This window comes from Chromobacterium fluminis (genome assembly GCF_011602385.1).
In the GTDB taxonomy this organism is placed as follows: Bacteria; Pseudomonadota; Gammaproteobacteria; order Burkholderiales; family Chromobacteriaceae; genus Chromobacterium; species Chromobacterium fluminis.
On record NZ_JAAOMA010000006.1, the window covers coordinates 1 to 56939 of the forward strand.

Consider the following 56939-nt stretch of genomic DNA (forward strand, 5'->3'; position numbering starts at 1 on the left):
TTGCGCAATATTGAGAAAGACTGGAAGATGCCGCCGATCACTTGGAAGCAAGCAGCCAACCAGTTTGCTATTCTGTTCGGCGAGCGCTTCACTGACGCTCTCGGCTGAGATTTGTTTAACCGACCTCGGCACACAGAATTCCTGACACCTCCCGCGCAGTAGATCGTAAACAGGTTCTTAGACTACAGCGTCCGCACATAACGCCTGGCGATGAACAGAGCCGCCAAGCTCAAACCCACGATCACAATCATCGCCAAGGTCGATGCGCCTTCATAGCCCCAATAACCGGACATATATCCCCCTTTAAAGCCTGTTCACAATCTGTCGCGCCGTGGCGGTACGACGTTGAAGCGCCTTCGAAAAATTCATGCTCCATGGCCATTCCGCCTTCTCAGCCATTCATCCCTTGTCTTGCCCTTGCGCGCGATAGCAAACAGGTTCTCAAGCCAAACCAGTCTGGCGCATGCGCTCCAGCCCAAAATCGCTGACGCGATAGTTGAACAGCAGACGCGCTCCTTCGTCTTGCCAGCGCTCGCACAGCGCCACCACCAGGCCGCTGGCGCTCAAATCAGCCAGGCAAGCCCGTACCATGCCCAGCCAATAGGCGTCATTCGGTTTGCGATACTCCCGGCAGATGCGCCGGGCCAGCTCCACATCCCATAAACCCGGTTGCCCGGCCAGGGTCTGCAAAATGAAACCCTTGATATGCACCTTCATGCTCCCCCCTCCACATTACGCACCGAGCCCGGATGGCGCTCGCTGTCCGACACCATGACAAAGCCGCCCAAAATCACCAGGGCCAGGCCAATCAGAAAATGCCACTCGGGAAAGTTCAAGGTAAACGCCGCGGTGAACAACGTCGCAAACAACGCGTAGAAGGCGCCGATAGCCTGGCCGCGCCCAACGCCGATCAAGGGAAAGGATTTGTACCAGGCCACCGCGCAGAAAGCGAAACTGAGCCCGCCCACCGCCAAATAGAGCATAGGCCGCCACGACCATAGCTCGCCGGCCAACGTGTACACCGGCAAAGGGGTCAACCAGGCCAACGCCGGCAAAATCAACAACACCCAATACAGGGCCTCGGCCAGATAACGGATCGCCACCCCGCAATCGGGATCGGTCACGTCCATCGCCCGCCCAACGATGGCGCCCTCCAGCCCCCAGCCCAGCGCAGCCAGCGCGCCGCCCAAATAGCCCAGCCAGCGCGCGGCGCCCTCTCCCGCCAGATCGCCTGACAGGCCCGGCGCGTAAATCGCCGCCCCTCCCAACACGATCACCGCGATGCCCAGCGCCGCGCGACGGCCTATCCGCTCGCGATACCACAGGCGCGCCAGCGCCGCGCCTACCACCGGGTACAACAGGCCAGCCACCGCGGCGAACACCGCGCCCACATAGCCCATCGCCAGGTAGGAGCCGAAGTTGGCCATCAAACCGCCCAATACCGCAGCCAGGAAATACCACTTGGAAATGCCGCCGAAACGCCATAGCGTGCGAAAGAAGTCGGCCAGCTTGCCCAAGGCCGCCAGCCACAACAATTGAAACGCCGCCACCAGGCAGGCGTGAAAAGCCGTCAACACCGCGGCCGCCATCAAAAACTGCTCGGGCCGCCCTTGCGCCAGCCCGGCCAGCGGCGCTTCGTGCCACACCGCGGCGCCCGGCACATACCATGCGCCCCACAACACCGCCGCGCAAAGCGCCCAGCCATAACCCCAGCGGGTCCGGCGGCGGAGATACTGCTGTCTGTGCATGCTGTTCATAGCGCGTCAGCTCCGGTTATCGGACGCCGCTCACACTCTCCGCGGCGCCTACTCTGGGTTCAAACGCAACAAGACTCTATCCATCTGCCTTGCCAGACGAGGCATAAAAATTACCATAAGTTAATTTTTTTACCAATAGTAAATCACAATACCGCCACCAACGCGTGGCCGCAAAGCGGGCGCAAAAAAGCCCGCCGACAAGCGGCAGGCTCCGTGTCCCTCTTGGCAAACCGCCGGAATCAGCGCGGCCCCAAGGCCCCTATCAAGCGATCCACCGCGCCGTCGCTTCCACGCTGCGCCACCAAGGACAACACCAGCGGCAACGTCTTGCCGCCTTCGGCATGCCACTGCACATCCAGCTGCGCGCGGCTGGAAATAGTGAAGATCGCCTCCAGGCTATCCAACCAGCCCTGCCTCGACGCGATGTGCAAGCCCTCCAGAAAGCGCTGTTCAGCGGCGTCCTCCAGGGCCTCGCCGAACAACAGCCGCGCAGCCTGCGGCGACAAGCGCAAGCGCCCGGCGGCGAGGTCCCACTCCCAGCTCGCCATGCCAATGGACTGCAGCGCCAGCTCGCTGCGGCTCCGGGCCTCCTCCAGCGCGCGGCGCGCGGCGCGACGCTCGGCCACCTCCTCCACGACAGCGATCAAATGCCATGGCTCGCCGCTCACGGGATGACGGCTCAGCGAGACGCTGACATTCACCCAGACATGGCCGCCCGACTTGCGCAGCAGACGCTTCTCCAGCGCAAAACTGGCCACATCTCCGCTCAGCAGCCTATCCAGCCTCAACAGATTGTCTTCCAGATCATCGGGATGGGTCAGTTGCTGAAAGCTCATGCCCTCCATCTCCTGCGGCGGATAACCGGCCATCTCAGCCAGGCGACGGTTCACCTTGAGCCAACGTCCGTCCAGGCCCAGATGCGCCAAGCCCAGCGCCGCCTGCTCGAAAATCTCCCGAAACCGCTCCTCGCTCTCGCTATAGGCCAGCGCGGCCTGTCGGGTGTCGGTCACATCTTGGGTAGCGCCTATCATCGCCTCCGCCCGCCCTTCCCCGTACAAGACCTCGCCCTCCTCGTGAATATGGCGGCGGCGGCCGTCAGGCAGCAAGATGCTGTACTCCACGCAATAGGGTTGGCGCTCATCGATCGCCCGCCGGATGGCTCGATCGATGCGATCTCGGTCCTCCGGCGCCATCGCGGCGAAGTAACGCTCCATCGTCACCTTGAAGGCCTGCGGCTGCCAGCCGAAAATCCGGTAAGCCTCATCCGACCAGATGCAGTCGTCCTTGCGCACGTCCCAGAACCAACTGCCCAAATGGGCGATGGACTGCGCCTTGTCCAGGATGGCCTGGTTCTGACGCAAGGCCTGCTCGGCCAGGCAACGCTGGGTGATGTCGAAGCTGACGCCTATCATCTTCACCGGACGGCGGTCGGCGTCCAGCACGCAGGTGGCGCGCGAGGCGATCCATCTCGTGTCGCCCGCCGGCCAGCGCACGCGGAACTCGGCCTCGTAAGCCGCGCCGGAGTTCAGGCACGCCTCCAGTTTGGCGCGCAAGGCCGGCGCGTCGGCCGGATCCAGCGCCAGCCAGAAATCGGACAGCAGGCGCACCGGGCGGCCAAACAATTGCTCGGCGTTGGCGGAGTAAGCCACCGCGTCGCTCAGAATGTTCCACTCCCAGGTGACGATGCCGGACACCTTCTGCGCGAACTTCATCCGCGCTTCGCTTTCCATGATCTCCGCCAGATGCTTGCGGCGGATCTCCGTCAATTGCGCATCCGTCGTCGTCGCCGTCGCCAGATCCAGCACCGCCTGCTCGCCGTAGCGCAGCCAGATCCAGTTCACGCCCAGAAAATCCGCCAACACCCGCAGTTTGCGGTATTCGATTTCCCCGCCGCGCGTCCATTTGTGCACGGCGGCGGACGATACGCCCAGGGCTTCCGCCACCTGTTTAAGCATGACGCGCTTGCGCCCCAGCACGGCCTTCAGGCGGGTGGCGAAGGTTTCATCCCCGGCGGGAACAAGGGTTTGACTGACTTGATTTGACGACACGCAACTGGTCGCGGCGACGGCCGCGCCTCCTGGGTAATTGAATGCGAACACGGCGCGCCGATGCGCGCGCGCCACAGCCTGCGGCTGTCAGCCGGCCATGTTAACCCAGGCTGGAAAAATCCCGAAGCGGACTAAAGAGCCCGACGGCGCCAAACCGCAGCGGGCCTCCAGCCTGGCTGAAACATGAACGATATAGCCAAAGCAAATCAAATCCTCACCACCATAGCTGGCTCCGGATTGCAGTCCATGGCCAATCGCCACTACAATTAAACCAAAGGTAAATTAATTTACCAATAGTTAATTTAACATTTTGTGCGAGGCCGCCATGATCTCTACTCAGCTCTTCATCGATGGCCAATGGCGCGACGCCGCCAACAGGCAAACCCGTCCGATTCTCAACCCCTGCGACGAAAGCGTGATCGCCGCCGCCGCGGACGGCGGCCGCGCCGACGCCCGGATCGCCATCGCCGCCGCGCGCGCGGCTTTCGATCACGGCCCCTGGCGCTCCAGCACTCAGCGCCAGCGCAGCCGTCTGCTGCTGGACATCGCCCAACGGGTGGAACGCGATAGCGAAAGCCTCGCCGCCTTGGAGACGCTGAACACCGGCAAAACCCTAAGCGAGAGTCGGACCGACATGGGCGACATCGCCGCCACCTTCCGTTATTTCGCCGGCCTGGTGGCCACCGAAAGCGGCCAGGTCAATTCAGCCCCCGAGCACGTGATCAGCCGAACCTTGCACGAGCCGGTGGGCGTCTGCGGCCTGATCACGCCCTGGAACTACCCCTTGTTGCAAGCAGCCTGGAAGATTGCGCCGGCCCTGGGCGCCGGCAATTGCGTTGTGCTCAAGCCCAGCAGCCTGACCCCGCTCAGTAGCTGGCGCTTCACTCAGCTGCTGGCCGAGCTGGACTTGCCTCCCGGCGTGTTCAACCTGGTCAGCGGCGGCTCCGAGGTGGGGGCCGAATTGGCGGAGCATGCCGATGTCGATCTACTGTCCTTCACCGGCGGCGCCCAGGCGGGGGCCAGCATCATGCGCGCCGCCAGCGGCAACTTCAAACGCATCGCCTTGGAGCTGGGCGGCAAGAACCCCAACATCGTCTGGGCCGACGCCGATCTGGACGCCGCCGTCGACTACGCGCTGAACGCCGCTTTCTTTCACGCCGGCCAGGTCTGCTCGGCCGGTTCGCGGCTGCTGCTGCAAGACGAGATTCACGACGACTTCGTGAAGCGGCTGGCGGAACGGCTGCCGCGCATCATCGTCGGCCCCGGCCAGCAGCCGGACACCCAAATGGGACCAGTGCAGTCGGCCCAACAGCACGACAAGATCCTGAGCCTGATCGCCGCCGGAGTGGAGGAAGGCGCTCGCCTGGTCCACGGCGGAGGCCGTCCGGACGGCGAGCGCTACCGCAAGGGCTACTGGCTGCAACCCACGCTGCTGGCCGACGTCCACGCGGACATGCGCATCGCCAAGGAAGAGATTTTCGGCCCGGTCATCACCGTGGAGCGCTTCCGCGACGAGGCCGAGGCGCTGCGGCTGGCCAACGACACCCCTTACGGCCTGGCGGCGGCGGTGTGGACCCAAGACCTGGCGCGCGCCAACCGGATGAGCCGCGCGCTGCGCTTCGGCACGGTTTGGGTCAACGACTACCACCCCTATTTCCCGGAAGCGCCGTGGGGCGGCTTCAAATCCAGCGGCATAGGCCGCGAGCTGTCGCGCATCGGCCTGGACGAATACACCGAGCAGAAGCACAGCTACATCAATCTGGCTCCCAAGCCCATGGGGTGGTTCGGCGCTTGAACCTCCCATCGTCCGGCCCCGCCTTCGTTCACGTCCGAGGAGAATCAAGATGAACACCACTCAGGAATACGACTACATCATCGTCGGTGCCGGCTCCGCCGGCGGCGTGCTGGCGGCGCGGCTGAGCGAGGACAGCGACGTCAGCGTGCTGTTGCTGGAGGCCGGCGGCCCGGATTGGCGGCTGGACTGGCGCACCCAAATGCCGGCGGCGCTGGCCTATCCCTTGCAAGGGACCACCTATAACTGGGCCTATCTGACCGAACCGGAGCCGCATATGGGCGGACGCCGCATGGCCCAGGCGCGCGGCAAGGGGTTGGGCGGTTCCTCGCTGATCAACGGCATGGTCTATATCCGCGGCAACGCGCTGGATTACCAGGGCTGGGCCGAGCTGCCCGGCCTGGCCGACTGGAGCTACGCCGACTGCCTGCCTTATTTCCGCAAGGCGGAAACCTACGACAAGGGCGCCGACGACTACCACGGCGGCGACGGGCCGCTGCACGTGACCACGCCCAAGGCCGGCATCAGCCCCCTGTTCGAAGCCTTCATCCAGGCCGGCGAACAAGCCGGCCATGGCCGCACCGACGATCTCAACGGTTATCGCCAGGAAGGCTTCGGCCCGATGGACCGCACCACCACCGCCCAGGGACGGCGCTGCAGCGTATCGCTAGCCTATCTGGACGCCGCCCGCGACCGCGCCAACCTTTCGGTGAAAACCCGCGCGCTGGCGGACCGCGTCCTGTTCGACGGCACGCGCGCCGTCGGCGTGCAATACCTGCAGGGCGGCCGCAGCCATCACGCCCGCGCCTTGCGCGAAGTCATCGTCTGCAACGGCGCGATCGCCTCGCCGCAGCTGCTGCTGCGCTCCGGCGTCGGTGACGCCGCCGAGCTCGGCCGCCACGACATCGCCGTAGTCGCCCACCTGCCCGGCGTCGGCGCCAATTTGCAGGACCATCTGGAAATGTATCTTCAGTACGAATGCCTGCGGCCAGTGTCGCTGTACCCGTCGCTGCGTTGGTGGAACAAAGCCCGCATCGGCGCCCAGTGGTATCTGAACGGCGGCGGCCTGGGCGCCAGCAATCACTTCGAAGCCGGCGGCTTCATCCGCAGCGACGAGCGCTTCGCCTTCCCCAATCTGCAATACCATTTCTTGCCGCTGGCGGTGAATTACGACGGTAGCCACGCCGTCAAGATGCACGGTTTCCAATGCCACGTCGGCTCAATGCGCTCTCCCAGCGTCGGCCACGTCAAGCTGGCCAGCCGCGACCCGCGCGACCCGCCTCAACTTCAATTCAATTACATGGCCCACGACACCGACTGGCGGGAGTTCCGCTCCGCGGTGCGGCTCACGCGCGAGATCATCGGCCAACGCGCGCTTTCCGCCTTTCGAGGCAGGGAAATCCAACCCGGCGCGCGGGTAAGCAGCGACAGCGAAATCGATCACTTCGTCAAAACCCACGCCGAAACCGCGCTGCATCCGTCCGGCACCTGCAAGATGGGCAGCGCCGACGACCCGACGGCGGTGGTGGATCATCAAGGCCGGGTGCACGGCTTGTCCGGCCTGCGGGTGGTGGACGCGTCCATCATGCCCCGCATCGTCACCGGCAATCTGAACGCGCCCACCATCATGATGGCGGAGAAGATCGCCGATCATATCCGCCAACTGCCGCCGTTGCCGCGCTCGAACGCGCCGTTCTACCAGGCCGCCCGCGAGCAAGCCGCCGCGACGGACGACGCGCAAGCGCTTCCCCTATAGCCGTTTTCCCAGGAGCTTCGCCATGTACGACCTCATCGGCCTGATCGGCGTCATCAGCTATCTGGGCGCTTATTTGGGCAGTCAGTTATTCGGCCTGCGCACATCGGACCTTCGCTATTTCGTCCTGAACCTGCTCGGTCCGGTCTGTATTCTGGTATCGCTGTCCAACCACTTCAATCTGGCTTCCTTCGTCAACCAGTGCATGTGGTTCCTGATCACCCTGGGCGGCTGGTGGCGCGCCAGCCGCCGCCGGGCGCTGCCGGCGCCAGAATCCGGCTCCTGAGAACGTGTTGCCGATCTGCGAGCTAGGGCGAGACAAGGCGAAAACGGCTGAAAAAGCGGAGTGTACATACGGTACATAAGCATTTCGAAGACGGTTTCAACGCCCTAGTCTAAACCATCCCGCCGACGCGTAGCAGATCGCTAACCGGTTCTGAGTCATGGCCGGCACTGTCCGCCCATAAGCCACTTATGCGACAATCCGCCGATTGAACCGCAAGACCCGCTCATGAACGACACCCCGCACGCCATCCTGCTGATGGGTCCCACCGCCTCTGGCAAAACCGGCCTGGCGCTGGACTTGGCTCGCCATTTTCCGGTGGAGATCATCAGCGTGGACTCCGCGCTGGTCTATCGCGACATGGACATCGGAACCGCCAAGCCCAGCGCGGCGGAAATGGCGCAATGCCCGCATCACCTGATCAACATCATCAGCCCGCTGCAAAGCTATTCCGCCGCTCAGTTCCACGCCGACGCCAACCGGCTGATCCGCGAGATCAACGGCCGCGGGCGGCTGCCCTTGCTGGTGGGCGGCACCATGCTCTATTACAAGGCCTTGCTGGAGGGCTTGTCCGACCTGCCTCGCGCCGACGCCGCGCTGCGCGCGCAACTGGACGCCGACGCCGCGCAAGCCGGCTGGCCGGCGATGCACGCGCGGCTGGCGCAGCTGGACCCGGATACCGCCGCCCGCCTCAACCCCAATGATTCGCAACGCATCCACCGCGCGCTGGAAGTCTGCCTGCTCAGCGGCGAGCCGATGTCGCGCTTGCTGGCTCGCGGCAAGGAGGCCGCGGCGGACTTCCGCCTGCTGTCTCTGGGTTTGGTGCCGGCGGAGCGCGGCTGGCTGCACCAACGCATCGCACAGCGCTTCGAACTGATGCTGGAGCAGAACTTCCTGGCCGAAGTGCGGCGCCTGCGCGCCGATTATCCGGCGCTGACGCTGGAGCTGCCGTCGATGCGCTGCGTCGGCTATCGCCAGGCCTGGGAATATCTGGACGGCGTCGGCAATGAGCAAACCTTCATCGACAAGGGCGTCGCCGCCACCCGTCAGTTGGCCAAGCGCCAGCTGACCTGGATGCGCAGCCTGGACCTGGTTCCGGTCAACGCCCAGCGGGCCGGCCTGGCCGAAGCGCTGGGCGCCGCCGTCGCCGCCTTCCAGGCCGGCGAGCCGGTGCCCGCCGGTCTGCGTTTCAACGGCGTGTATTAATGGCTCACCAAGGCCGGCTGGCCGACGCGCACAGCGGCACCACCGGTCCGTTGCTGCCGGTGTCGAGGAAGCCGTCGCTGATCCAGTCGCCGCCGCGGGTGCGGTTCCACACATCGGTGCGGCCCCATACGCCCTCCACCGCTTCGGCGCGCACATGGCACTGCAAGGCGACGCTGTCGCCGCGGCTGACCGCGCCGGTGACGCCGGCGCTCAGGCTGGGCGCGCTGCGCAGGTTCACCCTTCCCTCGCCCTTCGCCGGCGTCGCCACGCCGCTGGCGCCGGCCGGCGCGCCTCCGCCGCCGTAATTGTTCAGCAGGCCGCCGACATTGACCCGCGTCCCGTTGCGCAAGGCATAGCCCTGATAGGCGCGGTTGCCGGCGAAGAACTGCCAGCCGCCGAACAGCTTGCCGTTCACCGGCTCGGCTCGGCCCTGATACAAGAGGGAGAAATGCACGTGCGGGCCGGTGGTGCTGCCGCCGCACGGCAGGCCGTTGCCTATGGTGCCGAGATACGCGCCCGGATTGACCCGCGTCCCGTCCGCCAGCGTGTTCAGATTGATCATATGGTAGTAAGTGGACGAGAAGCCGTTGTCGTGCACCAGCTTGACCAAGCCGCTGCCGCCGCGCACGCAGCTCTTGTAGATCACCCCGGCCTGCGGCGCCAACACCCTGCCGTCGCCGCCGGCGAAGTCGATGGAATCGTAAGGCTGGCTTTCCCCGCTATAGCCGTGCGGGCCGCCGGTCATGCGCCAGGCCGCGCCTTGCCGCCACGGCAGGCCCAGACCGGTGGCGTTGGGCGCGAACGTCTGTCCCGGCCGGACCGACTGGCTGCCCCAGGCGCGGCGCTCATCCGCGTTGAGCCAATCGGCCGGCGCCAAGCTCAGCATCGCAGCGAAGCCCGGGCTGCCTTCCAGTTCCAGCGTCCAACCCTGCGCGTCTCGGCGCGCCAGGAACAGCCTGGACACCGGCACATGATCCATCGCCGCGATCGTGGTCATCGTCGGCAGGGGCTGGGTTACCGACCCCAACACCCAGCCCCCGTCCTCGCTGTCGCGGTTGACCTCCACCAGCATGTCCAGCGCCTCCCCCTTGGCCAGCGGCAACATGGGCTGCAAGGCTTTGACCGCCGCCTGTCGCAACAGGGGATCCGGCTGCTTCGACTCCGCCTGCGCGCCGCCGGCCAAGGCCGCCAATACGGCCATCATTAGAGCTGCTTGTTTCATTTCGGGCTCCATTCCTGGTTGGGAAAAACCAAAGCGACGCAATGCCAATGACATTGCGCCGCAAACCATAGGGTTATAGAAAGACCCGCTCTTATTTCCTGCTGGCCTTTGGCCCAGCAGACATTCAGGCAAATTCGATAAAAAAAGCCCACGTCGCATGACGTGGGCGCTTAGCGGAGTGAGGCCTGCTCAGCGTGCCGCCACCAGCTTGATTTCCACTTTCCAGGCCGGATTGGCCAGCTTGGCTTCCACCGTGGCACGCGCAGGCACGTTGCCGGCCGGCACCCAAGCATCCCAGGCGGCGTTCATCGCATCGTAATCGGCCAAGCTGGCCAGGAAGATGGTGACGTCGACGATCTTGCTCTTGTCCGAATCCAGCTCCGCCAACAATGCGTCGATCTGGCCCAGCACGTTTTCAGTTTGCGCCTTGGCGTCGGCCTCGGTGTTTTCCGGCACTTGGCCAGCCAGGAAGATCAGGCCGTTGGTGACCACGGCTTCTGCCAGACGCGCGCCTTGCTTGTGACGATAAATGCTCATGCGGATTCCCCTTGGGTGAGTCGGATCAAGACGAAGATTCTAACCCGGCCGCGCCGGCTATTGCCATGCCTGGCGCAAGTCCTCGATCAGCGCCGCCTCGCCCTCGATGCCCACCGACAAACGAATCAGATTATCGGCGATGCCTAGTTCGCGCCGACGTTCAAGCGGAATCGACGCATGCGTCATCGCCGCCGGCAGGCACACCAGGCTCTCGACTCCGCCCAAGCTTTCCGCCAGCGTGAACAGCTTCAGCCGCGCCAACACCCTCCGCGTTTCTTCGGCGTCGCCTTTCAAATAGAAAGACACCACGCCGCCGAAACCCTGCATCTGCCTGCGCGCCAGCTCATGCTGCGGATGGCTGGCCAGGCCCGGATACAACACCCGCTCCACCTGTGTCTGGGCTTCCAGCCAGCGCGCCACCGCCAGCGCGTTGCTGTTGTGGCGCTCTACCCGCAGGGCCAGCGTGCGCAAGCCACGCAGCACCAGGAAGCTGGCGAACGGGTCCAGCACCGCGCCGACGGCGTTGTGCAGGAAAGCCAGTTGCTCGGCCAGCTCCGGCCGCTGGCGGCTGACCACCGCCGCGCCGGCGATCACGTCGGAATGGCCGTTCAGATATTTAGTGGCGGAATGCACGACGATGTCGAAACCGAAAGCCAGCGGGCGCTGCACCACCGGCGAGGCGAAGGTGTTGTCCGCCACCGTGATCAGGCCGTGCCGCTGCCCCAGATCGGCCACCGCCGCCAGGTCCACCAGTTGGTTCAACGGATTGGACGGGGTTTCCACCCAGATCATCCGGGTGTTCGGCCGGATCGCCGCCTGCAAGGCACCTAGGTCTTCCGACGCCACATAGCTGATCTCCAGCTGCGCGCTTTGCTTGCGCACCTGTTCGAACAATCGGTAAGTGCCGCCGTACAGATCGTTGACCGCGATCAGGTGGCTGCCCGCCGGCAGCAGCTCCAGCACCGTGGCGATGGCCGCCAGCCCGGAAGGGAAGGCGTAGCCGCGCGCGCCGTCCTCCAGCTCCGCCAAGGCCCGCTCCAAGGCTTCGCGCGTCGGGTTCTGCGAGCGGGAATACTCGTAGCCGCTGTGCTCGCCCGGCGCGTGCTGCCGGTAGGTGGAGGTGGCGTAAATGGGCGGAATCACCGCGCCGAAGGCGTCCTGATGCAGGCCGGCAGTGATGGATAAAGTGTTGAAATCAGTCATGGCGTTTACTTTCAATGCGGATGGCCGGCCCCGCTTGGACCGGCCGGGATGAGGCGGGACTAGACGGAACGCGAGCGCGGCTGACGGCGCCAGAAGGCCAGCAGGTCGGCCTGAGTGATCAGGCCCAGATAGCGCTCGCCGTCCACCATCAGGGCGACGTGGCCATCGTTGAAAATATGCAGCAGGTCTTGCAGCGAAGCGCGCGGCGACAGGGTGCGCACCTCGCTGGTCATCGCGCTGCGCACGTTCTGGCGGAAGTTTTCCGGCTCGCCGTGCACCGACAGCAGCAAATCCCATTCGTCCAGGATACCGGCCACCTTATCGTCGGCCAGCACCGGCAATTGCGACACATCGTGCAAACGCATGCGTTGGTACACCACGTTCAAGGGCTCGTCCGGGTGGCAGGAAACGGTGCTGCCGTCGGCGTGTCGGCGCACAATCAAGTCGGTCAGATCGCCTAGCCGGGGCAGCTCCACCAAGCCGTTGTCCACCAGCCAATCGTCGTTGTACATCTTGGACAGATACTTGTTGCCGCTGTCGCACACCAGCGTCACCACGCGTTTGGGCTCGGTTTGGGCGCGGCAATAACGCAAGGCCGCCGCCAGCAGCGCGCCGGACGAGGATCCGGCCAGAATGCCCTCCCGGCTCAGCAGCAGGCGGGCGCTGTCGAAGCTTTCCTGATCGCTGATGCGATAAGCGCGCTTGACCAGGCTGAAATCGGTTTGCGGCGGAATGAAGTCCTCGCCTATGCCTTCTATCAGCCAGCTGCCAGCCTCGCCGTGCCGTCCGGTTTCAACATGGTCGGCCAATACCGAGCCCACCGGATCCGCCAGCACGATCTCCACTTGCGGCGCCTCTCGGCTAAAGAAACGCGTCAGCCCGGTCAAGGTGCCGCTGGAGCCCACGCCCACCACCACCGCGTCCAGTTCATGACGCATCTGCTCCCAGATCTCCGGACCGGTGCCGATTTCATGCGCCAGCGGATTGGCCGGGTTGTTGAATTGGTCGATGTAGTAAGCGTCCGGCGTTTCCTTGGCGATGCGCGCGGCCAAGTCCTGGTAATACTCCGGATGTCCCTTGCCCACGTCGGATCGGGTCAGCACCACTTCCGCGCCCAAGGCCTGCAGATGCAGAATCTTCTCCCGGCTCATCTTGTCCGGCACCACCAGCACCAGCCGGTAGCCTTTTTGCGAAGCCACTAGCGCCAACCCCAAACCGGTGTTGCCGGCGGTGGCCTCCACGATGGTGCCGCCCGGTTTCAGCTTGCCTTCGCGCTCGGCCGCGGCAATCATGGACAGCGCCACCCGGTCCTTGATCGAACCGCCCGGATTGTGGCTTTCCAGTTTCAAATACAGCTCGCACAGGCCGGTGTCCAGATGCGCCACCTTCACCAGCGGCGTATTACCGATCAAGGACAAAACGGATTGGTCTTGCATATTGAAATCTCCTAGCTACAGCATATAAATATTATTTTTAAAAACTTATAGTTATATAGAGAGAATAAAAAAACCCCCGCTTCACACCACGGCGGTGGCTTGCAGAAAACTATAGAAAAACACCAGCTCCGGATTGCTGCGCAATTGGCGCAGTTCCCGCGTCATCGCCGCCACCAGCGCGGCGTCCACTCGCCCGGCCTCGATCAACTGATCCGCGGCCGACAACAACAACTCGGTCCAGTAGTCCAGCACTTGCTGTCGGCGGTGCGGGTCGCGGCTGTCCAGATGCCAGGTCTTGACCTGGGTTTCAACATGGCGAAAACCCAGCCGCAGCAGCATATTGCCCAACTTGGCGCCTACGAAGGGATCCCCTCCCACCGCCAGTTGATGATCGTTGAAAGCCAGCCAGTATTGCTGCAGATGGGAGGAATAAGGCGACAGGAAGAAGGAGGCGTTCATCGCCTCGGTAGCGTACAGCCGCGCGCCCGGCTTCAAGACGCGGCGCACCTCGGCCAACACCCTCTCCGGCGACAATACGTGCTCCAACACCCAGCACAGGAAGGCGGCATCGAAGCTGGCCGGCTGGAAGTCCAAATCCTCGGCGTCCATATGCAGCAAGCGGGCGCGGTCCTGCCATGGGCTGCCTTGCAGACGCTGGCGCGCCACCGCCAACTGACGCTGACTGAAGTCGACGCCGGTCACCTCCAGATCAGGATAACGCCGCAACAGGATCTCGGTCTGCGCGCCCACCCCGCACCCCACCTCCAGCAGTTGGCCGACGCCGGAGAAATCGATGTCCCGGTACACAACGGACTCCGAGAAGCGCGCCTGACGCACCAAACGCGCCTGCTCGGCGGCGGAAAAACCATGAATATAGGGCAGCTCGCTCGCCCCGTCGGTCAGTTGCAGTGTGGCCATGTCCATCTCGCAGAGTTGCATCAACATGGCTCATTATATTTCCAAATATTATTACAAATATAACTTTTATTTCTTATTTTTATATAAAAAACAAATCTAATCGTCATGAATCAAACATGATCGCCAACCGGCGTGGACGCAAAAAAACCCGCAGCGCGCTGCGGGTTTTTATCGAATCAAACCGGCTTAAACCATCGCGGCCTGACGCAAGCTGATCGAGAAACGCTGCAAGGCGGCGATTCCGGAAGCCTCGGCGCGGGCGCACCAATCCTGCAGCTCCTTGAGCAGCTGCTCGCGGCTCAGCGTGGAACGCTCCCACAAACGGGTCAGCTCCTGACGCATCGAATACACCGTGGCCAACACCTGGCTGTGCTCCATCAAAGCCGCCAACTGCATGCGCTCGGTTTCCGGCGTGTCCTTAGCATCCTGCTTCAACCACACTTTCATCTTGCGGCTGAGCTTGCTGCCGGAAAAGTCAGGCAGATTGATCTTGTCCAACTCGCTGCGATACACCTCCTTCAACTCACGCGCGTAACGGGAAGCGATGGCGTAGCGATTGGAAATGATGGCCTGCAGATGCTCGAGGTCCAGTTGCTGACGCGAAGCGTCCTCGGCCAAGCGCGGCGCCACCTTGCGTACCTTGGCCAGGCCCAGGATTTCCAGAATGCGGATATACATCCAGCCGATGTCGAACTCGTACCATTTATACGACAGCTTGGCCGAGGTGCCGAAGGTATGGTGGTTGTTGTGCAGCTCCTCGCCGCCCACCAGGATGCCCCAGGGGAAGATATTGGTGGACGCGTCCTCATTCTCGAAATTGCGATAGCCCCAGAAGTGGCCAATGCCGTTGATGACCCCGGCCGCCCAGAACGGGATCCAGATCATCTGCACCGCCCAGATCGTCAGCCCCGCCGGTCCGAACAAGACCAGATTGATCAGCAGCATCAGCACGATGCCCTTGGCGCTGTGACGAGTGTAGACATTGCGCTCCAGCCAATCGTCCGGCGTGCCGTGGCCGAACTTGTCCATGATGGCCTGATCCTTGCAGGCGCCGCGGTACAGTTCCGCACCCTCCCACAGTACTTTCTTGATGCCCAATACCTGCGGGCTATGCGGATCGTCCGCGGTCTCGCACTTGGCGTGATGCTTGCGATGGATGGCCGCCCACTGCTTGGTGACCATGCCGGTGGTCAGCCACAACCAGAAGCGGAAGAAGTGACTGGGGATGGGATGCAAATCGAGCGCGCGGTGCGCTTGGTGACGATGCAGAAAGATGGTGACCGATGCGATGGTGATGTGGGTCAGCGCCAAAGCGACCACGATATAGCCCCACCAGGGGAGGTCAAGCACGCCGTTTATCCAATTCATGTACTAATCGCGCCTCGTAAATCAATCTAGAAGAAAGACTCTATTCTATACAAGCGGTCCGCCGATGTCAGACCGTTTTGCGTTTGCGCCGGCTAGCCGCCCGCCGCAAACGCGAATTTGGACCCCGCCGACGCCCTTGGGTTCACTCGGCGGCAGTAACGCAAGCGGCGGACGATGGTGTACCATAGGGCCTCATTCCATCCTAGTTAAGAAAAAGCGCTAGTGTTGCCAAATCGTCGTCTGATCATTGCCGGCGCCACCCTCGGTGGCCTGTTCGTTCTGTATGGAGGCGCAACCCTGTGGGCCGGCGTCAAGGCGGAGCAGACCTTGCAGGAACAGCACAAGATGCTGGCCGACCTGCCGCTGTTCAAAGTCAAATCCCACAGCTACCAACGCGGTTGGTTCTCCTCCACGGAAACCACAGAACTGGTGTTCAACCGCCATTTGTCCGGCCCGTATGAAAACATGCTGCCCGACAATGTGAAGCCCTTGCTGAACGCCACCATCAAGTTCACCAACCACGTCAAGCACGGCCCCCTTCCCGGCATCGGCGATTTCGACTTCCGGCCCGGCCGCGCGCTGGTGCGCACCGAGTTCGCGATGAGCGACTCCACCCGCAAGACGCTGGCCAGCTTCTTCGGCGACAAGGAACCCATCACCATCTTCAACCGCCTGGGCTTCGGCGGCGGCGGCGAACTGGATGTCAAGGTTCCGGCCTTCGACTATGAGGAAGCGCTGTCAGGCGTGAAGATGAAATGGAAGGGCTTCGACCTGAAGCTCGACTACGCCAACGGCTATAAGGAATACAAAACCGAAGCGCTGTCTCCCGGCTTCCTGCTGGAGGCCGCCAGCAAAGGCACCGTCGCCTTCGACGGCGTGCGCTACGTTTCCGACATCCGTCCGGGCAACACCGGCGTCAAGCTGGGCACCAGCGAACTGACCGTGGGCAATGTCCGGCTCAACTCCCGCGAAAGCGTGCCCTACAGCATCAAGCTGAACGAACTGGTCTATCTGATGACCCGCGTGCGCGTTGGCGAGTTCATCAATCCGTCCGGCGAATTCAAGCCGTCCGCGGTGACGCTGAAGGATTTCCGCTATCAGATCGTCACCAGCGAGCAGGACGACTACGTCAACACCCGCGGCAAGCTCAACTTCGCCGAGTTCAACTTCAACGACCATCGCTACGGCCCGATGCGCTTGGATATCTCAGCCAACCACCTGCACGGCCCGACGCTGGTCAAGCTGGATCAGGCCATCGGCCAGATTCCGTTCGAAGGCGTGGACCCCGCGCTGCTGCGCAAGCAATACATCGACACCATCAAGAAAAACGGCATTCCGCTGCTGCAGAACGACCCCAAGGTGGTGATCAACGAGTTCTACCTCAAAATGCCCAACGGCGAAGCCAAGCTGGAAGGCAGCCTGGGCGTCAAGGGCCTGCAACCCGCGGATCTCAACCACGCCGCGCAGTTCATCCGACGCTTCGAAGTGGACGCCAAGCTCAGCCTGCCTCGCCAGACGCTGGAAGACCTGGTGATCGCCCAGGCGCGCACGCTGTTCACCGTCGACCAAAGCGCCGAAGATCAGCCCAATATGAAGGAAGTGGAAGACCTGGCCAAAAACCTGCTGGACAGCCAATTGGCGCAGTGGAAGAGCGAGCAATACATCGTTGAGGATAAAGGCCAGATCAACACCGAACTCAATTACGGCGGCGGCCTGCTGACCATCAATAAGAAGAAAGTGGCCCTGCCTTGGGAGGAAGTCGAGGCGGAAGCGCCGCGCGACGCCTCCCAGCCCAGCCCCGACAAGCATACGGACAAGAGCGCCGACAAGAAGAAGTAAGGCGAGCGGACGCCGAACGCAAAAAGGGCTGTCGAATGACAGCCCTTTTTCTTTTCCGACCCGGTCGAAACCTGGCCGCGTTTAATCGTCGTGCATCTGGCTTTGCAAGTAGTTCTGCAGGCCCACGCTCTCGATCAAGCCCAGCTGCGTCTCCAGCCAGTCCACATGCTCTTCCTCGCTCTCCAGAATGTCTTCCAGCAAGTCGCGGGTCACGTAGTCCTTGGCACTTTCACAGTAGGCGATGGCTTCGCGCAACAGCGGCAGCGCGTCCATTTCCAGCTTCAAGTCGCATTCCAGCATTTCCTTCGGATTCTCGCCGATATGCAACTTGCCCAGATCCTGCAGATTCGGCAAGCCTTCCAGAAACAGCACGCGCTCGATCAACGCGTCGGCATGCTTCATCTCGTCGATGGACTCGTGGTATTCGTGCTCGTTCAGTTTCTTCAAGCCCCAGTTCTTGTACATGCGGGCATGCAAAAAGTACTGGTTGATCGCGGTCAGTTCGTTCTTGAGGATCTGGTTCAGATACTTGATAACTTTTTTATCGCCTTGCATCGCGCTCTCCGGGAAGAAATGATTCTTCCATTATGACATAGCGCGCGCCAGTCTCAAGTTGTCACAAGCAAAATAAAGGACTACGCGCCGCGGGATGCGGTACGTGGGGGATTTGCAGTTCGCTCGGCCTTGGCCGAGACTAAGCAACAGGCGAGGTCAGGAATTAAGCGGCGCTGCGAGCGGTCGAAGCCGGTCCAAGCGCGTGGACAGCCTCCTTGCGAAGTTGGTTAGCCATGCAGGCGCATTTGCCGCAATCCGTCGCCACCCCGAGCTCGCGGCTCAAATCGCACATACGGGTTGCCCCATTGTGCACCGCTTCGCGGATTTGCTTGTCAGTTACAGCGTGGCAGAGGCAAACGTACATGGCAGTTCCGGTGGTGAATTAACTCGGGATTGAGTTAAAGTAATCGAGAATCGTTATCAAGAATATAGATTCAAACAAGAATCATTGTCAACAAGAAAGCGCAGACCATGACGCAGTGGAAACCAAATGCGACAGTTGCAGCAGTCATTGAGCTGGACGGGCGCTACCTGATGGTGGAAGAGGTAACCAGCGACGGCATCTGCTTCAACCAGCCCGCCGGCCATCTTGAATACGGCGAAACGCTGGAAGATGCGGTGAAGCGCGAAGTGCTGGAAGAAACCGGCTGGCACTTCCGGCCCTTGGGACTGGTGGGCATCTATCTGGTGGACCGCCCCAACAGCGACATCACCTATCTGCGCTTCGCCTTTTACGGCCACCCCTTGCGCCGCGAAGACTACCCGCGGCTGGACGACGGCATCCTATCCGCGCAATGGCTGAGCCACGATGACATCGTCGCGCTGCGCGCCCGGCATCGGAGCCCGGTGGTGCAGCAATGCCTGGACGACTACCGCGCCGGCAAGCGCCACCCCCTTTCGCTGATCCACCACCTGGACCGCTAGCGGCCGCCTTAGCCCGCAGCCCGGAGTCGGCATGTCCTTGAGATCATTGTCTTTCCTATTGACTCTGCTGGCCTGGTTTCCATGGGTCGCGCAAGCCAGCGCCATCAATATCTGCTACCATTACGGCTGTTCCAGACATGCCTACGTAGACATCTCCGCCGAAGCCGACGCCTGGCTCGCCGCCCGCCTGTCCACCGCCAACAGCCCGGAAACCGAACGTTCCGCCGTCAGCGACGCCGTCACCGCGCTCTATCACATCGCCGCGCGCACGCTGCCGATCTGGCAGGACAAGGGCGGCAACTTCCGCGACGGGCCGGCCGAAGGCCGCATGGACTGCGTGGACCACAGCAGCAATGTCACCACCTTCCTCACTTATCTGCAGGATCACGGCTGGCTGCAATACCACACGGTGGGCAAACCGGCCTGGCGCGCGCCGCGCCTGCTCGATCTGCATTACACCGCGGTGCTGCGCGACATGCTTTCCGGCCAGGACTGGGCGGTGGACAGCTGGTTCAAGGACTTTGGGCAAGCCCCGGTGGTGCTTGCCCTCGATATTTGGATGGAAGGATATTCCCCGTGACGGGTAAGAAAAGAATTGTCGTCGGCATGTCCGGCGGCGTGGACTCCTCGGTGACCGCTTCGCTGCTGAAACAGCAAGGGCACGAGGTGATCGGCGTCTTCATGCAGAACTGGGAAGACGACAACGACGACGAGTACTGCTCGATCAAACAAGATGCGCTGGACGCGATGAGCGTGGCGGACATCGTCGGCATCGACATGGAGATCGTCAACTTCGCCAAGGAGTACAAGGACCGCGTGTTCTCCTACTTCTTGAAGGAATACTCCGCCGGCCGCACGCCCAACCCCGACGTGCTGTGCAACGCCGAAATCAAGTTCAAGGCCTTTCTCGACTACGCGATGGAGCTGGGCGCCGACTGCATCGCCACCGGCCACTATGCGCGCAAGCTGGAAAAAGACGGCACCCACTATCTGATGAAGGCGGTGGACCACACCAAGGATCAGAGCTACTTCCTGTACCGGCTGCAGCAGCATCAGTTGGCCAAGTCCATTTTCCCCCTCGGCGACATCCGCAAGACCGAGGTGCGCAAGCTGGCCGAGGAAGCCGGCCTGCCCACCGCGGCCAAGAAGGACTCCACCGGCATCTGCTTCATCGGCGAGCGCCCGTTCCGCGAATTCCTGCAGCGCTATCTGCCCACCCAGCCCGGCGAGATGATCCTTCCGGACGGCAAGGTGGTGGGCGAGCACATCGGCCTGATGTATTACACCCTGGGCCAGCGCAAGGGGCTGAACATAGGCGGCGCGCGCGACGGCACCGGCGAACCGTGGTTCGTCGCCGGCAAGGACATTCCCGGCAACAAGCTGATCGTGGTGCAAGGTCATGATCACCCGCTGCTGCTGAAGCCGACACTGGCGATGGCCGACCTGAGCTGGACGCTGCCGGCGCCGCCGGCGGCCGGCGAATATGCCGCCAAGAACCGCTACCGCATGGCCGATGCCGGCTGCAATCTATCCGCCATCGTCGACGGCCAGGCCACGCTGACCTTCCGCGACAAGCAATGGGCGGTCACCCCCGGCCAGTCTGCGGTGCTGTACGACGGCGACGTCTGCCTGGGCGGCGGCATTATCCAATAAGAAGCGGTTCAAAGTCCGCTGCGTGCCGACGATGCGATGAAAAAGCCCTGCGCCAAACCGCAGGGCTTTTTTCTTTCAGGCTCAAGATTGCGGCAAGGGCTGCAGCCGCCTCAAACCCAGGCTGATCGCCAACATCGCCGCCAGGCTGGCCGCCAGCACCGCGGCGACACCTTGCCAACCGCCCCTCCCCCACATCAGGCCGGACAAAGACCCCACCAAGCTGGAGCCCAGATAGTAGGCGCTCAGATAAATGGCCGAGGCCAGCGCCCGCCCCTGCCGCGCCCGCAGTCCCACCCAACTGCTGGCCACCGAATGGCCGGCGAAAAAGCCAAAGGTGAACAAGGCGATGCCGGCCACCAGCAGGACCACGCGGTCGCTCAAGGTCAGCCCCAACCCCAGCAACATGGACAGCACCATCAGCCACAACACATTGCGCCGGCCCAGGCGGTCCGACAACTTGCCTACCCAGGCCGATGACCAGACACCGACGATATACAGCGAAAACACCAGCCCCAGCAGGCTCTGGCTCATATTGAACGGCGCGGCCAGCAGACGGAAACCCAAATAGTTGTACAAGCTGACGAAACAACCGGACAACAAAAAGGCGCTGACGAACAACCAGGGCAACCCGGGGTCGCGGAACAAGCCCTTGGCTTCCCGCCACATGCGGCCCAGATCATGTTGGCGCGGCTGGAAATGGCGCGACGGCGGCAGATTGCGCCAGAACAAGCAAGCGCCGGCTACGCCGAGCAAGGCCAGCGTCAGCAGCGCCCAACGCCAACCTAGATGATCGGCCAGCAAGGAGGCGATGAAACGGCCGCTCATCCCGCCCAGCGCATTGCCGGCGATGTACAGGCCCATAGAGTGGCCCAACGACTTGGCGTCCACTTCTTCGCTCAAATACGTCATCGCCACCGCCGGCAAGCCGGCCAAGGCCACCCCGAAAGCCGCGCGCAGCCACAGCAGATGCTGGAAGCTGTCCGCCAGCGCCGACAGCAACATCAGCAGCGCGCCCAGCGCCAGCGCCGCGTTCATCAAGGGGCGCCGGCCCAGGCGGTCCGCCAGCAGGCCGGCGGGAATCAGGCTCAGGGCCAGGCTGCCGGTGGCCAAGGACACCACCCCGCTGGAGGCTGCCGGCGACAGGGCGAAATCCTGGGCGAACATCGGCATCAGCGGTTGCGCGCCGTAAAGCATGGCGAAGGTGCAATAGCCGCCGACGAACATGGCTCGCGCGGTGGCGCGAAATTCGGAGGTGCCCGCATGCAGTTTGACCGGGGGAAGGCAAGATTCTGACGGCGGCGGCGCGATGGCGCGAAGGCAGGGAGACGACGAATCGGCGGACATGAAAAGCTTTCAATACGAAATATGGCTTTGAGCTTAATCTTGGCCGAAAGCGCAGTCCAATATATATTTAAGCATCATTTGATACTTTTAAAATATCAATCATGGAACTACGCCATCTACGCTACTTCGTTGCGGTTGCCGAGGAACTCCACTTCACCCGCGCGGCCCAGCGCTTGCATATCGGCCAGCCCCCGCTCAGCCAGCAGATCCAGGCCCTGGAGTCCGAACTGGGCGTGCGGCTGCTGCGCCGCCACCAGCGCAAGGTGGAGCTGACCGAGGCCGGCCGCCAATTCCTGGGCCGCGCCCAGCGCATTCTCGCCGATGCGGAACTGGCCGCGATGGAAGCCCGACGCGCCGCGCGCGGCGAAATAGGCGAATTGAGCATAGGCTTCACCTCCTCTTTGCCGCTATCTCCCATCCTTCACGCCGGCCTGCACGACTATCGCCAGCGCTTCCCGGAGGTGCGGCTCAAACTGCGCGAGATGTTCACCACAGACCAATACCAAGCCTTGCAACAACGGCGGCTGGACATCGGCTTCGTGCGCTTCAACGGCCTGGAGCCCATGGCGGACATCGCAATGGTGGAATTACAGCGAGACGCGTTGCGAGTGGTAATCAGCGCCGAGCATCCGCTGGCTGGCCTGCCGGCGCTGCGGCTTGAGCAATTACGCGGGGAAAGCCTGATCGGCTATCCCCAGGAGGCCGGCACCGGCTTGAACACGGTGCTGCGCGAGCTGGCGCGCCGCCAAGGCATGGACTGGCGGCCGCGACAGGAGGCGGGCGAGGCGATCACCCAAATCGGCTTGGTGGCCGCCGGACTCGGCATCGCCATCCTGCCCTCTCCGCTGGAATGCGTGCGGCTCCCCGGCGTGCACTATGTGCCGCTGCTGGACGAGGGCGCTTATCTGGCGATGGGCTTGGCCACCCGTCTGGACGAGGATTCGCCGCTGGTGACCCGGTTTCTGAACTTGATGCGCGAGCGCTGGCTCAACGACCGCCGCTGACGTCCAGCAAGCTGCCGGTGCAGAAAGAGCTGGCGTCGGACAACAACCAGACGATGGCGGCGGCCACTTCCTCGGCCGCGCCGCCGCGTCCCATCGGCACGCTGCCGGCCAGGCGCTCCACCCGGCCGGGCTCGCCGCTGGCGGCATGGATGCCGGTGTGGATCAGGCCCGGGCGCACCGCGTTGACACGTATGCCTTCGGCGGCCACTTCCCGCGCCAGGCCCAGGGTTAGGGTATCGATGGCGCCCTTGCTGGCGGCGTAATCGACATACTCTCCGGCCGAGCCCAGCCGCGACGCGGCCGAAGAAACGTTGACGATGGCGCCGCCAACGCCGCCATGACGGGTGGACATCCGGCGCACCGCCTCACGGCAGCAGAGAATGGGGCCCAGCACATTGCTGCGCAACACCTGCTCCACCCGTTGCGCCGAGTAATCCTCCAGCCGGCCGATCGGCGCAGTGACGCCGGCATTGTTGACCAGCGCGGACAGGCGGCCAAAATGCGCCGCCACCGCGTCGAACAAGCCAACGATGTCAGCCTCAAGCGAGACATCGGCGCAAAACGCTTCGGCGTCCGCGCCCGCGCGCCGCAGCTCGGCCACCACCGCCTCCGCCCCGGCCCGATCCCGGCGATAATTGACGGCGACGCGCCAGCCCTCCGCCGCCGCCAGACACGCGGTCGCCGCGCCTATGCCGCGCGAAGCGCCGGTAATCAACACCACCTTGTCGCCCATATTCAGCCCTTGCGCATGAATTGCTGATGCCAGCGCGTGCGCGCGGCGCGCGCGGTGCCGAAACGCTCCGCCAGCCGCTCTCCGTCGCCCACCGCCAACATCTGGCGCAATTGGTCCAAACCCGCGCGATAGCGGTCCAGTTCCTCAAGCAAGGCGTCTCGGTTGGCCAGGCTGATGTCGGTCCACATTTCCGGATGGCTGCCGGCAATGCGGGTGAAGTCGCGAAAACCGGTGGCGGCGAAGTCGAAGCAGCGCTCGGCGTCGGCCTTGCCCGCCACCATGTCCACATAGGCGAAGGCCAGCAAATGCGGCAGGTGGCTGACGGTGGCGAACACCGCGTCGTGCTCCTCTGCCGTCATACAGTGAATTTCCGCGCCGCAGGCGCGCCATAGCGCCGCCACTCGCTCGGAGACGGAAGACAGGGTCTCCGGCAACGGCGTCAACACGACTTTGCGGTTTTCGTACAGACCGTACTGCGCGGCGGCGGCGCCGGACAGATCGGAGCCGGCGATGGGATGCGCCGGCACGCAATGCGCCAGCTGGCTCGGCAAATGCCGTCGGTACAACTCCACCACGTCGCCCTTGGTGCTGCCGGCGTCGGTGACGACGGCCTCCGGCCGCAGCCGCGGCGCCATCGCCGCCATCAGCGCGCCCATCTGCCCCACCGGCGAGGCCAGCAACACCAGATCGGCGCGCCCGGCCACCTCGGCCAAATCCTGACTGATTTCGTCCACCACGCCCAGTTCCAGCGCCCGCTCCAGGTTTTCCCGGGTGCGGCCGACGCCGATCACATGCCGCGCCATCCCGGCGCGCTTCAGCGACAGAGCGAACGAACCGCCAATCAGGCCCACGCCCACCACCACCAGGGTATCCATCCCTTGCTGCACCGCTTCTCCTCTATCCATCGCCTTGGAACCTAGAATGGCTATCATACCTGCCTAATGTTGGCTGACAACCACTCCGTTGCGACGCATCAAGCGCGCACCCCGCATAGGATATCCAATGAGCTACAGTTTTTATTGCTATTTCAAGGTCGACACGGACAACACGCCCCTGCTTGCGCGGCTGCGAACGCTGCAAGCCGGCGTCTTGGCCCGCGCCGGCGTCGCCGGCCGCCTGCTTCGTCGACGCGACGACGCCTACACCTGGATGGAGGTTTATGAGGAGATAGCCGACGCGGACGCTTTCCGCCGCATCTGGCAGGAGGTCAGCGCCGAATGCGGGCTGGCGGCCTTAAGCCGCCATGAGGAGTGGTTTCAGCCGCTGGATTAAGAAGCTGTTCACGATCTGCTGCGCGTTGTGGAGCGTGACACGGTGAGTACCCCTTCGAAATGCACATGCACCGTGTCAGCCGTTTTCAAGGCGGTATCGCCGAAGCACAGCAGACTTTGAACTGGTTCTAAGAAATCGGCCAGTTCAGGGTATCTGCCGGCCGCGCCAAGTGGAATCCCTGGACAAAGTCGCAACCGGCGGCGCGGGCGATGTCCAGCTGCATCTCGCTTTCTATGCCCTCGCCCACCACTTTGGCGCCGTGCAGCTTCAAGATGGCCACCAGCTCGGCCAATTTGTCTCGCAGCGCCGGCCGCATCAAGGCCCGCCGCATCAGCACCTTGTCCAACTTGACGTAATCGGGCTCCAGCAGCCACACCCGTTCCAGGTTGGACGCGCCCTGGCCAAAGTCGTCCAGGGAAATCAGGAAGCCCAGATCGCGGTAGCGTTGCACCGCGCCATGCAGCCGCACCGGATCGCTGACCGCGTCCTCGACAATCTCCAGGCAGACATGGCTAGGCTGCACACCCAGCAGTTGCAAGACCTCGGCGAAAAACTGCCCATGCGCCTCGCTGACGTTCACCAAATGCTGGGCATTGACGTTGAGCGACAGCACCAGGCCCGGCGGCGGCGCTTGCAGCAAGAAATTGAGCAGATGCAGACAGCGCAGCTGCCGGTCCACATACACGGTGCGGCGCGGCGTGGTTTCCGCGGCGAACAGCACCGTGGGAATCAATGGGCCGCCGAAGCGGTCCGACACCCGCGCCAGCGCCTCTACCGACCACAACTTCGGCTCGCCGTCTTGCAAGCGGAACACCGGCTGGAAGACGCTGCGAAAGCGCCAGTCCTCGTGCTGTCCGCGCACGCGCTCTTCGCGCCAGGACAAGGGCTCCTCCTCGAAGCCATGCCGCGCCAGCATCTGATTCAAGCGCGGCAACGCCGCCTGCGCGCGCTGCGCGCCCAGGTCCCAAACCGCCGCCTCACACTCCGCCATCGCCGACATTGCGCCTCCCGGCATGCGCCAAGAAAACAAACAAGAAAAAAGGCCGAACATCGTTCGGCCCAAACAGGATACGAGAGAAACCTGCATGCGGTTCCGTGGAACCGGCAAACAGAAAAAGGCCGGCTTTCAGGCGACAGCGCCGCCGAAAGCCGCCAGCGCGCTACTGCGCCAGAAAGACCCGCTCAATATACATGGCCCTCTTTATCTCTAAAAATAATTAAATGCTCGTTGTATAGTTCACATAAATCTATGAGTCGAACTCAAGCCTGCTGCGAAGCCGGCTTGCCTTCCGTCTCCTCCGCCGGCCTTCCCATTATGCGGTCCAGCCACAATGCGATCACACCGTCGCCGGTGACATTGCAGGCGGTGCCGAAACTGTCCTGCGCCAAGTAGAGCGCAATCATCAGGGCCAGGCTGGCCTCGGGGAAATGCAACATGCTGGCCAGAATGCCCAGCGCCGACATCACCGCGCCGCCCGGCGCGCCCGGCGCCGCCACCATGGTCACGCCCAAGAGCAGGATGAAGGGGAACATCACGTCCCAGCTTGGCACGTCCAGTCCGGCCGTCATCAGCATCACCGCGGTGGCGCAAGTGACCAGCGTGATGGTGGAACCGCACAGGTGGATCGTGGCGCACAGCGGCATCACGAAATCCGCCACCGGGCCGGAGACTTTCATCTGCTTGGCCGAGCGCAGCGCCACCGGAATCGTCGCCGCCGACGACATGGTGCCCAGCGCGGTCAGGTAGGCCGGCAACATATTGCGGATCAAAGACCAGGGGTTGCGGCCGCTGGCGAGGCCCGTCACGGTGTACAGCAGGGTCAGCCAGATCCAATGCATGGCGATGGCCAGTACCAGCACCACGCCAAAGGTCTTCAGCGTGGAGAACACGGAGCCGTCGGCCGCCATCTCCGCGAAAACGCAGGCGATATACGCAGGCAGCAACGGAATCAGCACTTTGGCCAACACCAGTTCAACAATGTCCTTGCCCTGGTCCACCACTTCCTTGAGGCGCAACGCGCGGGTGACGGCGATGCCCAGGCCGAACACGAAGGCCAGCATCAAGGCGGTCATCACATCGAACAGCGGCTTGATCTCCAGCGAGAACAAGGCCTTGATCGCCGCGGGCTTGTCGGTGGCGTGCACGCCCTGGGCAATCAGCGACGGCAATACGCCGGAGGCGATGGCGAAAGCCGCCAAGCCGGACAGAATAGTGGAGCAATAGGCCAGCCCCACGGTCCAGCCCAGCATTTTGCCGGAGTTGGACTCCAACGCGGCGATGCCGCTCATGATGTAGAACACGATGATCAGCGGAATCATAAAGCCGATGAACTGCCCGAACAGGGCTTTGAAAGTCATCAGCAAGGCCAGCGGGCCGTCCGGGGCCCATAGCCCCAGCGCCAGGCCAACCGCCATGCCGGCCAGTAGTTTAAGGATCAATTTCACGGCAACCTCTCTGAGCTTGGTCTTAATGTTGTTCGCGATCCGCGCATGCGCTTGCCGCCATGCCCGGTCCGGACACGGCGCGCCAGTCGGAAGAATGGAATCCGCCCGGCAAGGGCGGCTTGGACAAGAAAGCAGACGCGGTCTGGGCAGGCCTGCCGGCGACGCCGGGAACTGCCCTCCCGGCGCCAGGCTTCAACCTTCAGGCTTGAAGCGACAGGCTGTGTTGCAGGGCGCGCAGCAGCGGATGAGGTGTCCAGTTGCGCTCGCCCAAGCGGGTAATCTGCCAGATACCCATCAGGCTATTGGAGAGAAACACCGCATCGGCGTCAATCAAGCGCGACTTGGAAAGTCGCGTTTCAGTAAAAGAGCGTCCGATATCCAAACAATGCGCGGTCAACCAATCCCGCACCGCTCCGTTTACGCCGCACCGGTCCAGCCTGGGCGTGACGATCGCCTCGCCTTCCAGCACGTAGACATTGCTCATCGTGCCCTCCGCCACCCAGCCTTCCATATCCAGCATCAGGCCTTCGGCGACGGCGGGATCTTGCCATTCCGAGCGCGCCAGCACGTTCTCCAGCCGGTTCAGATGCTTGATGCCGGCCAGCGCCGGCTGCAAGGCCAAGCGGGTTTCGCACCAGCGCGCCGTCACGCCCCGTTCGGCGCGCTCCGGCGGATAGCCGTTCCAGGCCGCCGCGCTGACGATGCGGGTGCAAGACGGCGCCTCCGGCATCGCGTAGCCGCGCGCGCCTTCGCCGCGGGTCAGCACGATCTTGGCCGCCGCGCGCGACAGCCCGTCCGCCGCCGCAGCCAGTTCGGCCAGCAGCAGCCGCTCCTCCGGCGGGGGCAGGCGCAGCCTGCGCGCGTCGTCGCACAAGCGCGCGTATTGCCATACCCACAACCTGGGCTTGCCCTCTCTCAACTCCAGAGTCCGGAACACGCCGTCGCCGTAGGCCAGGCCTCGATCCGCCGCAGTGATCCTCTCGTCGGAGCGGCCGTTGATCAGCATCGCCATCAGGCCTGCTCCACGCCCAGCGCCCGCAGCAGGCCGCGCGCTTTGTGGCGAGTTTCCTGCAGTTCGCGCTCGGGATCGGAATCGGCGACGATGCCGCCGCCTGCGCGAAAGCGCAGCGCGCTCCCCTCCTGCATAAAGGTGCGGATCAGGATGTTCAGGTCCATGCTGCCGTCGCGGTTGAGATAGCCCAGGCTGCCGGTATAGGCTCGGCGCGCGCTGTTTTCCAGTTCGCGGATGATTTGCATGGTGCGCACCTTGGGGCAGCCGGTGATAGTGCCGCCGGGAAACAGCGCGCGCAGCGTTTCCGCCGGGCCCACGCCGGGACGCAGGCGGCCGCGGACATTGGATTCGATATGGTGGACATAGGCGTAACTGGCCACCGCCATCAGTTCGTTGACCTCCACGCTGCCGGGCTGGCAGATGCGGCCCAGATCGTTGCGCTCCAGATCAATCAGCATCACATGCTCGGCCCGCTCCTTGACGCTGGAAATCAATCGCTGCTTCAAGGCGGCGTCTTCCGCCGGATCCTGCGAGCGTGGATGGGTGCCGGCGATCGGCCGCGTTTCCGCCCATCCGTCGCTTACCCGCACCAGCCGCTCCGGCGAAGAGCTGACGATCTGCGCGTCGCCGAAATCCGCCAAGGCGGAAAACGGCGCCGGGTTGGCGCGACGCAGGGTGGAGAACAGATCGGCAGCGGCCACGCCGGCTTCCAGCTCGGCGCGCCAGCCGCGCGAAATATTCACCTGGAACACATCGCCTTCGTAGATGTAGCGCTTGAGGCGGACGACCGCGTCGGTGTACCACTGCGGCGGATCTTCTTCCAAACCTCGCAGGGCCACCGGACGCGGCGCGAACACCGGCGCCGCTTGGGCCAGGCTCAACGCCCGCTGCCACAGTTCGGCGCTTTCCGCCACGATCCAGCCGCAGCCCTCGTGGCGATCCACCAGCACCGCGGCCGGGGTACGCGCCAACGCAGCCAGCGGAAAGCTGTCCGGCAACGCTTCGGGCACGCTGGGCTCGAACTCGGACAGCAGATCGTAGCCCAAGTAAAGAAAATGCCCGCCGACAAAAGGCAGTTGATGACGGTTATCGACCGCTTGGGGCTTGAACTCCGCCAAGCGGCGCAGAAAGTCGCCGCCTTCGCCGGCGTAAAACAGTTCGCGCCCGTCTTCCAGCAACAAAAGATCCCAGCCGGCGTCGCCGGAGGACATCATCAAATAGGGAAAGGTTTTCGGATCCGCCGCGTGCATCGCCAGCAGGTCCGGCGCAAAATCCAGTTTCTGAGTGAACATCGAGAAAGTCCCGGGCCGGCAGCCCGGCGCAGCTTGCCGCCCGCTTTGACCCGGACGGCGTGAAAACAAAGAAAAACCGCTGCGAGTGTAGCGCAGCGGTTCGGGCTGTCAATCGACAAGACTACGATCAGACGCGCTTGAACACCAGCGTGCCGTTGGTGCCGCCAAAACCGAAGGAGTTGGAGATGCCGATGTCGATCTTCATCTCGCGAGCGGTATTGGGCACGTAGTCCAGATCGCAGCCGGCCTCCACATCCTGATCATGCAGGTTGATGGTGGGCGGCGAAACCTGATTGTGCACCGCCAAAATGGTGTAGATCGCCTCCACGCCGCCGGCGCCGCCCAGCAAGTGGCCGGTCATCGACTTGGTGGAGTTGACCACCAGCTTCTTGGCGTGGTCGCCGAAGGCCAGTTTGAGCGCCGTGGTTTCATTGGCGTCGCCCAAAGGCGTGGACGTACCGTGGGCGTTCACGTACTGCACTTGGTCGGCGTTGATGCCGGCGTCGCGCAGCGCGTTGCTTACGCCGCGCGCCGGCCCCTCGGCGCTGGGCGCCGTGATGTGGTGGGCGTCCGAACTCATGCCGAAGCCTATCAACTCGGCGTAGATCTTGGCGCCGCGTTTGACCGCGTGCTCATAGTCTTCCAGCACCAGCACGCCGGCGCCCTCTCCCATCACGAAGCCATCCCGGCCCTTGTCCCAGGGACGGGAAGCCGTGGCCGGATCGTCGTTGCGCGTGGACAAGGCCTTCATCGCGGCGAAGCCGCCGATGCCCAGCCGCGAAACCGCGCCTTCAGAACCGCCGGCCACCATCACGTCGGCGTCGCCGTACTGGATCATCCGCGCCGCGTCGCCGATGCAATGCGCGCCGGTGGTGCAGGCGGACACAATGCCGTAGGTCGGGCCCTGATAGCCTTTCAGGATGGACACCTGGCCGGCGATCAAATTGATCAACGAACCCGGAATGAAGAACGGGCCGATCTTGCGCGGGCCGCCTTCCAGCAAGGCCACGCCGGTGTCTTCGATCAGCGGCAAGCCGCCGATGCCGGAGCCGATGTTGACGCCGACCCGGGTCTTGTCCAGGCCCGGAATATCATCCAGCCCAGCGTCCGCCACCGCCTGCAAGGCCGCGGCGATGCCGTAGTGGATGAACAGGTCGTTGCGGCGGGCTTCCTTCGGCGAGATATAGTCGCTGATCTCAAAGCCCTTCACTTCGCCCGCGATCTGGCAAGCCATGTCGCTGGCGTCGAAACGGGTAATCTTGGCGATGCCGCTGTGGCCGGCCAGCAAATTGGCCCAACCGGTGACGACATCGTTGCCGACCGGGGACACATGGCCCAGGCCGGTTACTACAACTCTGCGTTTTGACACGAAGAATCTCCGTGAGAGATGGGAGGGCAGTCTCCCGACGAGACCGTCCACGCATTACGATGCCCTACGGTTTGGCAGGGATCAAACGCGCGTTTGGCATCCTCTTGGCAAAAGACCTCTGCGAAGAGACCAGAAGGCTCCGGGCAGAGGTCCTAATACCCCTCGAAAGGGAAGGAATTACTTGTTCAAGTGAGCAGTGACGTAGTCGACGGCTTGCTGAACGGTGGTGATCTTCTCGGCCTCTTCATCCGGAATTTCGCACTCGAACTCTTCTTCCAGAGCCATTACCAGCTCAACGGTGTCGAGGGAGTCGGCGCCCAGATCGTCCACGAACGAAGATTCGATTTTCACTTCGGCTTCGTTCACGCCCAGTTGTTCGGCAACGATCTTCTTAACGCGCGCTTCGATGTTTTCCATTTGTTTAAACCCTTGACCTTTCTGATTCGGGATAACAAAACCCCGGTATTCTACAAAAAAAAATTAGAGCAGCCTACCTAAATCTCCAGGCAGGCCGCAAACTCGTTCACGGCATCAACATGCCGCCGTTGACATGCAGCGTCTGGCCGGTGATATAGCCAGCGCGATCCGACGCCAAAAACGCGGTGGCGTCGGCGATATCCTTGGCGTCGCCCAGGCGGCCCAGGGCAATCTGCTCGACCAGCGCCGCGCGTTGCGCTTCCGGCAGCGCGCGGGTCATGTCTGTGTCGATGAAGCCGGGCGCCACGCAATTGACGGTGATGTTGCGGCTACCCACTTCGCGCGCCATCGACTTGGTGAAACCGATGATGCCGGCCTTGGCCGCCGAGTAGTTGGTCTGGCCAGGATTGCCGGACACGCCCACTACCGAGGCGATGTTGATGATGCGGCCGAAGCGCGCCTTCATCATGCCCCGCAGCACAGCCTTGGACGCCTTGAACACCGACTTCAGATTGGTGTCCATGATGTCGTCCCAGTCCTCGTCCTTCATCCGCATCAGCAAGCCGTCGCGAGTGATGCCGGCATTATTGACCAGGATCGCGATTGCGCCGAATTCTTTCTCGATGGATTCGACCAGCGCGTCGATCGCGCCGGCCTCGGTCACATTCAGCACCCTACCGGCGCCGCCCTGTGCGGACAGACGCTCATGGATGCTCGCTGCGCCGGCCTCGCTGGTCGCGGTGCCGATCACCACAGCGCCTTCGGCGGCCAGCGCCGAGGCGATCGCCGCGCCGATGCCGCGCGACGCGCCGGTGACCAATGCCACTTTGCCTTGCAGGCTCATTGCAGTCTCCTTATCGTTATTCCCGGCCCCGTCTTGGCGAGGCCGCATTGCATTCAGTTCAGTTCGCCGCGGGCGGCTTCCACCGCCGCCACATCGGTCAGCGCTAGGCATTTGACGTTGCCGTCGATGCGCTTGGCCAAACCGGCCAGCACCCTGCCCGGCCCGCATTCCGCCATCTGCGTCACGCCGTCGGCAACCAGCTTCTGGATGGTCTCGGTCCAACGCACCGGCATGTACAGCTGACGGGTCAGCGCGTCGCGGATCTGCGCCGGCTCGCTGTAGCTGGCGACGTCGGCGTTGTGCAGCACCGGGATGGCCGGAGCGCTGATATCCGCTTGCGCCAGCGCCGCGGCCAGCTGCACCGCCGCGGGCCGCATCAACGCGCAATGCGAGGGCACGGACACCGGCAAGGGCAAGGCGCGCTTGGCGCCGCGGGCCTTGCACTGCTCCATGGCCCGTTCCACCGCGCCTTTATGCCCGGCGATCACCACCTGGCCCGGCGAATTGAAATTGACCGCTTCCACCACTTCGCCCTGAGCCGCTTCCGCGCAAGCGGCGCGGATGTCCTCGTCGGACAAGTTCAGGATGGCTGCCATCGCGCCGACGCCCACCGGCACCGCGGATTGCATCGCCTCGGCGCGCAGGCGCACCAGTTTCACCGCCTCGGCGAAGGGCAGCGCCGCCGCCGCCACCAGGGCGGTGTATTCGCCCAAGCTGTGGCCGGCCACCAGCGTCGGCTGCCGGCCGTTCAACTCCTGCCAAGCCAGGTAAGTGGCGTAGCCGGCGGCCAGCATGATGGGCTGGGTATTGACGGTGGCGTTGATCTCGTCGGCCGAGTCCGCCTGCAGCATCGCCCACAGGTCGACGCTCAAGGCATCCGATGCTTCGTCAAAAGTGTGTTTCACCACGGGCAGATCAGCAAAGCCATCCATCATTTTCAAGCTTTGCGAGCCTTGGCCCGGGAACAGAAATGCAAACGCCATAGTCGACTCCTGAGAATTCGACGCAAGAATGACGCAAACCGGCGACGTCTGCCAAGCCTAACGATCAAATATCGCTCAAGCTAGTGACCTCACGGTCAGCCGTCGGCGGCTTGCGCGCCAATGTTTGGATCAGATCTTCAACAATACAGCGCCCCAGGCGAAACCGCCGCCTATACCTTCAAGCAATACGGTCTGGCCTCGATGAATGCGCCCGTCTCGCACCGCGCTGTCCAAGGCCAGCGGAATCGATGCGGCGGAAGTATTGCCCTGTTGCGGCAATGTGACGATCACGCGGTCCATCGGCAAGCCCAAATGCTTGGCGGTGGATTCGATGATGCGCAAATTGGCCTGATGCGGCACCAGCCAGTCCACTTCGCTCTTGTCGACGCCGGCTTCCGCCAGCGTCTTGACGGCGATGTCGGACAAGGCCTTGACCGCGAATTTGAACACAGCCGGGCCATCCATGTGCAGATAGGGCATGCCCTGGATCTTGCCGCCTGAAATCTGAGCCGGAGTATTGAGAATGTCCTTGTAGCGTCCATCCGCCGCCAGCTTGGCGTGCAGAATGCCCGGCTCGTCGGAATCGCCGAGAATCACCGCGCCGGCGCCGTCGCCGAACAGCACGCAGGTGCGGCGGTCGTCCCAATCCAGCACCCGCGACATGATTTCCGCGCCCACTACCAAGGCGCGACGGGCCATGCCGCTCTTGATGTAGTTGTTGGCGGTCACCAAGGCGAACATGAAGCCGGCGCACACCGCCTGCACGTCGAAAGCCGCGCAGCCGGGAATGCCCAGTTTTTCCTGCAGCAAACAGGCGGTGCTGGGGAAGACCATGTCGGGAGTGGTGGTGGCGACGATGATCAGATCGATCTCGTGCTTGTCGATGCCCGCGCTCTGGATCGCGGCTTCCGCCGCCTTGAGCGCGAGATCGCTGGTTTTGTGTTCCTCTGCCGCAATATGGCGCGCGTGGATGCCAGTGCGCGAGACTATCCACTCGTCGCTGGTATCCACGCGTTCGGCCAACTGCGCATTGGTGAGCACCTGCTCGGGCAGAAAGCTGCCGGTGCCTAGAATGCGGGAATAGCCCATGGTTGTCAGTTCGCTTCCGCCTCGGACTGCTTGAGATTGTTTAATTGGTGAGCAATCCGGTCGGCGATGTGACCAATCACGTCGGAGCCGGCTTCCTCGCAAGCCTGCTCCAGCGCGTAACGGAATCCTGTGACATCGGTCCCGCCGTGGCTTTTCACCACGATGCCGCGCACCCCCAGCAAGCTGGCGCCGTTGTAGCGGCGAGGATCGATGCGTTTCTTGAAGAGCTTGAGCACCGGCAGCGCGGCCAGCGCGCACAAGCGCGTCCACCAACTGCGGCCAAACTCCTCTTTCAGGAATACGGCGAACATGTGAGCCAGCCCCTCAGCTGTCTTCAAAGCCACATTGCCGGTGAAACCGTCGCAGACTACCACATCCACCGTGCCTTTACAGATGTCGTCGCCCTCCACGTTGCCGTGGAAATTGAGTTCGGACTGGCGCAGCAGTTCGGCGGTCTTCTTGATATTGTCGTTGCCCTTGATGTCTTCCGAGCCGATGTTCAGCAGGCCGACGCTGGGGCTGGAGATGCCGCTTAGGCACACCACCAGTTCGGATCCCATGATGCCGAACTGCAACAGTTGTTCTGGAGTGCAATCGACGTTGGCGCCCAAGTCCAACACGCAAGACAAGCCCTTGACGGTGGGCAGCATTTTGGCGATGGCGGGCCGGTCGATGCCGGGAATGGTCTTGAGCACGAAACGCGCGGTCGCCATGAGAGCGCCGGTATTGCCGGCGGACACGGCGGCCTGAGCCTCGCCTTCTTTGACCAGATTGATGGCCACCCGCAACGACGAGTCTTTCTTGTTTTTCAAGGCGAGCTGAGGCGCCTCATCCATACCCACCACTTGAGTGGCGTGCTGGATGCGGATGCGTTCACGCGCGACGCCTTGATGCGCGTCCAGTTCCGCCTCTAGGGCAGGCTGGTCACCAACAAGAATCAAACGGGTGTCGGGATGGTTTTGCAGGAATTGGATCGATGCAGGGACGGTAACCTTGAGGCCAACGTCACCGCCCATTGCATCAACCGCGACGGTGATAGTCATCAACGAGTGCGGTAATAGTGCTGCCTAATCAGTGGGGAAAGTAGGAAAACGGGGAGATTACTCGCCCTTGGTCTTCACAACTTTGCGGCCGCGGTAGAAACCGTTCGGGCTGATGTGGTGGCGCAGATGCGCTTCACCGGTGCTGGCTTCTACAGCCAATGCCGGGGCGGTCAGAAAATCGTGTGCACGATGCATGCCGCGCTTGGACGGGGACTTTTTGTTCTGTTGAACAGCCATGGTCGACTCCTAAGAAATTCAAGTAGATTCAGTTCGAATCCGGGTTTTACTCGGACTTGGGTCTCTTAAGCGCCGCCAGCACCGCAAACGGATTGGGCTTGTCAGCCTTGGCGAGCGAGAGAGTTTCCCTGCCGCAATCGTCGTGTTTCGGCGACAGCGGCAAGCCCATAATGATTTCGTCTTCGATCAGCGCAGTCAGGTTCAGTTCCGGCTCGGCGATGATCGCGTCCAGCTCTTCGTCCTGCTCGCAAGCGTCTTCCAGCTTGTCAGGATCGGTAAACAAGGTGACCACCGAATCGGTGTCCAGGCTGTACGGCATGCTTTCCATGCAGCGCTGGCAAGTCACTTTGAGTTCCGCCGACAAATGAAGACGCAGCGACAAACGGTTCAACCGGTCGCGAAAACCGTCCAGGGCGTATTTCACTTCCCCGGAGGCGTCGGACAGGTCGCTGTGCACACGCTCATCCAGCTCGCCAACCGGCAGTTTGCCGGCTTGCGAACGCCCTTCCCGGGCGAACTTGAGCGGATCGATCAAAATCGGTTTAGACATAAACCTCGCATGGTACAATCCATTCCCCTGATTTGTCAAAAGAAACAAGGAGCCCTCCACGCGCGCCGCCAGGCCGCACTGGCTCCGCAACAAGCGACGTCCACATCATGCAGATCGTACTGGCCTCCACCTCCCGCTATCGCCAAGAAATCATCGCCCGTCTGGGCCTGCCCTTCCACGCCGAACCGCCGGTGTGCGACGAAACCCCGCTGCCGGGCGAAACCGCGCTGGAAACAGCGGTCCGGCTGGCCCGCACCAAGGCGCAATCGCTAGCGGACAAGCATCCGCAAGCGCTGATCATAGGCTCCGATCAAGTGGCTTTGCTTGACGGACAGCAGATAGGCAAGCCAGGATCGTTCGAAAACGGCGTCAAGATGTTGCAATGGATGAGCGGCCGCACCGTGGTCTTCCATTCGGCGCTGACCTTGTACAACAGCGCCGAGCGCCGGCTGCAAGAAGCGGTGGGCATCACCCGCGTCACCCTGCGCGCGCTGAGCGAAGCACAAATCCGCAACTATCTGGAACGCGAGCCGGACGCGCTGCACTGCGCCGGCAGCGCCAAGAGCGAGGGCCTCGGCGGCGCGCTGCTGGAGCGCGTGGAGTCCGACGACCCCAATGCGCTGATCGGCGTGCCTCTGTTCAAACTGATTACGATGCTGGCCGATGAAGGCGTGGAGATTTTGCGATGAGCGGCACCCTGTTCCTGATCCCCGCCCCCTTGGGCGACGAATCCATCGCCTGGCTGCCCGAAGCCGAGCGCGCCAAAGTACTTCACCTGACCCGTTTCGTGGTGGAAGCCGAAAAAACCGCGCGCAAGCATCTGAAGGCGCTGGGCGTCAGCGCGCCGATCCGCGAACTCGCCATGAGCACGCTGAACGAGCACACTCCGGCCGCCAACGTCGCCGCCTTGCTCCAGCCGCTGCTGGACGGCCACGACCTAGGCCTGATTTCCGAAGCCGGCTGCCCGGCGGTGGCCGACCCCGGCGCGCAACTGGTGGCGCTGGCGCACGAGCGCGGCTTGCGAGTGGAGCCCTTGATCGGCCCGTCCTCCATCCTGCTGGCTCTGATGGCCAGTGGCGCCAACGGCCAGTGCTTCGCCTTCCACGGCTATCTGCCGGTGGACGCCGCGGACAAGGCCAAAATCGTCAAGGAACTGGAGCTGCGTTCGCGCCAGCGCAACGAAACTCAAGTCTTCATCGAAACGCCGTATCGCAACAACGCTTTGCTGCAACAATTGCGCGACATGCTGGCCCCCGCCACCCGGCTGGCGGTGGCTTGCGACCTGACTTTGCCGAGCCAGACCATCGTCAGCCGCCGGGTCAAGGACTGGCCCAAGGACGCGCCGGACCTGCACAAGCGCCCGGCCATTTTCATCATTCACGCCGCCTGAGCCCGCCCATGGCCAAAATTCCGCCGCTGATCCACTCCCTATTGGACACTGACCTCTATAAATTCACCATGCTGCAAGTGGTGCTGCACCAGTTCCCCGCCTCGCACGGCGAGTACGAGTTCAAGTGCCGCAACCGCCCGGACATGCCGCTGACCCAGCTGAAGAAGGAATTGGAAGCGCAGTTGGACTGGTTGTGCCAGTTGCACTTCACCCAGGAAGAACTGATCCACCTGCGCACGTTGCGCTTCATCAAGAGCGACTTCGTCGATTACCTAGAGCTATTCCATCTGCAGCGGCGCTTCATTACCGTGTCCTGCCAGGACGAGGAACTGGTGATTCGCATCAAGGGCCCGCTGGTGCAAGCGATGTTCTTTGAAATCTTCGTGCTCGCCATCGTCAACGAACTGTATTTCCGCCGCCTGGATTCAGCCGAGGTCCGCGCCGAGGGCCTGCGCCGGCTGGAAGCCAAGATTGCCGTACTGGAGCGCTTCCGCGACAGCGAGGCCGCTCAGCAGCGCTTTCCCTTGCTGATCGCCGATTTCGGCACCCGCCGCCGTTTCAGCCGGGACTGGCAGCAACACGTGGTGGAACGCCTGAACACCGCGCTCCCGGACATTTTCCGCGGCACCAGCAACGTCTACCTGGCCTGGAAGCTGGGCATCACCCCGATAGGCACCATGGCTCATGAGTTCTTCCAGGCCTTCCAGGCGCTGGGGGTGCGGCTGCGCGACTTCCAGAAGGCGGCATTGGAGTCCTGGGTGCAGGAATACCGCGGAGACCTCGGCATCGCGCTGACCGACGTGGTGGGCATGGACGCCTTCCTGGCGGACTTCGACCTTTATTTCGCCAAGCTGTTCGACGGCCTGCGCCATGACAGCGGCGACCCCTATCAATGGGGCGAGAAGGCGATCGCGCATTACCGCAAGCTGCGCATCGACCCAGCCACCAAGATGCTGACCTTCAGCGACGGCCTGAGCGTGGACAGCGCGCTGGACCTGCACCGCCACTTCAGCCCGAATATCCAGGTCAGCTTCGGCATCGGCACCCACTTCACCAACGATATGGGGCTTGAGCCGCTGCAAATCGTGCTCAAATTGGTCAGCTGCAACGGCCAACCGGTGGCCAAGCTGTCCGACAGCCCGGGCAAGACCATGTGCAGCGACGAAACCTTCCTCGCCTATCTGCGCCAGGTATTCAAGGTGGCGCTACCTGTCTGAGCCCTCCGCGGACGCCAGCGCGCTCAGCACTTGCCGGCGCGCCTGTTCGGACAAACCATCCCCCACCAGCGCGACCGTCTGCCTGCCCAAGGCTTGATAGACGGCGCGCAACTCTCCGTCGTCCATCGCCTGCAAATGCAGAGCCACCGTCGACGCATCGCCGCGCGCGATGGGCCCGGTCAAGGCCTCTTGCGGCCCCAGCGCCAAGGCATTGCCCAGCGTCTGACGCATCAACCCTCCTAGCAAAGGCGTCAACAGTTCTTCCGACACGCCGCCCTGGCTGGCCAGGCGGCGCGCGATGGCAATCAACGTCACTAGATAATTGGACGCCACCGACAAGGCCGCGTGATAGGCCGGTTTGCCGCCGTCGGCCAGCTGAAACGGCCGACCGCCTATGGCCTGCGCCAATTCCCTCAAGGCAAGGCATGCTTCGGCGTCGCCCTCCAGCGCGCACAGCACCTCGGAAAATCCTTCAAGCGCGACAGCGGGATCGGCGAAGGAAAACGCAGGATGCAGGCTGCCGACATGCGCGCCGCGCGCCGCCGCCGGCCGCAACAATTCGGACCCGCTGACGCCGCTGGCGTGAAACACCACCGCGCCGGACGGCACGCCGGCCGCAGCCAGCCGCTGCGCGCAATCGGCGATCGCCGCATCCGGCACCGCCAGCAGATAAAGATCGGCGGCGGACAAATCCGCCCACTCCGTCACCGGCCGGCCCGCGCCGATGAAGGCGCAGGCGGCGGCGGCGGAATCCGCGTTGCGCGTCATCACGTCCCGCACGCTGTAGCGGCCTGAACGCCGCGCCAACGCCGCCAAGGTCTTGCCCAGGCGCCCCGCGCCTATGATATTCATTCGAATCACGCTTCCTCCTGGAAATTTCAAGCCGCCCGCGCGAGGCGCCAACCCCGGCGCAGACAAAAAAACAGCCTTGCACGATAATGCCGGCATGGACGCCTCGCATCGACGACGCCTGCCTCCGGAGAAATCCCATCATGAAGCTCGCCGTTTTTCTCGGCCTCATCGCCGCCGTCTGCCTCTACCTGATCACGCTATACAACGCGCTGATCAATTTGAAGCACCAGCTGACGCAAAGCTGGGCCAATATCGACGTCATCCTCAAACAGCGACACGACGAATTGCCTAAGCTGGTGGAGGTATGCCGGCAATACGCCCAGTTCGAACAGGAAACTCTGACGCAGGTCATGGCCGCCCGTGGCGCGGTGGCCGATTCCGCCCGGGCCCGGGACCCGGAAGCCCTCGGCACCGCGGAAAGCCGCCTGCATGGCCTGATCGGCCAGCTGTACGCGGTGGCCGAGGCCTATCCGGCGCTGCAGGCCGATCAGCAATTCGCGCAATTAAGCGCGCGCATCAGCCAACTGGAAGAAGCGCTGGCCGATCGCCGCGAACTCTACAACGAGGCGGTCAAACTCCACAACGCCCGCATAGAACAATTTCCCGACGTGCTGCTGGCCCGCTTATTTCACTTCCCGCCGGCCCGGCCGCTGCGCTTCGCCGCCGCGGAAACCCGCGACGTGGACGTGAAAGCGCTGTTCGCGCGCAACTGACATGCCGGCGCTCTCTTCTCTGCTGCCTGGCCTGGGGCTGGCCCTATATCTGCTGGCCGCCGCCCTATGGGTTCTTGGCGGAGAAGCCCGCCACGGTCTGCTGATTGCAGCCATGGTCGGGCTGATAAGCTGGCGTATGAACTACCGCCATTATCGCCGGGTGGCGGACACGCCCACCTCTAGGCTGGGCAGCGCGGCCCTGGGGCAAGTCGAACTATGCGGCCTGGCCCGCTGCCATCCGAACGCGCCCAACTACAGCCCTTTGAGCGGCCGACGCTGCGCCTGGTACCGCTGCTGGCGCATAGACGAGCGTCGCAAGCTGGACTGGGAGGACTGGCTGGCCTGGGCCTTGCAACGCTCCAACCGGCTGGCGACCAGCGCCAACCCGCCGGATGTCAGCAGCGACGACAGCTTCCTGCTGGTGGACGGCGACGCGGAAGCCACCATCCTCCCCGGCGCCGCGCAAGTAGCCGCCCGCAGCCGGCGCCGCTGGCACGAAGACGGCCTGCTGCTGATAGAGGAATGGATAGACGAAGGCGAGGCCATCTATGTCCGCGGCCAGTTGCGACGCCTGGATTCGCGCGCCAATGCTCTGGACTTGCGTCTGGACATAGGCGCCAAACTGGCTGAATGGAAAAACGACAAGGAAGACCTGTTGCGCCGCTTCGACCTGGATGGAGACGGCCAACTCAGCGAGCAAGAGTGGTCGCTGGCGCGCGCGGCGGCGCAGCGCGAAGTCGTCGCCCTGCAGCAGGAACTGGCGCGACAGCCGGCCTCCTTGTTGCTGAGCGGCGACGAGCAAAGCGGGCCGCTCATCATCACCACCCTGTCGCCGGAGCAAAGCGCGAGATGGTTCCGCCTCCGCGCCTGGCTGCACGCCGCCGTGGCGTTTGCCTGTGTATTGGGCTGGCTCAAGCTGACTCGGTTCTAAACCACTATACTGAAACAAGAGCACTCGCCACTCGGCAGGAGCGCACATGATCCGCCTGATCTACAGCAGTGCAGCCCATCACCCGGTTTCCGCCGAAACCATGCATAACCGTATCCGCCGTTTTCGCGACTACAACCAAAGCCAGGGCATCGCCAGCGTGCTGCTGATGCTGAACGACGACTTCCTGCAAATACTGGAAGGCCCGGAAGACGCCATCGACGCGCTCTATCAACGCATCGCGCGTGACCCCCTGCACCATCAGCTGACCTTGCTGTCGCGCGAGGAGATCGACCACCCTATGCTGGCTAATCATCCACTGGAATACCTTGCCCCGGCGCCGCAAGCCGACGGCAAACCGCTGTCCGCGGCCTCCATCGCCCGGGACGCCGGCTGGACCCTGCACGGCAAGGTCCAACACGTGATACAAAGCTTTCTCGACGGCAAATGGCATCACCACCTGCCCAACGGCATGAATCCGCAAGTACTGCGCCGCGGCTGAATCTAGCTATATAGTGTCTCGAGATCAAGCACGGCTTGCGCAAGCTTTGTTCCCTCTCTTTCGGCCCTCCCCTTGTCTCGCATACCCGCAAACAAACGTTAACGCTCCGCAGCGGTCAGCGCCTGGTCGATGTCGGCCAGAATGTCGTCGATATGTTCGATGCCTATCGACAAACGCACCATTTCCGGCCGCACCCCGGCGCGCAGTTGCTCCTCAGCCGACAGTTGGCGGTGGGTGGTGGTGGCTGGGTGGCAAGCCAGCGATTTGGCGTCGCCGATATTCACCAGCCGGGTCACCAATTGCAAAGCGTCGATGAAGCGCCCGCCGGCCGCCGCGCCGCCGCGGATGCCGAAGGACAGCACGCCGGAAGCCCGACCGCCGAAGTAACGCTGTGCCAGGCCATGGTCCGGGTGATCCTCCAGCCCGGCGTACTCAACCCACTCCACCGCCGGATGAGCACTCAGATGCCCGGCCACTTGCTGCGCGTTGGCGCAAATGCGGTCCATGCGCAGCGCCAGCGTCTCGATTCCCTGTAGAATCAGGAAGGCGTTGAACGGCGCCAGCGCCGCACCCATATTGCGCAGTGGCACCACTCTCGCCCGCGCGATATAAGCCGCCGCTCCCAACGCTTCCACATAGTTGACGCCGTGGTAGCTGACGTCCGGGGTGTTCAAACGCGAAAAGCGCTCGGCATGCTCGGCCCAGGGGAAGCGGCCGCTATCGACAATCGCGCCGCCTATGCTATTGCCATGCCCACCCAAATACTTGGTCAGGCTGTGCACCACGATATCGGCGCCGTGCTCAAACGGCCGACATAGATAAGGCGACGGCACCGTGTTGTCGACGATCAAGGGCAGACCGCGGCGATGCGCTTGCTCGGCGAAAGCGGCGAAGTCGACCACATTGCCCAGCGGGTTGCCGATGGATTCGCAAAACACCGCCTTGGTGCGCGCATCCGCTTTTTCTCCGATTTGCTCCGGGTGACGGTGACTGACAAAACGCACCTCGATGCCCAGCTGCGGCAGCGTGTGGGCGAACAAATTGTACGTGCCGCCGTACAAGGTGCTGGTGGCGATGATATTGTCGCCGGCCTCGGCAATGGTTTGTATCGCATAGGTGATCGCCGCCATGCCGGAAGCCACCGCCAGCGCGCCTATCCCGCCTTCCAGCGCCGCCACCCGCTTTTCCAGCACATCAGTGGTCGGGTTCATGATGCGAGTGTAGATATTGCCCTGCACCTTGAGATCAAACAGATCCGCGCCGTGCTGAGTGCTGTCGAAAGCGTAGCTGGTGGTTTGGTACAAGGGCACCGCCACCGCCTTGGTTGTCGGATCCGGCGCATAGCCGGCATGCACCGCCAGGGTTTCCAGTTTCATCTTGTCGCTCCTTCCTTCTATTAGGGTAAGTCGCACAGCGTTCGCCTATGCCACCCGCTTACCTTAACCGGGAACCAAGACCAACAAAAGAAACTAAACCCAAAACCGTAGAACCAAACAATCTATGCCTCCGAGAACACCCGCCATTGTCACGGCATTGTTTTATTGCCAGACCAAATAAATCGAATTGTATTTTGTAAACAACAAGTTGCCGCTCACACATCACTATACAAGCTCTAAGAACCACAAGATATCAGGCTATTTACATAGCCAACGCTTTCTATTATGATTCAGATACGAATTCATTTTGATGTGCTTCTTGCAGCATCGTGAATTCTCTTCAAGTCACGTTGATTTTTGAGCCCGCCTCCCTGCGGGCTCATTTTTTTTGCCCATCACGCTTCCTCCCCTCCCCTGAAAAACCTGCAATACTCATACAGCATCACGCTTTCAGCTCAATAGTGTTTTTTTACAACAGTGATCTCCCTCTGGCTAATTTTGCATTTTCCCCATTTCCTTCATTGGCTTAAGCAGACATTCACATGTAAAACCACACACACAAAGCAACAATTGGTTGCTGATTTGCAACACCACATTTACCGAAAAGTTGCATTTACACAACTTAGCCAATAGCATTTGCTCACATTCCTAAACCCATATAAAAGGATGACTTGACCATGAAAAAGAGTCTGATCGCCCTGCTGGTAGCTACTCTGCCGGCTGCAGCTTTCGCTGACGTGACCATCTACGGCAAAATCAAAGGCGGCGTTGAATACGTTGACAATGGTTCCACCAAGCAAACCAACATCGACGACCTGGGTTCCCGTATCGGCTTCAAAGGCAAGGAAGACCTGGGCAACGGTCTGAAGGCTATCTGGCAAGTTGAAACCGGTTTCGCTGTTGATGGCACCGGCAAAGCAAATGATGATGGCTCCGCCAACAGCAGCAGCGGCACCTTCGCCAACCGCAACTCCTTCATTGGCCTGCAAAGCGATCTGGGTACCGTACGCTTGGGCAACGTGTCCAACTTCCTGGACAGCGACATGGGCATCGTTGACAGCTGGGAATACAAGAATGACGCTCTGGGTCTGGGTGTATTCACCCGTGACGGCACCCGTCTGAAGAACTCCATCCGCTACGACCTGCCGAGCATCGCAGGCTTCAGCGCCGCTCTGCAATACGGCACCAAAGAAGACAAAAGCAAGAACACCAAAGCTCGCGAAACCACTATCGTTGGCCTCGGCTACGAAAACAGCGGCTTCTTCGGTAAGTACGCTTACATCCATGAAAGCAAAGCGCTTGTTGATAGCGTGAAAGACGGCACCGGCGCACCTTTCAGCGTGAACCAGACCGCTAACGACAAGCATCGCCTGGAAGTTGGTTACAACGCCAACAATCTGTTGGTTGCCTTCGGCTACCAGCAGCAAAAAGGCGGCATGGACATCGTTGGTTGGAGCAAATATATTGCTCCGGGCTTTGTGATCCCCGGCAACTTCGACGGCAATACCAAAGTTAAAACCCGCGAATACGCTCTGACCGCTGCCTACACCCTGGGCGCCTTCACCCCAAAATTCACCTACGCTCGCGGCGACAAGGTTGAAGCAGGTGGCGTGAAGCTGAACGACACTGGCTACAACCAGTACGTTCTGGGCGTTGACTACGCGATCTCCAAGCGCACCACCTTCGGCGCGCAATACGGCCAGATCGACGTTAAAGGCGGCGTGAATGATGCCAACAAGGATCTGAAGGCCTTCGGCGTAAATATGATCCACGCATTCTAATTTGTCGGTTCGACGCAAGAACCCACGAATATGAATGAGAAAAAGGCCCGCGCAAGCGGGCCTTTTTCATTGCTTAGGCGTTCTATTCACCATCAGATTAAACAATGGCGGCCAAAGGCACACAGTCTAGAAACGCCACACCAAACCGAACCGGGACCACTTACTCCGTCCCCTAATCTCGGCTCTGCTCAACAATAGGTGAAGCTCCCCTAGCCCGGGCTTCAACTGTCCCCCGCCCCCCAACAAGCGGCCATGAAAAAGGGCAAGCCAAGCTTGCCCCCGACCGAACAACCACACAGAACCTCTCAGGCCGAAGCGGCCTCAAACGCCCAGGTATCCTCCAAGCCAAATTCCGCCCAGCACTCGCCCTTGGGCTTGGCCTGCTGGCCAAAGGCGCGCAAGCGCAGATCGCCGTGCTGTAACAGGTATTCCCAGCGATCACCCAGATACATCGACGCGATCAGCCGCGCCGGCAGGCTGTTGCCGCCCGGCTCGTCCTGCACGCGCAACCGCTCCAAGCGGATCACCGCCTCCGCCTGCTGCCCCACCTGCAAGGCCTGCCTCGCGGTGGCGCGCAGTTGCCAGCCCTCGCCCTGCAAAGTGACGCTGTCGCCGTCCCGAGCGGCCACCTTGGCCTGCAGTGTGTTGTTGGCCCCCATGAATTGCGCGGTATAAAGGGAAGCCGGCGCGGAATACAAGTCGGTAGGACTGCCGGCCTGTTCGATGCGGCCGTTCTTCAGCAACAAAATCTGGTCCGACATCGCCATCGCCTCGCCCTGATCGTGAGTGACGCACAAGGCGGACAAATTCATCGACACGATCAGTTCGCGCAGCCAGGCGCGCGCCTCTTCGCGCAGCTTGGCGTCCAGATTGGACAAGGGCTCGTCCAGTAGAATCACCGGCGGGTTGTAAATCAGCGCCCGGGCGATGGCCACGCGCTGCTGCTGCCCGCCTGACAATTGATGCGGATAGCGCTCGGCCAAATGCCCCAGCCCCAGCTTGTCCAGAATCTGCCTCACCCTCGCGGCGATCTCCGCCGCCGGAGTCTGGCGCAGTTTCAAGCCATAGCCGACGTTCTGCGCCACGGTGCGATGCGGCCACAAGGCGTAAGACTGGAAGACCAGGCCGAGGGAACGCTGCTCCACCGCCAGATTGCAGCCGGCGGACGCGTCGTACAAGGGACGGCCGTCCAACAGGATTTGACCGGCCGACGGCTGCTCCAGCCCGGCGATGGCGCGCAGCAAGGTAGTCTTGCCGCTGCCGGAAGCGCCAAGCAAGGACACCACCTGGCCGGCGGCCAGATCAAAGGAAACGCCCTTCAAGATTGGATTCTGCTCGTAATTCAGATGCAGATCGCGCACGCTCAGCTTAGTCATGCAGTTTCACTCCCAAACGCAAGGCCAGCGCCAAGCCGGCGCCCACCATCAAAATATTGATCACAGACAGAGCCGCCACCTGGTCCACCGCGCCGGTAGCCCACAAGGACACGAGCAAGGAACCGATCACCTCGGTGCCGGGCGACAACAAATACACCGCGGTCGAATACTCCCGCTCGAAAATCATGAAGATCAGCAGCCAGCTGGACAACAGGCCGAAACGGATCAAGGGCAGTGTCACGTCCAAGCTGGTCCGCCTCTGGCTGGCCCCGGCGGTACGGGCGGCCTCTTCCAGTTCCGGCCCCACTTGCAACAAGGCGCTCTGCACCAGGCGCATGCCATAGGCCAGCCAGACCACGGTGTAGGCCACCCAAATCGACAACATACTGTTCTTGACGCCCTGCAGGCCAGGCACAAACAAGAACACCCACAGGAAGGCCAGGCCGGCCAGGATGCCCGGTACCGCGCGCGGCAGCAGCACTAAGTAATCCAGCATACGCGCGCCCCAATCGTGGCGGCGATGGCCCGCGAAACCAACCAGGGTGTAGAAGCCCACCGCCAGCGCGCCACCGATAATGCCGACACCCAGGGTGTTGACGATGGCGCGGACGATGTTGTCCTCTTCGAACACCAGCGCGTAATGATCCAGCGTCAAGGCCTCCAGCAAGGACACGCCCTCGCCCCAGTGACTGACCACCGAACGCAGCGCGATGCCGGAAATAGGTACCACCACGGTGAGGAATAGCCACAACAGCACGATGGCCAGCGCCAGATATCGCCACGGCCCCAGCGACAGCGGATGCTGGCGACCGGCCTTGCCCTTGAGCGCGACAAAACGCTGAGCGCTGCGCAACAGCCGACGTTGCAACAGGACCAGCGGGAAGGTGACGGCGATCAGACACACCGCCACCGCGGCCATCAGGTGATAGGACGGCACGCCGAGTTTATTGGTCAGCTTGTACAGATAAGTGGCCAGCACCAAATGGCCTTCCGGATCGCCCAACACCAGCGGCAGGCCGAATACCTCGAAGCCGAGAAACACCACCAGTACGCCGGCAAACAACATGGAGGGCATCACCATCGGCAGGCTGACGTCGCGCGCCACGCGGAAGGGGCTGGCGCCGGCCACCCGAGCCGCCTCTTCCACGTCCGAGCCCAGATTGCGCAAGGCCGCCGACGCGTACAGATAGACATGCGGCACATGGGTCAACCCCGCCACTACCGCGATGCTGAGCAGCGAATAAATGTTCCACGGCACCTCTTCCACGCCGAACCACTGCTTGAACCACAAAGAATAAAAACCCACCGGCCCGGCCGCCACCACGTAACCGAAGGCCAACACCATGGGCGACACGAACACTGGCGTCAGCAGCAAGGGCTCCAGCCAGCGCCGGCCGGGCAAGTCGGTGCGCGCCATCAAAAACGCCAGCACCCCGCCCAGCGGAATGGCGATCAGCGCCATGCCGGCGGCGATCACCAGCGAATTGCCGAGCGCGGACCAGAAATCGGGATCGGCGAACACAAAGCGATAGGCGACCAGCCCCACGTTTTTGTCCGCCATGAAAAAGGGCTGATCCAGCAGGCTTTGATAGATCACCAGTGATAGCGGGGTCAATACCAGCAGGGCCAGCGCGCCCAAAACCAGCCAACGGCCGGCAGCGCTCCCACGTGGCCAGCCGCCGTGGGCGGCGGCCTTGGCCGCCTCGGCGGGGGCTGCCGGATTAATCGAGGAATTCATGCTTGCTCCCAGGCCTGCGCGCAGGCCTCTGCGCCGTCCGCGCGTGGCGGACGGCTGATTCTGTCATTGGAAACGTCGGCCGCAATGGCCGGAAGGGGACGCTATTTCTTCAGCGCCTGCTGCCACTGACGCATGAAATCCAGCCGCTTGGCCTGGTCCAGATAGACCAGCAGGCCGGTGCCCACCTGGATGGGCTTGGCGCTGCCGCCCAATTGCTGGTTCAAGGCGGCGATGGAAGCCGCGCCGCTCACGTCGCCGCGCAGCGAGAACAGCTCGGACTGGTTGGCCAGCACGCTCTGGCCGCGCTTGGACAGCAAATAGTCCAGCCACAGCCGCGCCGCGCCGGGATTGCGCGCCTTCTTGGAGATGATGGCCAAGCGGCTGACCACCTGGGTGTAGTCCTTGGGATAGACGTAGCCGATGGCCGGGTCCTTTTTCGCCTTGGCGTAAGCGTAGGAACCGAGGATGTTGTAGCCGATCAGGTTCTCGCCCGAGGAGATCCGCTCCATCATCGCGCCGGTGGAGGTCTGCAGTTTGACCCCCGTGGCACCCAGCGTACGCGCCAGTTCCCAGGCGCCGTTGGCGTTATGGCGCACGTCCTGGGTCAGGAAGTTGAAGCCGACGCCGGACTTTTCCACATCGTAAGTGGTGACCTTGCCCTTGAAACGAGCCGGATTCGCTTTGAGGATGCGCACTAGGTCGGCGCGGGTCTGCGGAATTTCCTCCGGCTTCAGCAAACGCTTGTTGTAGACGATGGCCACCGGCTCGTATGTGGTGCCGTAGGCTTGCTGCTGATAATGCGCCCAAGCCGGTAGATTGGCCGCTTCCGGCGAAGCGTAGCTGGCGGCGTAGCCGTCATTGACGAACTTCACTTGCAAATCCATCGCCGAGCTCCACACCACATCGGCGCTAGCGCTGTTGGCCGCGTTCTCGCTGATGAAGCGGTTGTAGATCTCGGTGCTGTTCATATCGTGGTATTCCACTTTGACGCCGGGGTACAAGGCTTGGAAATCCTTGATCAAGGGCCTCGCCGCGGCGCTGTCTGTGGCCGAATACACCACCACCTTGCCCTCCTTGAGGGCGGCGTCCACCAGACTCTGGTAAGCGGCGGGATAGCCGGCGGGCAGCGCCGCCCAGGCGGCGGCGGAGCCCAGCGCACAGCACAGCGCGGACAGGCTTCTGACTCTATTCATGGTGTTGCTCCTAGGTAGATGAAGATGTTCGCGACATCTTTCGAATCGCGCAGCTCTATTGGCTTCGCTTCCCCAGCCATGATATTAGAGTAAAGCTTTCAATCCGCTTTCAGTGACCCAACCATGCGCCTGCTCTTGGTGGAAGACAATCCGGCCTTGTCCGAATCGCTGGCCCAGGCCTTGCGCCAAGCCGGCTTCGCCGTGGACTGCATGCTCAACGGCAGCGACGCCGATCATGTGCTTCGCACCCAGGACTACGCGCTGGCCATCCTGGATCTGGACCTGCCCAAACTCAACGGCTGGGAAGTGCTGCGCCGGCTGCGCGGCCGCAAGCAAACGTTGCCAGTGCTGATACTGACCGCGCACGGCTCGGTGGAAGAGCGGGTGCGCGGGCTGGACCTGGGTGCCGACGACTATCTGGCCAAGCCCTTCGACCTCAACGAACTGGAGGCGCGGGTGCGCGCGCTGATCCGCCGCAGCCACGGCCGCGAAAGCCCGCTGCTGGAATTAGGCCCCCTCAGCTACGACAGCGTCGGCCGCCAGTTTGAGCTGAGCGGCGACGCGCTGCACTTGACGCCGCGCGAACACGCGGTGCTGGAAGTGTTGATGTTGCAAGGCGGCAAGGCCATAGGCAAAAGCCAGCTATCGGAAAAGATTTTCGGCCTGGATGAAAGCGGCAGCGCCGAAGCCATCGAAATCTATGTGCACCGCTTGCGCAAAAAGCTGGCCGGCCAGCCGGTTTCCATCGTCACCTTGCGCGGGCTGGGCTACCTATTGACCACACCATAAATGCGAACCGCCCTCTCTCGCCTCAAACCCGCCAGCTTGCGCAAGCAATTGCTGCTCGGGCTGTCCATTCCGCTGCTGCTGATGCTGGCGCTGGACGGCTGGATGACTTACAACCGCGCCTTGCAGGCGGCCAATACCGCCTTCGACCGCATGTTGCTCAGCTCCGGTCGCGCCATCGCCGACGGCGTCGCCGCCCATGACGGCGCCGTCAGTGTGGACATCCCCTATTTCGCCTTGCAGATGTTCGAGTCCAACGCCTCCGGCAAAGTGTTCTATCGCGTCAGCCGAGCGGACGGCGCGCTGCTCACCGGCTACGACGACTTGCCGCTGCCTCCGCCGCGCCGGCGCGAGTCCATCCGCTACCAGCCCGACTACATGGACATCCCCTACCACGGCGAAACGCTGCGCTTGCTGACCTTGAGACTATCGGTGCGCGACATGAGCACGCTGCGCAGCCAGGACGTATGGATACAAGTGGCGGAAACGCCGGAGTCTCGAGAACAGCTGGCGCGCACCCTGCTCATCGGCTCCCTGGCGCAGGAGGCGCTGCTCGGCGTCATCATGCTCGCCATCGTGCTGCTGGCGGTCAGCCATAGCCTGCGCCCTTTGCGTCGTTTGTCCCGTAATGTGGTGGCCCGCAAGGAAACCGATCTCAGCCCCCTGCCCAGCCGCGAGTTGCCCACCGAGTTGACGCCCTTGGTGGAAGCGCTGAACCAGCAAGGCGTGCGCTGGCATAAATTGCAGGCGGCGCGCCGCCGCTTCATCGACGATGCTGCCCATCAGTTGAAAACGCCGCTGGCGGTGATGAGGACGCAGGCGGAGCTGGCGCGACGCCAGGCGCAGGAATCTTCATTGCGTCAACAATTGGACAAATTGCTCGCCTCGCTGGACAGCGCCAGTCATGGCGTGCACCAGCTATTGCAACTGGCGCGGGTGGAGCCGGACAACGGCCAGGCCATCGAACTGGACGACATGGACCTCGCCGCCTGGGTCCGGGAGTGGGCACTGGAACAAGCGCCCTGGGCGCACGGCCAAGGCGCGGATCTGGGTTACGAGGGAGAAGATACGGTGCGGATACGCGGCAACGCCGGTCTGCTGCGGGAATTGTTGGGCAACCTGCTGGACAACGCCATCCGCTACCATCCCGGCAACGGCGACGCGCGGATCACGATCGCGGCCGGCGCGTTGCCGGCGCCGTGGCTGCGCGTCGACGACAACGGCCCCGGCATCGCCGAAACGGAACAAGACAAGGTATGGCTGCGTTTTTATCGCATCGCCGGCGCAGCCAGCAGCGGGAGCGGCCTGGGTTTGGCCATTGTCAGGGAGATCGCTCACCGGCACGGAGCGGCGGTGGAGTTGAGCCGCAACGCCGGAGGCGGGCTCAGCGTCAAACTGCAGTTCCCCCCGACCGGCGGCGAAGCGGTTTAGAACGGAAGCTGGTACAAAGGGTTACGGCTATCAGCGCCTTCCGCGCGGATGCGCTCCAGTTCGGTGCGCAAGGCGGTCAGCAACCACTGTTCGCGCATTTTGTCCCCTTCCGGATGTTCGTTCAGCATTCGGTACAAAGCCATGCCGTGGAAGGTGGTCATCATGGTCAACAAAGTGGCGAAGAAGCCGGTAGAGATCGCGTAACGCGGAAACAGCGATGCCATCATCGCAACGAAGCGGTCGCGGAAGTAGTTGCTTGAGCTGGCCAGGAAGATTTCTCGCAAGTCGGCGGTGGTTCGCGCCGCCATCAGCAGTTCCATCAACACGATGTGGCGCGGCGACAGCACCAAGGCCTTCATCAGCGCGACGATTCTCTCCTCTTCCGGCATCGTGCCGGGCATTTCCGCCGCCAGCTTGAGGCCGGCCTCGAAAATATCGTCGACCACCTTGCGCCCCACCGGCAGCATCAGTTCGTTCTTGGTGGCGAAATGGCGGAATAAGGCCCCCTGGGAGACACCGGCCCGGCTGCAGATCAACTGCACGCTGGTACCGTGATAGCCAAACTCCAGCAGACACTCGATGGCCGCTTCCACCAGTTTCCCAATGGTGGACTCCCTACGACTTTGTTGTGTTCGTCTAGTTTGCATTATATTCTTATGTCATGTTTATCCCAACCAAGGTTTGATGATACGCGAAACTTTTGCCATAAGCGAGGGTGAGCGCACGCTAAATAGGCCAGTGAGTAGTTTCAACTAGAGACGGTGGGAAAAATGCTGTTCTTTTTAAGATTATTTCCCAATAACACTTAAAAATAGGTCGAAAAAATTAGAATAATTATTATTAAATTGCGTAGTTCTGATGATTTGGAACATTTTGCATGAAAGACTGTCTTCCCTGCCGCATTCACCGTGATCTAGCGGCCGACGTGGCATCCGCGCAACGCGGTAAAATAGCGGCAAGATCGGCGCGGATGCGGGGAAAATACCGCCACAGCCAAGACAATGGCTCGCACCGGCCTTTGACTTCCCAGCCCTCTTTCCACCTGCTCTCTGCGCACCACGCTTCTGCTCAAGATAACAAGCACGCACTCAAGCAATGTCATTCTTAGGAAGCAGACAGTTTCTAATCGAAAAAATAAATACGCTAAAACAACATTTCAACAAAAATACGATGCTGAATTACTTAATACGGGAAAATACTCACGTATAAGTTCATATCCGAACATTACTCGGAGTCTAGCGCCCGGTGCTGACAAAACCTGACGGACCAGCCGCAAGCGGCCAGTCCACCTAGCTTAATTCAACTGCGCTTGCCCAAAGTCCACCCGTCCAAACGGGCTAACCGCATAGCCGCTCAAACCCTTGCTCGCCAATGCGTAAGCGGTAGGATGCGCCAACGGCAGCCACAAGGCTTGTTCCTGTATCAACTTCTGCGCCGCCAGATACAACTTGGCGCGCTGCGCGAAGTCGCTGCTTTTCTTGCCGTCGCTGATCAATTTGTCCAGTTTCGCGTCGCAGAAACGCGCGAAATTGGTGCCGGACTGTACCGCCGAGCAGGAAAACTGCGGGGTCAGGAAGTTGTCCGGGTCGCCATTGTCGCCGGCCCAACCCATGAACAATAGCTCATGCTCTCCGGCTTTGGCGCGCTTGATCAGTTCCCCCCACTCAATCACCTTGATCTGCACCTTGACGCCTATCTTGGCCAGATCTGATTGCAATAGCTCGGCGCCTGCTTTGGGATTGGGGTTCAACGTGCTGCCGCTGGGCCGCACCCATACCGTGGTTTCGAAACCGTCGGGATAGCCGGCCTGGGCCAACAGCTTCTTGGCGCGCGCCGTATCGTAGGGATAAGGTTTCACGCCCTTGTTATAGCTCCAGGTATTAGGCGGATAAGGCAGGTCCGCTGCGGTGGCAGTATTGTCGAATACCGTTTTCAGATAGCTGCTCTTGTCGAAAGCCAGGTTGAACGCCTGTCGCACCAAGGGATTGTTCAGCGGCTTTTTCTGACTGTTGAAGGCAATGAAAGCCGTCATGAAGGCCGGGGTCTGCAACACCTTCAGCTTGGAATCGCCCTTGGTAGCCAACACATCCTGCGGCTTGGGCGACAAGGCCAGCTGGCATTCTCCCGCCTTCAGTTTCTGTACGCGCACAGCCGAATCAGGAGTGATCGCGTAGATCAGCGCGCCGATCTTGGGTTTGGCTCCCCAATAGCCGGGGTTCGGCGCATAGCGCACCACCGCGTCCTTCTGGAAGCTGCGGAAGACAAAAGGGCCGGTACCGATGGGCTTGGCGTTCAAGTCCGTCTGACGGCCGGCCGCCAGCAACTGCCCGGCGTATTCGGCTGAATAGATCGATGCGAAACCCATGGTCAGGCTGGACAGGAAAGTGGCTTCCGGATAGTTCAGCTCGAAACGCACGGTATTGGCGTCTACCTTCTGCACGGCCTTGATCAGCTTGGGGAACTGCATAGCCTGAGCGTGCGGATAACCGTTCGGCGCGCTCTTGTACCAAGGGTGCGCGGGGTTGAGCATGCGTTCGAAAGTAAACACAACGTCGTCGGTCGTCAGCTTGCGGCCAGGCTTGAAGTAATCGGTGATGTGGAATGCGACATTGGGCCGCAACTTGAAGGTATAGCTGAGGCCGTCCTCGCTGATCTGCCAACTGGCAGCCAGCCCCGGCACCACTTTACGAGCGGCCGGATCGTATTCGACCAAGCGATTCATCAACACGTCCGCCGACGCGTTGGTGGTGACGAGGGAGTTGTACTGCACCACGTCGAAACCTTCCGGATTGGCGTCCGTGCACACGGTCAACGGGCGCGCGGCCAGCGCCAGGGTCGGCGCCAGGGCCAAGGCCAACAGCGTCAATTGCTTGTTCATCGGCATTTCCTTATCAAACTGCATGGCATCTTCAGTATCAGAAACGAAGGTTAAGCGAATAAGCGCAAAAAACAAACCATCGATTATGCATATTCATATTCGCGCCGCGGACAAGGCCGAAATTTGAGCCCGGCGCAAATTGCCGCTACAGTCAAAGCGGACAGCCAGAATACAAAGCGCCATCGACATGACCCGCCGTCACTGCATGCTTGCCCTGCTTTTGACCTGCCTTGCCGCCACGCAACCGCGGGCCGCGCCGGGTCCCGCGCTGGACATCCTCACCGAGGATGATCCGCCTCTGACGTTTGAGCAAGACGGCAAGGCCGCCGGCTTGGTGGTGGAGGTGGTTCAAGGCATACAGCGCCGCGTTGGCAACCACGACCCCATTTCGGTTGTGCCCTGGGCGCGCGGCTACCGCCAAGCGCAACAGCAGCCGAACACCGTGCTGTTCAACACCAATCGCACCCCGGAACGGGAACGCATGTTCAAGTGGGTGGGCCCGGTCACCGAAACCCTGGGCTGCCTATTCGTGCGGCGGGACAGCCCGATCAAGCTGCAGACGCTGGACGACGCTCGCAAATTGCCGCAGATCATGGTGGTGCGGGACTGGTATCTGCAACAGCTGCTGAGCGCGCAGAATTTCTCCAACCTGGCCACCGTCGCCACGCCGGATCAACTGCTGACCATGCTGATGCGCAAGCGCGCCGATGTCATCGTCAGTGAAAACACCACCCTGCCCCACCAACTGCGGCAACAGGGCTTCGACCCCTCTCAGGTACGTAAAGCGCTGACCTTCTCCCACACCTACGGCTACATCGCTTTTTCCCGCCAGACGCCGGATGCGGTGATCAAAGCCTGGCAGCAGGCGCTGGACGAGATGAAGCGCGACGGCAGCTTCGCCTCCTTGTACCGGCGCTGGCTGCCCGGCGAGGCCGTGCCCGGCATCAATCCGCCCGCCCCCTGATTACTCGAAACGGCTGCGCCACCAGGCCACCAGCTCCTCGGCCGGCAAAGATCGCGAATACAGATAGCCCTGACCGCTATGACAGCCGCGTGCCAGCAGCAAGGCGTGCTGGGACTCGGTCTCCACGCCTTCGGCCAGCACTTGCAGGCTCAGGCTTTCGGCCATCGACACGATGGCCGCCACCATCGCCAGATCGCGCTCGTCGCTATCCAGCCGAATGATGAAGCTGCGGTCTATCTTCAATTCATCGATGGGCAGCCGCTTAAGGTAGGACAATGAGGAAAAGCCGGTGCCGAAATCATCCACGCTGACGTGAAAGCCCATGCGCTTGAGCGTCGGCAGCGCCTTCATCGCGCTGTCCGCGTCCATCAAGGTGCCCTCGGTGATTTCCAGGCACAGTTGCTCCGGCGGCGCCCCGCTTTCTTCTGCGATCACGCGCAAGCGCGATACGGCGTCCGGCAAACCGAAGAAGCGCGCCGACAGATTGACGCTGACGCGCCAGGGCGGCAGCCCCTGCCCTCGCCAGTTCACGACCTGCTTGCAGACATTGCGGAACACGTATTCGTCGATGTCGATGATCAGGCCGGTTTTTTCGGCGATGGCGATGAACTCGGCCGGCGATTGCTTGCTCCCATCCAACTCCCAGCGCAACAAAGCCTCCACCCCCAACATATCCTGGCTGCGCAGCGTCAGTTGCGGCTGATACTCCAGCCTCAGCTCCTGCCGCTGCAGCGCCTGGCGCAGGCCGGTTTCGATCTGCAGGCGCTGACGCACGCCGTCGGCCATATCCTCGGAGAAGAAACAATAGCCGTTCTTGCCTGCGTACTTGGCGCGATACATCGCCATATCGGCGTCGCGCATCAAACCCTCCGGCGTGTCGGCGTCGCAGGGGCAGCAGCTAACGCCAATGCTGGCGGACAAAAAATAACGGTGATCTCCGTCCTGACACGGCGCCGCCAGCGCCGCCAGCATTTGTTCAGCCAGGCTGTCGGCATCGCCGTCCGCGGCGTTTTCGGCCAAAGCCACAAACTCGTCGCCCCCGATGCGGAACAAAAGGTCATGCCCGCGCACGCAAGCGCGCAGCCGTTCGGCCACGATGCGCAATAGGCGGTCCCCCACCTCATGCCCCAGGTTGTCGTTGATAAGGCGAAAATCGTCCAAATCGACCAATAGCAGGTACAAGCGCCGTCCCGAGCGCTGATGATTCCTCAAGCTCCATTGCAGCCGCTCATTCAGCTGCACCCGGTTGGGCAGTTGGGTCAGACTGTCATGCTTGGCGAGAAACTCGATATCAAGTTGCGAACGCTTCAGAGTGGATACGTCGCGGGCAAAACCCATCGCGCGCCGCGGCCGCCCCTGCTCGTCTCGCCATAGGCTGGCGCTCACCTGCATCCAGACCTGCGCCTCCTCCGGCGCGGCGATGCGAAACTGGCATTCGTGCAGGCTCTCTCCGGCCTCCACCGGCAAAGCCAGCCAGCGCCGGCGCAGCGCATCCAGATCCTCCGGATGGATTTGCCTCAGCAAGGCGTCCAGGCTGTCGTGGCGATAATCTTCGGCCCGTCCGAAAATCCGCCCCACCGGCCCCTCCTCATGCAAGATTCCGTCGACCAGGTCCAACTCCCAGGCAATCTGCTCCGCCGCGTACAACGCTTGCTTCAGACGCATCGCCGAGCGGCGCCGCTCTCC

Annotated in this window: 54 protein-coding genes (1 of these 54 running past the window's edge); 20 read left to right on the plus strand and 34 right to left on the minus strand. The window is 62.3% G+C overall.

The window, feature by feature from the left end:
- Positions 1-441: 441 nt before the first annotated feature.
- From HA052_RS05945 to HA052_RS05955, 3 genes are all read right to left on the minus strand, one after another.
- Entirely contained in the window at positions 442-717 is a 276-nt protein-coding gene (locus HA052_RS05945) for a hypothetical protein (protein ID WP_166451208.1), read from the minus strand.
- Positions 714-1757, minus strand: a complete 1044-nt coding sequence (locus tag HA052_RS05950) for a DMT family transporter (protein WP_166451209.1) — start codon at positions 1755-1757, stop codon at positions 714-716. Before HA052_RS05950 ends, HA052_RS05945 begins: the two co-directional genes overlap by 4 nt.
- 239 nt (positions 1758-1996) lie before the next feature.
- Positions 1997-3805, minus strand: a complete 1809-nt coding sequence (locus HA052_RS05955; protein ID WP_166451210.1) for a PAS domain-containing protein — start codon at positions 3803-3805, stop codon at positions 1997-1999.
- 325 nt (positions 3806-4130) lie between these two features.
- Between HA052_RS05955 and HA052_RS05960 the strand changes: the two genes are divergently transcribed.
- The 4 genes from HA052_RS05960 (at position 4131) to miaA (ending at position 8839) form a co-directional block, all read left to right on the plus strand.
- Complete coding sequence (locus tag HA052_RS05960; protein ID WP_166451211.1) at positions 4131-5600, plus strand: aldehyde dehydrogenase family protein; 1470 nt, start codon at positions 4131-4133, stop codon at positions 5598-5600.
- A gap of 49 nt (positions 5601-5649) precedes the next feature.
- Positions 5650-7353 carry a choline dehydrogenase gene (gene betA / locus HA052_RS05965; protein ID WP_166451212.1) on the plus strand — a complete coding sequence of 568 codons (1704 nt, stop codon included), beginning with the start codon at positions 5650-5652 and terminating at the stop codon, positions 7351-7353.
- Positions 7354-7375: 22 nt separating this feature from the next.
- Complete coding sequence (locus HA052_RS05970; protein WP_019103463.1) at positions 7376-7636, plus strand: CBU_0592 family membrane protein; 261 nt, start codon at positions 7376-7378, stop codon at positions 7634-7636.
- A 225-nt stretch (positions 7637-7861) separates the two neighbouring features.
- The gene (miaA, locus tag HA052_RS05975; protein WP_166451213.1) at positions 7862-8839 is read left to right on the plus strand and encodes a tRNA (adenosine(37)-N6)-dimethylallyltransferase MiaA; all 978 of its coding nucleotides are present in this window, start codon (positions 7862-7864) and stop codon (positions 8837-8839) included.
- A gap of 4 nt (positions 8840-8843) precedes the next feature.
- Here miaA and HA052_RS05980 read toward each other — a convergent pair whose 3' ends face one another.
- From HA052_RS05980 to HA052_RS06005, 6 genes are all read right to left on the minus strand, one after another.
- Positions 8844-10061, minus strand: a complete 1218-nt coding sequence (locus HA052_RS05980; protein ID WP_166451214.1) for a M23 family metallopeptidase — start codon at positions 10059-10061, stop codon at positions 8844-8846.
- A 189-nt stretch (positions 10062-10250) separates the two neighbouring features.
- On the minus strand, positions 10251-10598 hold the full coding sequence (locus tag HA052_RS05985) for a RidA family protein (protein ID WP_166451215.1): 348 nt from the start codon (positions 10596-10598) through the stop codon (positions 10251-10253).
- A gap of 57 nt (positions 10599-10655) precedes the next feature.
- Positions 10656-11801 (minus strand): trans-sulfuration enzyme family protein, encoded by a 1146-nt coding sequence (locus HA052_RS05990; protein WP_081546196.1) that lies wholly within the window; start codon positions 11799-11801, stop codon positions 10656-10658.
- A gap of 59 nt (positions 11802-11860) precedes the next feature.
- Positions 11861-13237, minus strand: coding sequence for a pyridoxal-phosphate dependent enzyme (locus HA052_RS05995; RefSeq protein ID WP_166451216.1), 1377 nt, complete (start codon positions 13235-13237; stop codon positions 11861-11863).
- 81 nt (positions 13238-13318) lie between these two features.
- Complete coding sequence (locus HA052_RS06000; RefSeq protein ID WP_240937282.1) at positions 13319-14182, minus strand: class I SAM-dependent methyltransferase; 864 nt, start codon at positions 14180-14182, stop codon at positions 13319-13321.
- Between the two features lie 159 nt (positions 14183-14341).
- Positions 14342-15523: a DesA family fatty acid desaturase gene (locus HA052_RS06005; protein WP_166451217.1), complete on the minus strand. Its 1182-nt coding sequence runs from the start codon at positions 15521-15523 to the stop codon at positions 14342-14344.
- A 222-nt stretch (positions 15524-15745) separates the two neighbouring features.
- On the opposite strand from HA052_RS06005, the gene HA052_RS06010 reads away from it, so the two are divergent.
- Positions 15746-17362 carry a DUF945 family protein gene (locus HA052_RS06010; protein WP_166451218.1) on the plus strand — a complete coding sequence of 539 codons (1617 nt, stop codon included), beginning with the start codon at positions 15746-15748 and terminating at the stop codon, positions 17360-17362.
- Positions 17363-17443: 81 nt separating this feature from the next.
- On the opposite strand, the gene bfr is transcribed toward HA052_RS06010, so the two are convergent.
- Both bfr and HA052_RS28230 read right to left on the minus strand, forming a co-directional pair.
- Positions 17444-17917 (minus strand): bacterioferritin, encoded by a 474-nt coding sequence (gene bfr / locus HA052_RS06015; protein WP_166451219.1) that lies wholly within the window; start codon positions 17915-17917, stop codon positions 17444-17446.
- A gap of 163 nt (positions 17918-18080) precedes the next feature.
- Positions 18081-18281, minus strand: a complete 201-nt coding sequence (locus HA052_RS28230) for a bacterioferritin-associated ferredoxin (RefSeq protein WP_019103980.1) — start codon at positions 18279-18281, stop codon at positions 18081-18083.
- 107 nt (positions 18282-18388) lie between these two features.
- On the opposite strand from HA052_RS28230, the gene HA052_RS06025 reads away from it, so the two are divergent.
- The 3 genes from HA052_RS06025 to mnmA are packed head-to-tail and all read left to right on the plus strand — an operon-like array spanning position 18389 to position 20494.
- On the plus strand, positions 18389-18841 hold the full coding sequence (locus HA052_RS06025; RefSeq protein WP_166451220.1) for an NUDIX hydrolase: 453 nt from the start codon (positions 18389-18391) through the stop codon (positions 18839-18841).
- 31 nt (positions 18842-18872) lie between these two features.
- Positions 18873-19421, plus strand: a complete 549-nt coding sequence (locus tag HA052_RS06030) for a hypothetical protein (RefSeq protein ID WP_240937283.1) — start codon at positions 18873-18875, stop codon at positions 19419-19421.
- Positions 19418-20494 carry a tRNA 2-thiouridine(34) synthase MnmA gene (mnmA, locus tag HA052_RS06035; RefSeq protein WP_166451221.1) on the plus strand — a complete coding sequence of 359 codons (1077 nt, stop codon included), beginning with the start codon at positions 19418-19420 and terminating at the stop codon, positions 20492-20494. Before HA052_RS06030 ends, mnmA begins: the two co-directional genes overlap by 4 nt.
- 81 nt (positions 20495-20575) lie before the next feature.
- Here the strand turns inward: mnmA and HA052_RS06040 are convergent, their stop codons facing one another.
- Entirely contained in the window at positions 20576-21838 is a 1263-nt protein-coding gene (locus tag HA052_RS06040; protein WP_166451222.1) for an MFS transporter, read from the minus strand.
- A 101-nt stretch (positions 21839-21939) separates the two neighbouring features.
- Between HA052_RS06040 and HA052_RS06045 the strand changes: the two genes are divergently transcribed.
- Entirely contained in the window at positions 21940-22842 is a 903-nt protein-coding gene (locus tag HA052_RS06045) for a LysR family transcriptional regulator (protein WP_166451223.1), read from the plus strand.
- On the opposite strand, the gene HA052_RS06050 is transcribed toward HA052_RS06045, so the two are convergent.
- Entirely contained in the window at positions 22826-23575 is a 750-nt protein-coding gene (locus HA052_RS06050; RefSeq protein WP_166451224.1) for an SDR family oxidoreductase, read from the minus strand. The genes HA052_RS06045 and HA052_RS06050 overlap by 17 nt on opposite strands.
- A gap of 2 nt (positions 23576-23577) precedes the next feature.
- Complete coding sequence (locus HA052_RS06055) at positions 23578-24507, minus strand: prephenate dehydrogenase (protein ID WP_240937284.1); 930 nt, start codon at positions 24505-24507, stop codon at positions 23578-23580.
- Positions 24508-24577: 70 nt separating this feature from the next.
- On the opposite strand from HA052_RS06055, the gene HA052_RS06060 reads away from it, so the two are divergent.
- On the plus strand, positions 24578-24847 hold the full coding sequence (locus HA052_RS06060) for a DUF4936 family protein (RefSeq protein WP_166451225.1): 270 nt from the start codon (positions 24578-24580) through the stop codon (positions 24845-24847).
- A gap of 127 nt (positions 24848-24974) precedes the next feature.
- On the opposite strand, the gene HA052_RS06065 is transcribed toward HA052_RS06060, so the two are convergent.
- From HA052_RS06065 to HA052_RS06120, 12 genes are all read right to left on the minus strand, one after another.
- Positions 24975-25847, minus strand: a complete 873-nt coding sequence (locus tag HA052_RS06065; protein WP_166451226.1) for an EAL domain-containing protein — start codon at positions 25845-25847, stop codon at positions 24975-24977.
- A 260-nt stretch (positions 25848-26107) separates the two neighbouring features.
- Positions 26108-27292, minus strand: coding sequence for a cation:dicarboxylate symporter family transporter (locus tag HA052_RS06070; RefSeq protein ID WP_166451227.1), 1185 nt, complete (start codon positions 27290-27292; stop codon positions 26108-26110).
- 199 nt (positions 27293-27491) lie between these two features.
- Complete coding sequence (pabC, locus tag HA052_RS06075; RefSeq protein WP_166451228.1) at positions 27492-28304, minus strand: aminodeoxychorismate lyase; 813 nt, start codon at positions 28302-28304, stop codon at positions 27492-27494.
- Positions 28304-29596 carry an aminodeoxychorismate synthase component I gene (locus HA052_RS06080; RefSeq protein WP_166451229.1) on the minus strand — a complete coding sequence of 431 codons (1293 nt, stop codon included), beginning with the start codon at positions 29594-29596 and terminating at the stop codon, positions 28304-28306. The genes pabC and HA052_RS06080 overlap by 1 nt, the downstream gene beginning before the upstream one ends.
- Before the next feature lie 127 nt (positions 29597-29723).
- Complete coding sequence (gene fabF, locus HA052_RS06085; RefSeq protein ID WP_081546168.1) at positions 29724-30965, minus strand: beta-ketoacyl-ACP synthase II; 1242 nt, start codon at positions 30963-30965, stop codon at positions 29724-29726.
- 177 nt (positions 30966-31142) lie between these two features.
- Positions 31143-31382: an acyl carrier protein gene (gene acpP, locus HA052_RS06090; protein WP_019103041.1), complete on the minus strand. Its 240-nt coding sequence runs from the start codon at positions 31380-31382 to the stop codon at positions 31143-31145.
- A 106-nt stretch (positions 31383-31488) separates the two neighbouring features.
- A complete protein-coding gene (gene fabG, locus HA052_RS06095) occupies positions 31489-32226 on the minus strand; it encodes a 3-oxoacyl-ACP reductase FabG (protein WP_081546166.1) in 738 nt (245 codons plus the stop codon).
- A 53-nt stretch (positions 32227-32279) separates the two neighbouring features.
- Positions 32280-33209: an ACP S-malonyltransferase gene (gene fabD, locus HA052_RS06100; protein ID WP_166451230.1), complete on the minus strand. Its 930-nt coding sequence runs from the start codon at positions 33207-33209 to the stop codon at positions 32280-32282.
- 129 nt (positions 33210-33338) lie between these two features.
- Positions 33339-34298, minus strand: a complete 960-nt coding sequence (locus HA052_RS06105) for a beta-ketoacyl-ACP synthase III (protein ID WP_166451231.1) — start codon at positions 34296-34298, stop codon at positions 33339-33341.
- A gap of 5 nt (positions 34299-34303) precedes the next feature.
- Positions 34304-35341 carry a phosphate acyltransferase PlsX gene (plsX, locus tag HA052_RS06110; RefSeq protein ID WP_166451232.1) on the minus strand — a complete coding sequence of 346 codons (1038 nt, stop codon included), beginning with the start codon at positions 35339-35341 and terminating at the stop codon, positions 34304-34306.
- A gap of 57 nt (positions 35342-35398) precedes the next feature.
- Positions 35399-35578 carry a 50S ribosomal protein L32 gene (gene rpmF / locus HA052_RS06115; protein ID WP_011136965.1) on the minus strand — a complete coding sequence of 60 codons (180 nt, stop codon included), beginning with the start codon at positions 35576-35578 and terminating at the stop codon, positions 35399-35401.
- 46 nt (positions 35579-35624) lie between these two features.
- Positions 35625-36128 carry a YceD family protein gene (locus tag HA052_RS06120; protein WP_166451233.1) on the minus strand — a complete coding sequence of 168 codons (504 nt, stop codon included), beginning with the start codon at positions 36126-36128 and terminating at the stop codon, positions 35625-35627.
- 107 nt (positions 36129-36235) lie between these two features.
- Here HA052_RS06120 and HA052_RS06125 point away from each other — a divergent pair, with 107 nt between their 5' ends.
- Genes HA052_RS06125 through pncB form a run of 3 tightly spaced genes read left to right on the plus strand, consistent with a single transcriptional unit; the run spans position 36236 to position 38735 of the window.
- Positions 36236-36817 (plus strand): Maf family protein, encoded by a 582-nt coding sequence (locus tag HA052_RS06125; protein ID WP_166451234.1) that lies wholly within the window; start codon positions 36236-36238, stop codon positions 36815-36817.
- Entirely contained in the window at positions 36814-37518 is a 705-nt protein-coding gene (locus HA052_RS06130; protein ID WP_166451235.1) for an SAM-dependent methyltransferase, read from the plus strand. Before HA052_RS06125 ends, HA052_RS06130 begins: the two co-directional genes overlap by 4 nt.
- A gap of 17 nt (positions 37519-37535) precedes the next feature.
- The gene (gene pncB / locus HA052_RS06135; RefSeq protein ID WP_166451319.1) at positions 37536-38735 is read left to right on the plus strand and encodes a nicotinate phosphoribosyltransferase; all 1200 of its coding nucleotides are present in this window, start codon (positions 37536-37538) and stop codon (positions 38733-38735) included.
- Here the strand turns inward: pncB and HA052_RS06140 are convergent.
- Positions 38724-39587, minus strand: a complete 864-nt coding sequence (locus HA052_RS06140) for a Rossmann-like and DUF2520 domain-containing protein (protein WP_240937291.1) — start codon at positions 39585-39587, stop codon at positions 38724-38726. The genes pncB and HA052_RS06140 overlap by 12 nt on opposite strands.
- Before the next feature lie 140 nt (positions 39588-39727).
- On the opposite strand from HA052_RS06140, the gene HA052_RS06145 reads away from it, so the two are divergent.
- From HA052_RS06145 to HA052_RS06155, 3 genes are read left to right on the plus strand one after another with little or no spacing between them, the layout of a single operon-like run.
- Complete coding sequence (locus HA052_RS06145; RefSeq protein ID WP_166451237.1) at positions 39728-40300, plus strand: LemA family protein; 573 nt, start codon at positions 39728-39730, stop codon at positions 40298-40300.
- 1 nt (position 40301) lies between these two features.
- Positions 40302-41231, plus strand: coding sequence for a hypothetical protein (locus HA052_RS06150; protein ID WP_166451238.1), 930 nt, complete (start codon positions 40302-40304; stop codon positions 41229-41231).
- Between the two features lie 46 nt (positions 41232-41277).
- The gene (locus HA052_RS06155) at positions 41278-41730 is read left to right on the plus strand and encodes a BLUF domain-containing protein (RefSeq protein WP_166451239.1); all 453 of its coding nucleotides are present in this window, start codon (positions 41278-41280) and stop codon (positions 41728-41730) included.
- Positions 41731-41828: 98 nt separating this feature from the next.
- Here HA052_RS06155 and HA052_RS06160 read toward each other — a convergent pair whose 3' ends face one another.
- Positions 41829-43106 carry an O-acetylhomoserine aminocarboxypropyltransferase/cysteine synthase family protein gene (locus HA052_RS06160; protein WP_166451240.1) on the minus strand — a complete coding sequence of 426 codons (1278 nt, stop codon included), beginning with the start codon at positions 43104-43106 and terminating at the stop codon, positions 41829-41831.
- Positions 43107-43783: 677 nt separating this feature from the next.
- On the opposite strand from HA052_RS06160, the gene HA052_RS06165 reads away from it, so the two are divergent.
- Positions 43784-44887 carry a porin gene (locus HA052_RS06165; protein ID WP_166451241.1) on the plus strand — a complete coding sequence of 368 codons (1104 nt, stop codon included), beginning with the start codon at positions 43784-43786 and terminating at the stop codon, positions 44885-44887.
- 305 nt (positions 44888-45192) lie between these two features.
- Here the strand turns inward: HA052_RS06165 and HA052_RS06170 are convergent, their stop codons facing one another.
- The 3 genes from HA052_RS06170 to HA052_RS06180 all read right to left on the minus strand — a co-directional run bounded on the left by HA052_RS06170 (position 45193) and on the right by HA052_RS06180 (position 49194).
- The gene (locus tag HA052_RS06170) at positions 45193-46263 is read right to left on the minus strand and encodes an ABC transporter ATP-binding protein (protein WP_166451242.1); all 1071 of its coding nucleotides are present in this window, start codon (positions 46261-46263) and stop codon (positions 45193-45195) included.
- Positions 46256-48001, minus strand: coding sequence for an ABC transporter permease (locus HA052_RS06175; protein WP_166451243.1), 1746 nt, complete (start codon positions 47999-48001; stop codon positions 46256-46258). Before HA052_RS06175 ends, HA052_RS06170 begins: the two co-directional genes overlap by 8 nt.
- Positions 48002-48102: 101 nt before the next feature.
- Complete coding sequence (locus HA052_RS06180) at positions 48103-49194, minus strand: ABC transporter substrate-binding protein (protein ID WP_166451244.1); 1092 nt, start codon at positions 49192-49194, stop codon at positions 48103-48105.
- Positions 49195-49317: 123 nt separating this feature from the next.
- Here HA052_RS06180 and HA052_RS06185 point away from each other — a divergent pair, with 123 nt between their 5' ends.
- Together HA052_RS06185 and HA052_RS06190 are read left to right on the plus strand one after the other, a co-directional pair.
- On the plus strand, positions 49318-49983 hold the full coding sequence (locus HA052_RS06185; protein WP_166451245.1) for a response regulator: 666 nt from the start codon (positions 49318-49320) through the stop codon (positions 49981-49983).
- Positions 49984-51411: a sensor histidine kinase gene (locus HA052_RS06190; RefSeq protein ID WP_166451246.1), complete on the plus strand. Its 1428-nt coding sequence runs from the start codon at positions 49984-49986 to the stop codon at positions 51409-51411.
- Here the strand turns inward: HA052_RS06190 and HA052_RS06195 are convergent.
- Positions 51408-52058 (minus strand): TetR/AcrR family transcriptional regulator, encoded by a 651-nt coding sequence (locus HA052_RS06195; protein WP_081546138.1) that lies wholly within the window; start codon positions 52056-52058, stop codon positions 51408-51410. The two genes, HA052_RS06190 and HA052_RS06195, sit on opposite strands and share 4 nt — an antisense overlap.
- A gap of 647 nt (positions 52059-52705) precedes the next feature.
- Positions 52706-54289: an ABC transporter substrate-binding protein gene (locus tag HA052_RS06200; protein ID WP_166451247.1), complete on the minus strand. Its 1584-nt coding sequence runs from the start codon at positions 54287-54289 to the stop codon at positions 52706-52708.
- A 205-nt stretch (positions 54290-54494) separates the two neighbouring features.
- Here HA052_RS06200 and HA052_RS06205 point away from each other — a divergent pair, with 205 nt between their 5' ends.
- On the plus strand, positions 54495-55253 hold the full coding sequence (locus HA052_RS06205; RefSeq protein WP_166451248.1) for a substrate-binding periplasmic protein: 759 nt from the start codon (positions 54495-54497) through the stop codon (positions 55251-55253).
- Here the strand turns inward: HA052_RS06205 and HA052_RS06210 are convergent, their stop codons facing one another.
- Positions 55254-56939: the 3' portion of an EAL domain-containing protein gene (locus HA052_RS06210; RefSeq protein ID WP_166451249.1), read on the minus strand. The gene runs 1740 nt beyond the window's last position; only the last 1686 of its 3426 coding nucleotides appear in the window; its start codon lies beyond the right edge, outside the window; the stop codon is at positions 55254-55256.

Bases quoted from the DNA above. Each gene is read 5' to 3' on its own strand.
- HA052_RS05945 (WP_166451208.1), bottom strand. From the start codon at position 717: ATGAAGGTGCATATCAAGGGTTTCATTTTGCAGACCCTGGCCGGGCAA.
- HA052_RS05950 (WP_166451209.1), bottom strand. From the start codon at position 1,757: ATGAACAGCATGCACAGACAGCAGTATCTCCGCCGCCGGACCCGCTGG.
- HA052_RS05960 (WP_166451211.1), top strand. From the start codon at position 4,131: ATGATCTCTACTCAGCTCTTCATCGATGGCCAATGGCGCGACGCCGCC.
- betA (WP_166451212.1), top strand. From the start codon at position 5,650: ATGAACACCACTCAGGAATACGACTACATCATCGTCGGTGCCGGCTCC.
- HA052_RS05970 (WP_019103463.1), top strand. From the start codon at position 7,376: ATGTACGACCTCATCGGCCTGATCGGCGTCATCAGCTATCTGGGCGCT.
- miaA (WP_166451213.1), top strand. From the start codon at position 7,862: ATGAACGACACCCCGCACGCCATCCTGCTGATGGGTCCCACCGCCTCT.
- HA052_RS05980 (WP_166451214.1), bottom strand. From the start codon at position 10,061: ATGAAACAAGCAGCTCTAATGATGGCCGTATTGGCGGCCTTGGCCGGC.
- HA052_RS05985 (WP_166451215.1), bottom strand. From the start codon at position 10,598: ATGAGCATTTATCGTCACAAGCAAGGCGCGCGTCTGGCAGAAGCCGTG.
- HA052_RS05990 (WP_081546196.1), bottom strand. From the start codon at position 11,801: ATGACTGATTTCAACACTTTATCCATCACTGCCGGCCTGCATCAGGAC.
- HA052_RS05995 (WP_166451216.1), bottom strand. From the start codon at position 13,237: ATGCAAGACCAATCCGTTTTGTCCTTGATCGGTAATACGCCGCTGGTG.
- HA052_RS06000 (WP_240937282.1), bottom strand. From the start codon at position 14,182: ATGTTGATGCAACTCTGCGAGATGGACATGGCCACACTGCAACTGACC.
- HA052_RS06005 (WP_166451217.1), bottom strand. From the start codon at position 15,523: ATGAATTGGATAAACGGCGTGCTTGACCTCCCCTGGTGGGGCTATATC.
- bfr (WP_166451219.1), bottom strand. From the start codon at position 17,917: ATGCAAGGCGATAAAAAAGTTATCAAGTATCTGAACCAGATCCTCAAG.
- HA052_RS28230 (WP_019103980.1), bottom strand. From the start codon at position 18,281: ATGTACGTTTGCCTCTGCCACGCTGTAACTGACAAGCAAATCCGCGAA.
- HA052_RS06025 (WP_166451220.1), top strand. From the start codon at position 18,389: ATGACGCAGTGGAAACCAAATGCGACAGTTGCAGCAGTCATTGAGCTG.
- HA052_RS06030 (WP_240937283.1), top strand. From the start codon at position 18,873: ATGTCCTTGAGATCATTGTCTTTCCTATTGACTCTGCTGGCCTGGTTT.
- HA052_RS06040 (WP_166451222.1), bottom strand. From the start codon at position 21,838: ATGTCCGCCGATTCGTCGTCTCCCTGCCTTCGCGCCATCGCGCCGCCG.
- HA052_RS06045 (WP_166451223.1), top strand. From the start codon at position 21,940: ATGGAACTACGCCATCTACGCTACTTCGTTGCGGTTGCCGAGGAACTC.
- HA052_RS06050 (WP_166451224.1), bottom strand. From the start codon at position 23,575: ATGGGCGACAAGGTGGTGTTGATTACCGGCGCTTCGCGCGGCATAGGC.
- HA052_RS06055 (WP_240937284.1), bottom strand. From the start codon at position 24,507: ATGATAGCCATTCTAGGTTCCAAGGCGATGGATAGAGGAGAAGCGGTG.
- HA052_RS06060 (WP_166451225.1), top strand. From the start codon at position 24,578: ATGAGCTACAGTTTTTATTGCTATTTCAAGGTCGACACGGACAACACG.
- HA052_RS06065 (WP_166451226.1), bottom strand. From the start codon at position 25,847: ATGTCGGCGATGGCGGAGTGTGAGGCGGCGGTTTGGGACCTGGGCGCG.
- pabC (WP_166451228.1), bottom strand. From the start codon at position 28,304: ATGGCGATGCTGATCAACGGCCGCTCCGACGAGAGGATCACTGCGGCG.
- HA052_RS06080 (WP_166451229.1), bottom strand. From the start codon at position 29,596: ATGTTCACTCAGAAACTGGATTTTGCGCCGGACCTGCTGGCGATGCAC.
- acpP (WP_019103041.1), bottom strand. From the start codon at position 31,382: ATGGAAAACATCGAAGCGCGCGTTAAGAAGATCGTTGCCGAACAACTG.
- fabG (WP_081546166.1), bottom strand. From the start codon at position 32,226: ATGAGCCTGCAAGGCAAAGTGGCATTGGTCACCGGCGCGTCGCGCGGC.
- fabD (WP_166451230.1), bottom strand. From the start codon at position 33,209: ATGGCGTTTGCATTTCTGTTCCCGGGCCAAGGCTCGCAAAGCTTGAAA.
- HA052_RS06105 (WP_166451231.1), bottom strand. From the start codon at position 34,298: ATGGGCTATTCCCGCATTCTAGGCACCGGCAGCTTTCTGCCCGAGCAG.
- plsX (WP_166451232.1), bottom strand. From the start codon at position 35,341: ATGACTATCACCGTCGCGGTTGATGCAATGGGCGGTGACGTTGGCCTC.
- rpmF (WP_011136965.1), bottom strand. From the start codon at position 35,578: ATGGCTGTTCAACAGAACAAAAAGTCCCCGTCCAAGCGCGGCATGCAT.
- HA052_RS06120 (WP_166451233.1), bottom strand. From the start codon at position 36,128: ATGTCTAAACCGATTTTGATCGATCCGCTCAAGTTCGCCCGGGAAGGG.
- HA052_RS06125 (WP_166451234.1), top strand. From the start codon at position 36,236: ATGCAGATCGTACTGGCCTCCACCTCCCGCTATCGCCAAGAAATCATC.
- HA052_RS06130 (WP_166451235.1), top strand. From the start codon at position 36,814: ATGAGCGGCACCCTGTTCCTGATCCCCGCCCCCTTGGGCGACGAATCC.
- HA052_RS06140 (WP_240937291.1), bottom strand. From the start codon at position 39,587: ATGAATATCATAGGCGCGGGGCGCCTGGGCAAGACCTTGGCGGCGTTG.
- HA052_RS06145 (WP_166451237.1), top strand. From the start codon at position 39,728: ATGAAGCTCGCCGTTTTTCTCGGCCTCATCGCCGCCGTCTGCCTCTAC.
- HA052_RS06150 (WP_166451238.1), top strand. From the start codon at position 40,302: ATGCCGGCGCTCTCTTCTCTGCTGCCTGGCCTGGGGCTGGCCCTATAT.
- HA052_RS06155 (WP_166451239.1), top strand. From the start codon at position 41,278: ATGATCCGCCTGATCTACAGCAGTGCAGCCCATCACCCGGTTTCCGCC.
- HA052_RS06160 (WP_166451240.1), bottom strand. From the start codon at position 43,106: ATGAAACTGGAAACCCTGGCGGTGCATGCCGGCTATGCGCCGGATCCG.
- HA052_RS06165 (WP_166451241.1), top strand. From the start codon at position 43,784: ATGAAAAAGAGTCTGATCGCCCTGCTGGTAGCTACTCTGCCGGCTGCA.
- HA052_RS06170 (WP_166451242.1), bottom strand. From the start codon at position 46,263: ATGACTAAGCTGAGCGTGCGCGATCTGCATCTGAATTACGAGCAGAAT.
- HA052_RS06175 (WP_166451243.1), bottom strand. From the start codon at position 48,001: ATGAATTCCTCGATTAATCCGGCAGCCCCCGCCGAGGCGGCCAAGGCC.
- HA052_RS06180 (WP_166451244.1), bottom strand. From the start codon at position 49,194: ATGAATAGAGTCAGAAGCCTGTCCGCGCTGTGCTGTGCGCTGGGCTCC.
- HA052_RS06185 (WP_166451245.1), top strand. From the start codon at position 49,318: ATGCGCCTGCTCTTGGTGGAAGACAATCCGGCCTTGTCCGAATCGCTG.
- HA052_RS06190 (WP_166451246.1), top strand. From the start codon at position 49,984: ATGCGAACCGCCCTCTCTCGCCTCAAACCCGCCAGCTTGCGCAAGCAA.
- HA052_RS06195 (WP_081546138.1), bottom strand. From the start codon at position 52,058: ATGCAAACTAGACGAACACAACAAAGTCGTAGGGAGTCCACCATTGGG.
- HA052_RS06200 (WP_166451247.1), bottom strand. From the start codon at position 54,289: ATGAACAAGCAATTGACGCTGTTGGCCTTGGCCCTGGCGCCGACCCTG.
- HA052_RS06205 (WP_166451248.1), top strand. From the start codon at position 54,495: ATGCTTGCCCTGCTTTTGACCTGCCTTGCCGCCACGCAACCGCGGGCC.